Below are 55,292 nucleotides of genomic sequence, written 5' to 3' on the forward strand. Positions count from 1 at the left end.
CCATGCGGTTCAAGGAACTATCCGGTATTAGCTCCGGTTTCCCGGAGTTATCCCAGTCTTACAGGCAGGTTACCCACGTGTTACTCACCCGTCCGCCGCTAACATCCGGGAGCAAGCTCCCTTCTGTCCGCTCGACTTGCATGTATTAGGCACGCCGCCAGCGTTCGTCCTGAGCCAGGATCAAACTCTCCGAAAAAGTACAAAACCGAAGTTTTGCTTTTCGCCAGTTTGACTGACTACCTATGAAGTATCATAGGATTTTTTATAAAAACTCGAATTAACAGGTACGTTTTGTCTTGTTTAGTTTTCAAAGATCATCTCCGCCGTTCTTAGCGGCTTTAATAATATAACATTTCGCTTCATCTTATGTCAACAACTTTTTTCAAGTTTATTTCCCGAAGCGTTTTGTGTTTGTCACTGTGTGTCAGCGACGATTAATAATATATCACGAAAACTTTCTTTCGGTCAACGCCTTTTCAAAACTTTTTTTGAAATAGTTTTATTAAGCATCTTAAACCCTTGCCCTGCATACAATCAAGTAACAATCTTGGACAAGGCAGGAGTGTTTGAATTGAGTCGATTATATGTGTTGCCTATTAAACGGCTGAAGCAAGTTGTCATTATTCTTGTAGCAGCCCTTGCAGCTGCAACCTTTTTTTATGTACAAAAGGCACCGCCGCTGTCGGTATTTAAAACTGAACATGGACCCCGAGCCATTTATAAAGGCGAGACTTCATCAAAACATGTCTCTCTCACTTTTAATATTGGCTGGGGGGATGAGAAGGCTGTTCCTATTTTAAATGTCCTTCGAGAGTACGGTATAAAGAACGCCACCTTCTTTCTGTCTGCTTCTTGGGCTGAGCGTCATCCTGATATCGTGAAACAAATTAGGGAGGACGGCCACCAGATCGGAAGCCTCGGCTATGCTTATAAAAATTATAGCCAGCTTGAAGATAGTGAAATCAAGCAAGATCTTGTCCGTGCACAAAATACATTTCAAAAGCTTGGACTAGATGACATTCAACTATTAAGACCGCCAACTGGACAGTTTAACGAAACAGCACTAAAAATTGCCACACAGTACGGTTATACCGTTGTTCATTACAGTATCAATTCACAGGATTGGCTGAATCCGGGTGTCGACCAGATTGTTCAGAATGTAAATGATCGAATGAAAAGCGGGGACATTGTTCTCCTTCACGCCTCAGATTCAGCAACCCAAACCGCTCAAGCCTTACCCGCTATTTTGAAACAAATAAAAGAAAAACATTTAAAAAATGTGACGGTTGGCGAACTGATCTCCAATACGAAAACAAAGTCATCAGAAGTTAAGTAGCTTTCGCTTTTGAAAACCGCGGCATCGCTAACAGCTGAAACGCATTACAGCCTAATAGCGGGAACAGCATTAAATACAGCCAGTCCTCTTCATTGACTCTGAGCGCCGGGAACCATTCTAACGATGTGATGACGACCATGAGAAACATTGCGGAAATAAATGTTTTCTTAGAGGACTGCTGCTGTTTAAAGTAAGCCACGATCAATGCAAACACACCAATAAATATAGGCAGCCACAAGTATGGAAGAAATGATTCATTTTCTCCGAAAAACAAAAATCGCAAGTAAGCTAAATCAAACAGCACAAAAATCACAAGAAACAGCTGAATGGTATTCCACAAAGAATGTGACCGGAAAATCTCTAACGCAAACCGGTGCACCGTCAAGAAGACAACAAACCCCATCTGACTAATGACACTAAAAATCATTCCTACACCAATGAACCAAAACAACACAGATGCGATCTCTAGAATTTCAAACGATATAAAAAGCTTCTGATATTTCCCCCACTCCAGCGCAAAGCCTACCACGCTTGTAATGACCGCTCCAACAGCTAGCACAGAGAAGAAAAAACGAACTAAATCCCGACTTTTCATTGAATTGATCCAACCCCTATTTTTGTTATGTATAAATTTACGTGAAACATTCATATTAAAAGTAAGACATGTAACGAAAGGAGCCACAGTATGTCAAAAGGCATCTTGCGTATAATGAGCTGTTTTCTTCTTTTATCTCTAACAGCTTGTGCTCCCAAAACCCAATCCTCATCTAATATGGACTATGACGAAACAAAAAAAATGGTCGTCGATATATTAAAGACAGATGACGGTAAAAAGGCCATTCAACAGTTATTAAATGACGAGGCAATGAATGAAGCTTTGGTAATGGATGAACAAACTGTGAAAAAAACGATAGAGAAAACACTGACTTCTGATAAAGGCAAAGAGTTCTGGAAGAAGGTCTTTGAGGATTCTAAATTTGCCGAGACTTTCGCAAAATCCATGCAGCAACAGCATGAAAGAATGTTAAAACAGTTAATGAAGGATCCTGACTATCAACAGCTGATGATGGATATTCTCAAGGATCCTGAGATGGAAAAAAAATACGGTGAACTTGTAAAAAGCAAAGAGTTTAGAAAGCACTTAGAAAAAGTCATTACGGAAACATTAAGCAGCCCTCTTTATAAGAAGAAATTCGAAGATGAGCTCAAAAAGGCAGCATCTGAGAGCGGCAGTGATTCCGGCTCGCAAGGAAGCGACAGTTAAACATCACCCGAGTGGCGTTCATCCACTCGGGCTTTCATTATGCTTTCACTGCTAATTGTTCAATGACTTTATTCGCAATGTGTTGATACACTTCTCCTGTCGGATGACTTGCATCATAGACAGAAGGCGCGAAATCATCCTCATTCCAATCAGGCTGTCTTAAAGGAATTTGGCCAAGGACTGATACACGCAGCTCTTCAGCCAGCTTTTCCCCGCCGCCTTTTCCAAAAACGTATTCCTTTTCACCTGTTTTTTTGCTTTCATAATAGCTCATATTCTCAACGACCCCGAGCACTTCATGATCTGTTTGCAGTGCCATTGCGCCTGCTCTTGCTGCAACGAAGGCAGCCGTTGGATGCGGTGTAGTGACAATGATTTCTTTACAGCTAGGCAGCATTGTATGAATATCAAGCGCTACATCTCCCGTTCCAGGCGGAAGGTCTAATAGTAAGTAATCTAATTCTCCCCACTCAACTTCGTGGAAGAAGTTATTTAACATTTTTCCAAGCATCGGTCCTCTCCAAATAACCGGTGCATTTTCTTCAACAAAAAAGCCCATTGAAATCACTTTGACACCAAAGCGCTCCACAGGAATAATTTTTTCCCCTTTAACTGTTGGTCTGACAGTGATTCCCATCATATCCGGTACACTAAAGCCATAAATATCAGCATCAATCAGCCCGACTTTTTTCCCTAGACGAGCGAGCGCTACAGCAAGGTTAACAGAAACCGTCGATTTACCAACGCCGCCCTTTCCACTCGCAATCGCTAAGAACTCAGGCGGATTTTTAGAGTTAAGCAGGGTTTCTTCCTCATCTTGTGATGGCATAAACTTTTCAAGTGTTTCCTGAGGCAGTTCCTCAAAACGAAGTCCTACTGTGTTAGCGCCTGCTGCTTTCAAGGCTTGTACGATGTCTTGCTGCAGCTTCATCTGCTCAGCAGTGCCTGTTTTGGCAATAGCCACCTTCAGGCTCACATGCTCTTTCTCAGGCTTTAGGCTGATTTCCTTGATGGCATCCAGCTCACCAAGCGGTATATGAAGGAAAGGTTCGTCCATCTTCCCAACTAGTTTTCTCACATCATCTTGTCCGATCATAGCAGAACCTCACCCTTTATTGAATTCGTTTACAATCCAAGTATATCATACATATCCTTACAATGTCTGTCCTGTTTGCCTGCGATCAAAAGGAAAAAGCCCCTTATTCAGGCGGCTCTTTTTGCTCTGTTAAATATCTTAAAATCCCTTTATAAATAGAGGCAGCAATTTGATCCTGATATTTAGGTGTTGCCAGCTGTCCAGCCTCTTTCGGGTTGGAGAGAAATCCAATTTCCACAAGAGCTCCTGGCTTTGTGACATTTTGCATTAAATAAATGCCATTAATCCGCTTCGCCTTTCGATCTGTGTTTTCAAGATTCCTGCGCAATTCATCTTGAATGAACTTGGCTGCCTTTTCATTTTCTTCATACTTTCCGTAAAAAAACGTCTGAGCCCCGCTCCATTTGTTTGATGGTATCGCATTTAAATGAATGCTTAAATAGAGATCCGCTTCAGATTCATTGATGACTTTGACGCGGTTCCTTAAATCCTCCGCTTTCTTCCGGGCATAACCCTTTGTATTCTTTGATGATAAATCAGAATCATCCTCTCGGGTCATGAGAACAAGTGCTCCCTGCTCCTGCAAATAGTCACGTATCTTCATGGATACATCCAGTGCAATCTCTTTCTCAAGCAGCTCTCCTCCTACAGCCCCGCCATCTGGACCGCCGTGACCCGGATCTAAATAGATGATCTTCCCGCTTAGAGGCAAATTCCACGATTTCCATGAATCATCATTTAGAAATTGAAACCTGAATAAGAATAAGAGGACAATAAACCCAATTAAAAACCCTGTCCACTTCAGCTTTCTTTTCATCCCTGTCCCTCCCATACACCATTATTTTATAGATATGGGACAAGGGCTGGAAATATGCTTAGTGCAGCCGAAGCTTGTGTCTTTTTTCTGATTCACGAAAGCCTTCCTGCCACCACATGCTTAAAAAATCCTTCGCAAATGGATATAAACATGACATCTTCCGCTCCATACGGAACATATTCCCCCATGATTGCAAGCATCCTGCCAGCTCTTCAATCAGCTCAGCTTCCTCCTGGAAGGACCGCTTTTTGATATCGTCGAATGATTCGCCGTATTTACTCGACTCACCGTATCTCCCGCCAGCTAAGAAAGCTTCAATGGCGAAATCGATGCAGCCATCACTCATAATACCCGCTGGATCATCTGCAAATGGAAACAGCTTCTTTGTGAATTTCTCGGAAGCAGCCGTTACTTGTTGAAGAGACAATGTACGCAAAAGCTTCTTTTCAAGCGTGACATCTCGTTTTGTTTTCAGTTGATAAAATGAAAGCACTTCTGCCATGGACTGAACTCCTTTTTTCTTTGTATTGTTCGTTGGTTTGAACAAAACATGCAGTTCAGTAAATGGAAATGACGGCCTGTGAACGATCGGAATGGAAAATTGTGATAAAATAAACATTTACATATAGAAAGAACAATAAAGGGGCAAAATCAATGAAGAAATGGATGTATATTCTGCTGCTATTAACAGTCGTCTTATCTGCATGCAGCAGTCAAGCCACAGAGAAAAAGAGCGATATAAAAGGAATAGAAGACATATCCTTAAAACAACTTTCAACACACAAAAATACGTATCTCGGTGACAATTCAGCCATTCGTGAAATCTTATCAGATCTTCCTGGAGGCGTCATTCGTGAATTTGAAATCATCGATGGGAAAGCATTAGACGTCACGTATGGGATAAAAGAAAATGCCGGCTATACAGAAGAACAGTTTGACGCCTTCTGGTTTGATCAAAAGGATACGATCGAAAAAACGTATTTATACAACGCCATCGCACTTTTTATTCTGGTCGATAACGTAGAGCAAGTGACACTTAACATGAGCTCTAAAGACGAGCCGTCCGTCACGTTTAAAAGAAAACAGCTAGAAAAAGAGCTCCCTCACCCTTTTAAAAAGTACAAAGACGATACAGCGCTTTGGCAAAAGGAACTGGTGGATGGAGTTGTGAAGTCAAAAAAGAAACGCCAAGATGTATACAAAACGTATCCAATGCAGAAATAATAAAACAGAGGGATGTTTCCCTCTGTTTTTTGGTGTTTATGTAGTAAAAGCCTGAATCAATCGTTGGCGAAAGTTTTGATCCACTGCTGAAGTAAGCATAAATTCGTTGAATACTCCCTCAATCCAGTGAGAATTGTTCGCTTTAGGATCATTGATAAAAAGTGAAATGGATATAGAAGAGATATCCGTTTTTCGATATAAAGCAGCTGTGAAAACAAACAACGTCGCTCCGCCTTTATACCAAATATATTGATCTTTTTCCGTCTTGAATGTTTCTCCCAGCACAATTTGGCTAAAAAGACTCTTTTCTTCTGTTATTAACAGCTCATCCTGGAGACGTTTCATAAAATGTGCATATTGATTGGTTGTAGACTTTGTCAACTTTTGCGTCAGTAATGATTGTATACGCCAGCCTAATAAGTTCTTTTTTTTCATTTTTTCTTCTAACGCCTTTTTATGCTCTGGGTCATTTTTCATGATATTAAAAATCTCATTCATTAGAGATTTGTATTGTTCTTCGGATACACCGCTCATTTTCTTGAATGCATCCCGCCGACGATCAGATACATAAGCGGACCACAAAATCACTGGCGTCAGTGCCATGAGTTCATCATGTTCTGTAAGACCTGCTTGTTTCATCTGGTCATTGATCTTTTCTAAGCCCAGTCGGTCAATCAAATAATCCGTACAAGCATTCGAACTGAATTGCATCATCCCTTTGGCAACATCTAATAAAGACGCATGCTCAGAAAAATCATTGACCTCCAGCCAGTACGCGTGCGCACCACCGTCTGTTCTATCAATATAAAACCGCTCTATATCAGACAATGCCACTTTTTCCTCTAGCTTGATGCCGCCGCTCGATACAGCTTTAACAAAATGAAATAAAACCACTAATTTCACCGTACTTGCAAGTGGCGTTTTTTGATCAGCATTCCACTCTAACACCACATCATCATTTTCAATGATTGTCACTGATACGTCCTTTTTGTTTTTTGCGACAAATGTCAAAAGATCTTCCTTCGTTTTTTTCATATCTCTTTTATACAACAAGACTTGAACCCCCACGTAAAGTACGACCACACCTATAACAACTAGACCGATTTTGAGTAACATGTTTCTCCTTTCCAAATAACAGAGGTTTTACATGTTTAATATAACAAATATTTCAAATAAAGGCATAAAAAAGGCAGAGGTTCGTGAATCCTCCGCTTCTTGATGTCCTTATTCATGGGGCAAATGCAGCTTCATTCCTTCATGAGTGGCTTCAAACCCTAATTTCTCATAAAAATGGCGTGCTTCTGGCCTCTGTTTGTCTGTTGTCAGCTGGACCATATGACATCCGCGGTCGCTGGCGCGTTGAATGGCCCACTTTATAAGCAGCGAACCGACTCCTTTTCCTCTATGAGTCGAAGCCGTACGAACTCCTTCGATGGATGCTCTCCATCCTCCTTGATGTGTAAGAAATGGCGTCATGGTTAACTGAAGAACACCAACTGCTTCTTCCTGGTCACACGCAACAATGAGTTCAATATTTGGATCAGCATCGATTGAATGAAAGGCTTTAATATAGCTTTCTAATAACGGGCGAGTGTAACGCTCTCTCTTTTGACCTAACTTATCATCTGAAAGCATGAAAATGATTTTGTCGAGGTCTTCTTGCCCAGCTTCTCTACATGTCAATTGATTTAAATTCAATGAAAGCACCTCCTAGGATGGACGAAAACTATCTTCACTTACCAAAATACCAATTGAGACTGTTCTTCTATAAGATTTGATCAGCTGCTTTTTTTAACCACATAACTAGCCGGCAGTGTGTATCCTTGGAAAATCAATGATAAGAAAATGTGCATCAAAGATCCTCCCTCTTCTGCTTATTTGACCTGATTATATCAACATCGAAAGCGGAGTGATATTTGAAATGGCGAATTACTTCATATCATGAAAACTGATCAAGCCCTCTTCACGAACCATTCCTCTTGTAAGATGGCATAGTAAAACTCATCCCACCACTCATTTCCTTGTGGTATACATTTTTTAAAATATCCCTCTCTCCTCATCCCCATTTTCTCCATTACTCTCCACGAGGGCACATTTTCAGGCTGACAAGTCGCAATGATTCGATGTAAGTTCAGAGTGTGAAAACCATGATGTAAGACAGCATACGCCGCTTCTGATGCATAGTCCTTGTTTTGATAGGCAGGATTGAAAACCCAGCCAATCTCATATGTGTGCTCACCAAAGTAAGAATGAAACACAATATGCCCGATGCAAATCTGATCTTCTTTTAATAGAACAGCAAAATTCTTGGCTGTTTTAAGACTATTATTTTTGACAAAATCCTTCGCATCTTCTTTAGAAAAAACACCTTCCGGAATATACTTCATCACTGCCGGATCAGATGTATATGCATAGACATCCCGCCAATCACCCTCAGCAAATGATCGAACGATACACCTTTCTGTTGTTAGATTCATATGACACCCCCATAGACTTTTTTTAAAAACAGAAACCTTGCTATGATCCTATTTTATATGTTTCCATACAGAAAAAAACACAAATAAAAAAGCACCAGCAGGATGCTGATGCTTTTCTTATATGGTTTGTCTGTAACAAACCTTTGTAAAACGTCCATACAATATAAAATTGATTAACGTTTTGAGAACTGAGGAGCTCTACGTGCGCCTTTAAGACCGTATTTCTTACGCTCTTTCATACGAGGGTCACGAGTAAGAAGTCCAGCACGTTTAAGTGATGTACGGTACTCAGGATCTACTTCTAGAAGAGCACGAGAGATACCGTGACGAATTGCTCCAGCTTGACCAGAGAATCCACCACCGTGAACATTTACAAGAACATCGTAGCTGTTAGCTGTTTCTGTGATGTTCAAAGGCTGTTTCACGTCTTCGATTAAAGCAGCGAATGGAATGTATTCAGTAATTTCACGATTATTAACGACGATACGGCCTTCACCTGGAACTAAGCGAACGCGCGCTACAGAACTTTTACGACGACCTGTACCGTAATATTGAACCTGTGCCAAATTGTTAACCTCCCTTATAATTAACCGCGAAGTTCGTAAACTTCAGGTTGTTGTGCTTGATGTGGATGCTCAGAACCACGGTACACATTTAATTTTTTGAACATTTGACGACCTAGTGGACCCTTTGGAAGCATACCTTTGATAGCAAGCTCCAACATTTTTTCAGGGTAGTTTGTACGCATCTCAAGAGCAGTTCTTTGTTTCAAACCACCTGGGTGCATCGTGTGACGGTAGTAAATTTTGTCCGTCAATTTCTTACCAGTTAATTCGATTTTCTCAGCATTGATGATGATCACATGATCACCTGTATCAACGTGTGGTGTATAAGTTGGTTTGTGCTTACCGCGCAAAAGTGATGCTACTTCAGTAGAAAGACGACCTAGAGTCTTGCCTGCCGCATCAACAACTAGCCATTTGCGCTCAATTGTGCTTGCGTTCGCCATTGGTGTTGTACGCATGAGTTTCCCTCCTAAATAAATCAATGAATTTTCCTTGAATCAAATGCTACGTTCTATTTCAAAACACAGATAAGTCTTCCGGGGCTTATTTGTGGGGTTGAAATACATACCATATGATATCTTATAACTTTCTGCTTCCTGTGTCAAGAACATGTTACACCTGGTTTAGTTGTCATAGAAAACTTCCCATAAATACAGTCCGTGACTAGGCGCAGTCTTGCCTGCCGCTTCGCGATTTCGGGCGGCAAGCATGGCTTTTATCTCCTCAGGGTGAAATTTACCAGAACCGATTTCAAGCAATGTTCCAGCGATAATCCGCACCATGTTGTATAAAAAACCATTCCCTCTCACACGCATTTCAAGCCCGTCTGAGACGTTTTTCCACTCGAGGGCATAAATAACCCTCACCTTGTCCTGAACCTCTGTATTGGCCGCACAAAAGCTTGTAAAGTCATGTGTCCCAACCAGGTGCTCAGCGGCTTCTCTCATTTTATCGATATCCAGCCGGTAAGGATAGTGGCAGGCATACTGTCTCGTGAATACATTTTGGTGTGTTTCCGTTGAGACCTTATAACGGTACTCCTTCGAAACAACACCAAATCTGGCATGAAACGAATCATCGACCTCCTCAGCCTTTAGAACACGGATATCATCCGGCAGCATGCTGTTGAGGGCAAAAGGCCATCTCTCCATCGGGATCGAAAGCGGGGTCTCAAAATGGATGACCTGTCCCTTTGCATGGACACCACTGTCCGTCCGGCCGGAAGCCACAATCGGAATCAGTTCATCCTGTTTATGCATTCTTGCAAGGGCAGACTCTATCTCCGTCTGAACGGTTCGCTGCCCTGGCTGCACCTGATAGCCTTTAAAATGTGTCCCATCGTAGGATACGGTACATTTGACCTTCATCTAGGAATCACCTAATTTCTAAGCAGCACAAGGAGTGCTGTTAACAGGATGAATAGAAGCAGCGTGAACGTGTCCTTCATGCCCCAGACAAGCTGACGATATTTCGTCCGTCCTTCTCCCCCGCGGTAGCCTCTCGCTTCCATCGCGGTCGCCAGTTCCTCTGCACGCTTAAACGCACTGACGAAAAGCGGAACAAGCAAAGGAACGATAGCTTTCAGGCGATCCTTTAAAGGTCCGCTTGTAAAATCAACGCCTCGTGCCATTTGTGCCTTCATGATTTTGTCTGTCTCTTCTAATAACGTCGGAATAAACCGAAGAGAGATGGACATCATGAGAGCAAGTTCATGAACAGGCAGTTTGATTTTACGGAACGGGTGCAGCAGCTTCTCCATCCCGTCTGTCACTTCTATAGGCGTTGTGGTTAACGTAAGAAGTGTCGTCATCATAATGAGATAGACAAAACGGAGTGAAATGAAGATTCCCTGCTTTAGACCTTCTTCATAAATATTCAGAAAACCCAAGTGGAATAGCAAGGAGCCATCCTTTGTCATGAAAATATGCAGAATAAAGGTAAACAGGACAATCCATAGGATCGGCTTCATTCCCTTGAGAATAAAGTATAGCGGCACCTGAGAAACCATCACCACAAGGATGGTAAAGACACCTAAAAGCCCGTAAGTGATGTAATTATTAGCAAAAAAGACGATAAAGACGAAAAAGAAAATTGATAACAGCTTTGTCCTTGGATCAAGACGATGGACAAAGGATGAGCCTGGCACATATTTGCCGATAATCATACTATCCATCATGATGTCGTGTCCTCCTGATAAAGAGCTGTTAAGGCTTCTGCCATTTCATCCATGGTCAGAAGCGGCCTTGGAAACGTAATACCAAGCTTTTCTTCTACAGTCTGCTGGAATTTAATCGTTTCCGGGAGGTCGAGACCAAACGAAGACATGTCTGTACGATTGGCAAACAACTCTCTCGGCGTGCCTGTCGCCTTCACTGTTCCTTTATGCATCACAATCATTTGATCCGCATAATGAGCGGCATCCTCCATACTGTGTGTGACCAGGATCGTGGTGAGGTTTGCCTTTTGATGAAGGTCATAGAACATGTCCATAATTTCCTTCCGCCCGCGTGGATCCAGCCCAGCAGTCGGCTCATCAAGCACAAGCACTTCTGGCTCCATCGCTAAAACGCCTGCAATCGCCACACGTCTCATTTGACCGCCGCTTAGTTCAAAGGGAGATCGAGATAATAGAGATTCAGGAAGACCAACCAGTTTCAGCATCTCCTTCGCCTTCGCTTCTGCCTTCTCTTGAGGAACACCGAAGTTCATTGGACCAAAGCAGATATCCTTGAGGATGGTTTCCTCAAAGAGCTGATGCTCAGGAAACTGAAACACGATGCCTACCTTTTTCCGGAGGGGTTTCATATCCTTCTGCTTTTTATTGGCTTGTAAAATTGTCTCCCCAAGCGCAATGCTCCCCTTCGTTGGTTTGAGCAATCCATTTAAATGCTGCAGCAATGTAGACTTACCAGAGCCCGTATGACCAATGACAGCGACATAGCTGCCCTCTTTGATGGAAGCATTGACATCATACAAAGCGAGACGCTCAAACGGCGTTTTCATTTGATAACGATGCTCTAATTCTTTGATCGTAATGTCCATAGCTCTTTCACCAATCCTTCTTGTGTCAAATGGGCATTTGCAAGCGGCACACCTTGCTGCTTCAATTGCTTGCTCAATCGATAGGAGAATGGCAGATCAAGTCCAATCTGAACCAGCTGTTCATCTAGTTCAAATACTTCCTCTGGCGTTCCCTCGGCAAATTTCTTCCCGCCATTCATCACAATGACGCGGTCTGCCTTGGCAGCCTCGTCTAAATCATGTGTGATGGAAATGACTGTGACCGTTCCTTGTTCCTTCAATAGTCTAACAGTCTCTAACACTTCTTCACGGCCAATCGGATCAAGCATTGATGTTGCTTCATCCAAGATCATGATGTCAGGGCTTGCGGCAAGCACACCTGCAATGGCGACTCTCTGCTTCTGCCCGCCTGATAGATGGTGCGGCTCTTGATCAAGAAACTCCTGCATATTGACCTGTTTGACAGCCCAATCTACACGTTCTATCATCAATTCCCGCTCAACCCCGTTATTTTCTAAACCAAAAGCCACATCATCACGAACCGTTGAGCCCACAAATTGGTTATCTGGGTTTTGAAAGACCATTCCTACCTTTTTGCGAATATCCCAAACACTTTCTTCTTTGAGCTCAATCTCTCCAACCTTGACCGTACCAGCATCCGGTAAAATGAGCCCATTCAGCACACGGGCAAGTGTGGATTTACCTGAACCGTTATGACCAACAATGGCGAGCCATTCATTTTGATTCACATGCAGTGACACTTGATCTAAAGCGGGCTTGTCCGCATCCTTGTGATAACGAAATACAATGTCTTTTACGTCAATTAATGTCTTCCCCATCTCTACCGGACCTCCTCTCAGCTCAACCTCTTCTTTGCTTATTCCTAAAAAAGCCGTAGTACCTAAAAAAGGGCATAGATCCAGTTATGAACTGTCCCGCCCTTTCTTAGATACACGATATGTGATTAAACTAATTCAATGACAGCCATTGGTGCGCCATCGCCGCGACGAGGTCCAAGCTTCATGATACGAGTGTATCCACCTTGGCGATCTTCGTAGCGAGTTGCAACGTCAGCGAATAATTTTTGAAGTGCATCTTGGTTTGTTTCAGCGTTAGCTACTTCATTACGAATGTAAGCTGCAGCTTGACGGCGAGCATGAAGATCTCCGCGTTTGCCAAGAGTGATCATTTTTTCAACTACAGAGCGAAGTTCTTTCGCACGTGTTTCAGTTGTTTCGATGCGTTCGTTGATGATCAAATCAGTCGTTAGGTCACGAAGCATTGCTTTACGTTGTGCACTAGTGCGTCCTAGCTTTCTGTATGCCATGTGATGTCCCCTCCTTAATTAGAGATGCTGTATGAATAAAAAACACACGAAAATCCTAGTTCACAATGAAACTAGTCAATCGTCTTTACGAAGACCCAGTCCAAGTTCTTCTAGTTTCGCTTTCACTTCTTCAAGAGATTTACGTCCAAGGTTACGAACTTTCATCATATCCTCTTCTGTCTTGTTAGCAAGCTCTTGAACAGTGTTAATACCCGCACGCTTCAAACAGTTGTAAGAACGAACAGAAAGATCAAGCTCTTCAATTGTCATTTCAAGCACTTTTTCTTTTTGGTCTTCTTCTTTCTCAACCATGATTTCAGCATGCTGAGCTTCGTCAGTTAACCCAACGAAAATATTCAGGTGTTCAGTTAAAATCTTAGAACCTAGAGCGATCGCTTCTTTCGGTCCTGTGCTTCCATCAGTCCATACATCTAGTGTTAATTTATCATAGTTTGTGATTTGCCCAACACGGGTGTTCTCCACTTGATAAGTCACACGAGATACAGGTGTATAGATTGAGTCGATCGGAATCACACCGATTGGCTGATCGTCTCTTTTGTTTGCATCAGCAGGATTATACCCGCGACCTCTTTGTGCAGTTAAGCGAACACGGAAGCTCGCATTCTTGCCAAGAGTTGCGATGTGAAGATCTGGATTTAAGATTTCAATATCGCTGTCGTGTGTAATATCAGCAGCTGTTACAGTACCTTCATCTTGTACATCAATTTCAAGCGTCTTCTCTTCTTCAGAGTAGATTTTGAGTGCAAGCTTTTTAATGTTTAAGATAATCGTTGTAACATCTTCAACCACGCCTTCGATCGTTGAGAATTCGTGTAAGACACCATCTATCTGGATCGATGTTACAGCTGCACCAGGAAGTGAGGATAAAAGGATACGACGAAGGGAGTTCCCTAAAGTGGTACCATATCCACGCTCAAGTGGCTCTACGACAAACTTGCCATACTTGGCATCGTCGCTGATTTCAACCGTTTCGATTTTTGGTTTTTCAATTTCGATCATCTAATAAAACCCTCCTTCAAAACGTCGAAACCTCGAATAGAATCATATGAGATTCCATCCGAAATTCCTCATTGTTTAGTCCCGTATGTGCTCAGGCAACGAGTCGTGTATTCGTCTCATAAATAACTGTATCATAACCCATTATTGACAGGGACACAAAATCTATACAAACAAATTACACGCGGCGACGTTTTGGTGGACGGCATCCGTTATGAGGAACTGGAGTTACGTCTCTAATTGCAGTAACTTCAAGACCTGCAGCTTGAAGCGCACGAATTGCAGCTTCACGACCAGAACCAGGACCTTTAACAGTTACTTCAAGTGTTTTAAGACCGTGTTCGATAGAACCTTTAGCAGCAGTTTCAGCAGCCATTTGTGCAGCGAAAGGAGTAGATTTACGAGAACCTCTGAATCCTAATGCACCAGCACTTGACCAAGAAATTGCGTTTCCATGAACATCAGTAATCGTTACAATCGTGTTGTTGAAAGTGGAACGGATATGAGCGATTCCAGCTTCAATATTCTTTTTCACGCGACGTTTACGCGTATTTTGTTTACGAGCAGCAGCCATTCTTTAACTACCTCCTTTACTTATTTTTTCTTGTTAGCTACAGTACGACGCGGACCTTTACGAGTACGCGCGTTGTTTTTTGTGTTTTGTCCACGAACAGGAAGTCCTCTACGATGACGGATTCCGCGGTAGCTTCCGATTTCAATTAGACGCTTAATGTTAAGTGAAACTTCACGACGAAGGTCACCTTCTACTTTAAGTTTGTCAATGATATCACGGATTTTACCAAGTTCGTCTTCAGTTAGATCGCGAACGCGAGTGTCTTCAGAAACACCTGCTTCTTTAAGGACTTGTTGCGCAGTCGTACGACCAATTCCAAAAACATATGTTAAAGAAATGACAACACGCTTATCACGTGGAATATCTACACCAGCAATACGAGCCATGATTTGGGCACCTCCTTGTTATTAGCCTTGTTTTTGTTTATGTTTTGGGTTTTCACAGATCACCATTACTTTTCCTTTTCTGCGAATCACTTTACATTTTTCACAGATAGGTTTAACAGATGGTCTCACTTTCATGTGTTTCCAACCTCCTTCTTCCGGAGTTGCTTTATTTGTAACGGTACGTAATTCTACCACGAGTTAAGTCATATGGAGATAATTCTACCGTAACTTTGTCTCCAGGTAAAATGCGAATGAAGTGCATACGGATTTTTCCTGATACATGAGCCAAAACTGTATGGCCATTCTCTAGTTCAACTTTGAACATTGCGTTTGGCAAAGTTTCTGCTACAGTACCTTCCACTTCAATTACATCGTCTTTCGCCATTCAAGTGTTCTCCCTTCTTCAAATCAGTAACTTGCTCTCTGACAAATGTCCAAATGAGAATCTCTCAATTGTTCATCTATCACCCGACCTGTTTTGAATATACTGTTCTGAACTTCCGGAGATACGCAATCATAAAAGGTTATATGATTGATATTTTTTCTTAGGAGAATGAAATTTACGCTTTTCTCCGTCTGCGATTAGTACATGGCAGCCAACGAACATGCCGATGACACCTGTATACTGATCTTGTTCTTTCTTTGGACTATACAGACAACCTGCCCGATTTGGGCCTGAAAGGCTTCAGTGAAGACCTAAATCTTAGTCAGTATATCAAAACCTGTATCTGTAATCGCAATCGTATGCTCAAAATGAGCACACTTTTTCCCATCAACCGTTACAACCGTCCAGTTATCAGCCAATGTTTTCACATATCGGCTGCCTGCGTTCACCATCGGTTCGATGGCCAACACCATTCCAGGTTTTAGCCGCGGGCCTTTGTTGGGCGGACCATAATGAGGAATTTGAGGGTCCTCATGAAGATCCTGTCCGACCCCATGTCCAACATATTCTCTAACAACTGAAAAATTTTCATTTTCAACATACGTTTGTATGGCATGGGAAATGTTCGACAGACGTTCGCCTGGCTTTGCTTCCTGTAAGCCTTTATATAGAGATTCCTCTGTGACTTCCAGTAGTTTGCGGTCTTCATCACTGATTACCCCAACTGGATAAGTCCAAGCAGAGTCACCATGATAGCCATTTAACTTTGCGCCAATATCGATACTAATGATGTCACCATCACGTAAAACCCGTTTACCAGGAATACCGTGAACGAGTTCTTCATTCACCGAAACGCAAATGCTCCCGCGAAAACCATTATACCCTTTAAAAGATGGGATTGCACCCTGCTTTGTAATAAAACGTTCGGCAATTTGATCCAATTCTTTTGTCGAAATACCTGGTTTTATGTGTTTCTTCAGCTCTTCATGAGTCAGTGCGACAATACGTCCAGCTTCTCTCATAATCTCAAGCTCGCGAGGAGTTTTACAGATAATCATTTATTTAATCCTCCAAGCAGGTCCTTGATATCTGCATATACATCGTTAATGTGCTTCGCACCATCAATGTTTGCAAGATATCCTTTTTCTGAATAGAAGTTCAGTAAAGGCTCAGTCTGCTTTAAGTTTACTTCAAGTCTAGTCGAAACGGTTTCTGCATTATCATCTGCACGTTGATAAAGCTCGCCTCCACACTTGTCGCAAACATTTTCTTTCGCAGGTGGATTGAATACTAAATGATATGTTGCTCCGCAATTTTTGCAAATTCTTCGGCCAGTCAGACGCTCCATCAAAGCATCTTTATCGACTTTAATATTAATGACATAATCAATCGTTCTGCCAAGGTCCTTTAGAATTCCTTCTAAAGCTTCAGCCTGAGCGACTGTTCGCGGAAATCCGTCCAGAAGAAAACCTTGTTCACAATCATTTTTGCCAAGTCTTTCTCTAACAATACCGATTGTGACCTCATCAGGAACAAGCTCTCCTTTATCGATAAAGGATTTTGCTTCGAGCCCAAGTTGTGTCTCCTCTTTCATAGCAGCGCGGAACATATCTCCTGTTGAGATATGAGGGATCCCATAATCATCAACAATTCGTTCTGCCTGAGTGCCTTTACCAGCACCCGGAAGCCCCATTAAGACTAAGTTCATTTCGGATTTCCCCTTCCTTACTTAGAGAGGTTGGGCAGCTGCCCAGCCCTCTGTTTTATTTCATAAATCCACGGTAATTTCGTTTCACTAATTGGCTTTCAAGCTGTTTCATTGTTTCAAGTGCAACACCTACAACAATGAGAAGACTTGTGCCGCCAATTTGTGCAGCGGAAGGTAATCCAGCGAATTGAATGAAAAAGATAGGAAGTATTGAAATCACGGCTAAGAAAATGGCGCCCACAAACGTGAGTCGGTACAAAATGCTCGTAATTCTATCTTGAGTCATTTTCCCTGGACGAACTCCCGGGATATAGCCACCCTGCTTTTGCAGATTTTCAGCCATTTGTTCAGGATTGACTTGGACAAAGGCATAAAAATATGTGAAAGCAACAATCAGTGCTACATAAATCGTCATACCGATTGGCTTAGTATAGTCAAAGTTGTTGGTTATCCAAGTTGTCACATTATTGGTTCCGAAGAACGATGCGATCGTCTGCGGAGTAATAATGAAAGAAACGGCAAAGATGACTGGAATCACCCCTGCTGGATTCACTTTCAATGGAAGGTGCGTTGCTTGACTAGCAGACATTTGTGCACGGCCAGTTCCCTTTGAATATTGAATTGCAATCTTTCTCACTGCCATTTGAATGTAAATAACACCGATAACAATGACAAGAATGGCAATGACAATAAGGGCAATTTTAAGGATTTGCATGAACAGCTGTCCATCTCCACCTACAAATTGTTGAGCGTACACTTGTTTTAATGTTTGAGGGATACCAGCGATGATACCGGCAAAGATAATAATCGAAATACCATTACCAACACCGTGAGCAGTAATCTGCTCACCCAGCCACATTAAAAATGCTGTTCCCGCAGTGAGTACGACCGCAATTAAGAGATACGTTGAAACACCAGGGTTTTCAATCAGCATGCCTCCTGCCATATTATTGAATCCATATGACATTCCTAGCGCCTGGATAAATCCTAGAACAATTGTAAAATACCTTGTGAATTGTGCTAATTTTCGGCGGCCAACCTCTCCTTGCTTTGACCACTCAGTAAACTTCGGAACAACATCCATCTGCAAGAGCTGAATGATGATCGAAGCAGTGATATACGGCATAATCCCCATTGCAAGAATGGAGAATTGGAAAAGTGCCCCGCCCCCAAACGTGTTGAGGATTCCGAAAACACTCATTTGATCCTGTGCCTGGAGAACATCGGCGTTCACATTAGGCACAGGGATGAAAGCACCTATACGAAAGACGACTAACATTAAAAGTGTGAATATAATCTTATTCCGTATATCTTTCACGCGCATAAAATTGGAGATTGTCTTAAACAAGTTAGATCACCTCGGCTGTACCGCCAGCAGCTTCAATCGCTTCTTTCGCAGAAGCAGAGAATTTATTGGCTTTTACAGTTAATTTTTTTTCTAATTTACCGTTGCCAAGAATTTTTACTCCTGCTTTTAACTTGCTTATTGCACCAGTCTCTAGAAGAAGTTCAGGAGTTACTTCCGTTCCTTCGTCAAAACTGTTTAATCTGTCTAAGTTGATTACCGCGTAATCTTTACGGTTGATGTTTGTAAAACCACGTTTTGGAAGGCGTTGGAATAAAGGCATCTGACCACCTTCGAAACCAGGGCGTACACCGCCGCCAGAACGAGCGTTTTGACCTTTATGACCTTTACCAGAAGTTTTACCGTTACCTGATCCAATACCACGACCAACACGGTTGCGTACTTTACGTGAACCTTCTGAAGGCTTCAATTCATGAAGTTTCATTTGGGCACCTCCTTATCGATTAAAAATGTTTTATTGTTCTTTAACAGAAACTAAATGAGACACCTTGTTAATCATGCCGCGGATCGCTGCATTGTCTTCATGTACGACTGTTTGGTTTGTTTTCTTAAGACCAAGAGTACGAACAGTGACACGCTGATCTTCAGGGCGACCGATTACACTGCGTTTGAGGGTAATTTCTAATTTATTTGCCATTATTGTTCCCTCCTTATCCTAACAGGTCTTCTACAGATTTTCCACGAAGCTTCGCTACATCTTCAGCACGTTTAAGCTCACTTAAACCTTGAAGTGTTGCGCGGATCATGTTGATCGGTGTATTAGAACCTAGAGATTTAGAAAGGATATCAGCTAGACCAGCAAGCTCAAGTACCGCACGCACTGGGCCTCCAGCGATAACTCCTGTACCTTCTGAAGCAGGCTTCAATAGAACGTTTCCTGCACCGAATCGACCGATGATTTCATGTGGAATTGTAGTTCCAACCATTGGTACTTCAATTAAATTCTTTTTCGCATCTTCAACAGCTTTGCGGATCGCTTCTGGTACTTCTTGTGCTTTACCAGTACCGAAACCTACATGACCGTTTTTGTCACCGACAACAACTAAAGCTGCAAAACGGAAACGACGTCCACCTTTAACAACTTTCGCTACGCGGTTAACCGTAACTAAGCGTTCTTCTAACTCTAATTTGCTTGGGTCAATACGACTCATTCGGATGTGTCCCTCCTTCTTTTATTAAAATTTAAGTCCAGCCTCACGAGCAGCTTCAGCTAGAGCTTTTACACGTCCATGATATAGGTATCCTCCGCGGTCAAATACCACGTTAGAGATTCCTTTTTCAACAGCACGTTTTGCAACAAGTTCGCCAACTTTCGTAGCAGCTGCAGTGTCAGAACTATTCTCGATCTTTAACTCTTTATCAAGAGTAGAAGCACTTACAAGTGTTACACCGTTAACATCATCAATTACTTGAGCGTAGATATTCTTGTTAGAACGGAAAACGTTAAGGCGAGGTCTTTCAGCAGTACCTGAAAGTTTCGCACGAACACGAGCATGTCTTTTAAGACGAGTAGCGTTTTTGCTAGTTTTCGTAATCATCCGAGTCACTCCTTTCTTCACATTAAGCGATCTTACTTACCAGTTTTTCCTTCTTTACGGCGAACGAATTCACCTTCGTAACGAATTCCTTTACCTTTGTAAGGCTCTGGAGCACGGACAGCGCGGATGTTAGAAGCTAGAGCTCCTACACGCTCTTTATCGATACCTTTAATGATTACTTTCGTTTGAGATGGAACTTCGATTTCAACTCCAGCCTCAGGAACGATTTCAACTGGATGAGAGTATCCAACGTTAAGAACAAGTTTGTTTCCAGATTTAGCTGCACGGTAACCGACACCGATAAGTTCTAAACCTCTTTCGAAACCTTTAGATACACCTTCAACCATGTTTGCAATCAAGCTACGTGTTGTACCATGTAATGCACGGTGTTCTTTATTTTCAGACGGACGGCTTACAGTTAAGACGTTGTCCTCAATTTTAATTTCCATATCAGGGTGAAATGCACGAGTTAGTTCACCTTTTGGTCCCTTTACTGTCACTGTGTTATCGTTGTTTGTCACAGTTACTCCTGAAGGGATCTCGATTAGTTTTTTACCTATACGAGACATACCAAGCACCTCCATTCATCTTAAACTTTTTTTACCATACGTAAGCAAGTACTTCTCCACCAGCTTGTTTAGCACGGGCTTCTTTGTCCGATAAAACACCTTGTGATGTAGAAATAATTGCGATTCCAAGTCCGTTAAGTACACGTGGTACTTCATTTGATTTCGCATATACGCGTAAACCAGGTTTACTGATTCTTTTAAGACCAGTGATAACACGTTCGTTGTTTTGACCGTATTTAAGGAACAAACGGATAATTCCTTGTTTGCTGTCTTCGACGTACTCAACGTCACGGATAAAACCTTCACGCTTTAAGATTTCAGCAATTTCTCTTTTGATTTTTGAAGCCGGTACTTCTAGCTTCTCATGACGTACCATGTTCGCATTGCGAATACGAGTCAGCAAATCTGCAATCGGATCTGTCATAACCATTATTTAATAACCTCCTTCCCATTTATGGGGATTACCAGCTGGCTTTTTTAACGCCAGGAATTTGTCCTTTATATGCAAGTTCGCGGAAACAAATACGGCAAAGTTTAAACTTACGAATAACTGAATGTGGACGTCCACAACGTTCGCAGCGCGTATACTCTTGAACTTTAAACTTTTGTTTGCGTTGTTGTTTCGCAATCATAGACTTTTTAGCCACGATTTCGCCTCCCTTTCATTGATTATTTCTGGAACGGCATACCTACTTGAGTTAATAACTCACGTGCTTCTTCGTCCGTATTGGCAGTAGTAACGATAACGATATCCATACCGCGGACCTTTGTTACTTTATCGTAATCAATTTCTGGGAAGATTAACTGTTCTTTAATACCAAGCGTGTAGTTTCCACGACCGTCGAAAGATTTCTTAGAAATCCCGCGGAAGTCACGTACACGTGGTAAAGACACAGAAATAAGTTTATCAAGGAAATCATACATGCGCTCTCCGCGAAGTGTTACTTTCGCACCGATTGGCATTCCTTCACGTAGACGGAATCCAGCAATAGACTTCTTCGCACGAGTAACGACAGGTTTTTGACCAGCGATAAACGTTAATTCTTCAACAGCAGTATCGATTGCTTTAGCGTTTTGAACGGCGTCACCAACACCCATGTTGATCACGATTTTTTCGATTTTTGGCACTTGCATTACTGATTTGTATTCAAACTTAGAAACTAATGCAGGTGTAATTTCTTTTACATACTTTTCTTTAAGGCGGTTCATGAGAAAGACCTCCCTTCCTTATTTACTATTTATCTAGAACTTGCCCAGATTTTTTCGCTACACGGACTTTCTTTCCGTCCTCAACTTTATATCCAACACGTGTCACTTCACCCGTTTTAGGATCAAGCGGCATTACGTTTGATACGTGAATCGGCGCTTCTTGTTCAGAAATTCCGCCTTGAGGGTTAGCTTGGGTTGGTTTAGAGTGTTTTTTCACAAGGTTAATACCTTCTACTAAAACACGTTCCTTTTTAGGGAAAGCAGCAAGGATGACACCTTGTTTACCTTTATCTTTACCAGAGATAACCACTACTTTATCGCCCTTTTTAACATGCATTTAATCGCACCTCCTTGAGTCGCGGATTGTATTCATTAAAGTACTTCTGGTGCTAGAGAAACAATTTTCATATAGTTGTTTTCACGAAGTTCACGTGCTACTGGTCCGAAGATACGAGTTCCACGTGGGCTCTTGTCGTCACGGATGATGACACATGCATTTTCGTCAAAACTGATGTAAGATCCATCGTTTCTGCGAGCTCCGCTCTTAGTACGAACGATAACTGCTTTCACAACTTCACCTTTTTTGACAACGCCTCCAGGTGTTGCTTGTTTAACCGTACAAACAATGACATCACCGATGTTAGCCGTTTTACGTCCAGAGCCACCAAGAACTTTAATCGTTAGTACTTCGCGTGCGCCAGAGTTGTCAGCTACTTTTAAACGAGTCTCCTGTTGAATCATTAATGTTACCTCCTTTCGGAAAAAGAAATCCGAACTTTATTAGATAATAACGGCTTCTTCGACAACTTCAACTAGACGAAAGCGTTTAGTCGCAGATAAAGGACGAGTTTCCATGACCTTTACGATGTCTCCGATTTTTGCTTGGTTGTTTTCATCATGTGCTTTTAACTTTTTAGAGTATCTTACACGTTTTCCATAAAGTGAATGCTTTTTGTATGTTTCAACTACAACAGTGATGGTTTTATCCATTTTGTCAGAAACAACACGACCTTGATACACTTTACGTTGGTTACGTTCGCTCATGTTTGCGGGGCCTCCCCTCTAATTATTATTTATTAGCAGCGATTTCTCTTTGACGAATCACAGTTTTCATGCGTGCGATTGATTTACGCACTTCACGAATGCGAGCAGTATTTTCAAGCTGCCCAGTCGCTAATTGGAAACGAAGATTGAAAAGTTCTTCTTTAAGAGACTTTACTTTTTGTTCAATTTCAGCAGTGGTAAGGTCACGAATTTCATTAGCTTTCATTTGATTCACCACCAATTTCTTCACGTTTTACGAACTTCGTTTTAATTGGCAATTTGTGAGATGCAAGACGAAGAGCTTCACGAGCAACTTCTTCAGACACACCAGAAATTTCAAATAAAACTTTGCCCGGTTTTACTACAGCTACCCATCCTTCTGGAGCACCTTTACCGGAACCCATGCGGACCTCTAGAGGTTTAGCTGTGTATGGCTTAGAAGGGAAAATTTTAATCCAAACTTTACCGCCACGTTTCATGTAACGAGTCATAGCAATACGAGCAGCTTCGATTTGACGGTTTGTGATCCAAGAAGCTTCAAGAGCTTGGATACCGTACTCACCGAAATGTACTTCAGTACCGCCTTTTGCACGACCACGCATTTTTCCACGATGTTCTCTGCGATACTTCACGCGTTTTGGCAATAACATATTATTTTCCTCCTTCCGCAGTATTCTTCTTAGTTGGAAGGACTTCTCCACGATAGATCCATACTTTTACGCCAAGCTTACCATAAGTAGTGTCAGCTTCAGCAGTAGCATAGTCGATGTCAGCACGAAGTGTGTGCAATGGAACAGTACCTTCACTGTAATATTCAGAACGAGCAATATCTGCACCGCCAAGACGACCAGAAACCATTGTTTTGATTCCTTGTGCTCCAGCACGCATTGTGCGTTGGATTGTTTGTTTTTGTGCACGACGGAATGAAATACGGTTTTCAAGTTGACGAGCGATGTTTTCAGCAACTAGCTGAGCATCAAGATCTGCTCTCTTGATTTCAAGAATGTTGATGTGTACACGTTTGCCAGTTAGGCTGTTAAGAGCTTTACGAAGTGCTTCAACTTCAGATCCGCCTTTACCAATTACCATACCTGGTTTAGCCGTGTGGATTGTGATATTTACGCGGTTTGCAGCACGTTCGATTTCTACTTTAGAAACAGACGCGTCAGACAAACGCTTGCTGATGAATTCACGGATTTTCAAGTCTTCATGTAAGAAGTCAGCGTAATCTTTTCCTGCGAACCATTTAGATTCCCAATCACGAATGACGCCAATACGAAGACCTACTGGATTTACCTTTTGACCCACGGATTATCCCTCCTTCTTTTCTGATACAACGATTGTAATGTGGCTAGTACGTTTGTTAATTGCGCTCGCACGACCCATAGCACGTGGACGGAATCTCTTAAGTGTTGGACCTTCGTCAACGAATGCTTGAGTAATCACTAGGCTGTTAGCGTCCAACTCGTAGTTGTGCTCAGCGTTTGCGATAGCAGATTTTAATACTTTTTCAATAATTGGTGAAGCAGCCTTAGGTGTAAGGTTTAAGATAGAAACTGCTTCTCCTACTTGCTTACCTCGGATCAGGTCCATTACTAGACGTGCTTTACGAGGAGCAATACGGACTGTTCTTGCGACAGCTTTAGCTTGCATTTAAAAGCCTCCTCTCATTAGCGTCTTGTTTTTTTATCGTCACTAGCATGACCTTTGTAAGTACGGCTTGGTGCGAATTCGCCCAATTTGTGACCTACCATATCTTCAGAAATGAAAACAGGTACATGTTTGCGTCCGTCATAGACAGCGATTGTGTGACCGATGAATTGTGGGAAAATTGTAGAACGACGAGACCAAGTTTTTACGACTTGCTTTTTGTCAGTTTCATTCAATTTCTCGACTTTAGCCATCAAATGATCATCAACAAATGGTCCTTTTTTTAAGCTGCGAGCCATTGTGGAACCTCCCTTCGTGATTGAACTACGGTCCTAAATGAACCGTAGACAACCCCGTTACTTGTTTTTACGACGACGTACAATGAATTTATCAGACTTGTTGGTTTTCTTACGAGTCTTGAATCCAAGAGTCGGTTTACCCCATGGAGACATTGGTGATTTACGTCCGATTGGAGCGCGTCCTTCACCACCACCGTGTGGGTGATCGTTAGGGTTCATTACAGAACCACGAACTGTTGGGCGTACGCCTTTCCAGCGAGAACGTCCAGCTTTACCGATGTTGATTAATTCGTGTTGCTCGTTTCCAACTTGACCGATAGTCGCACGGCAAGCAGAAAGAATCATGCGAACTTCTCCTGAGTTCAAACGTACAAGAACGTATTTACCTTCTTTACCAAGAACTTGAGCAGAAGTACCAGCAGAACGAACTAATTGTCCACCTTTACCTGGTTTTAATTCAATGTTATGCACAACTGTACCAACTGGGATGTTGATAAGTGGAAGAGCATTACCTGGTTTGATGTCAGCTTCTGGTCCAGAAGTAACTTCAGTACCAACTTGGATTCCTTTCGGAGCAAGAATGTAACGTTTCTCACCATCTGCATAGTTTACAAGAGCGATGTTCGCTGAACGGTTTGGATCATACTCGATTGTAGCAACGCGTCCAGGTATACCGTCTTTATCACGCTTAAAGTCGATGATACGGTATTGACGTTTGTGACCGCCACCTTGATGACGAACAGTCAATCTACCTTGGTTGTTACGTCCGCCTTTTTTGTGTAGCGGTGCAAGCAACGATTTTTCTGGTTTGTCAGTCGTGATTTCAGCAAAATCTGAAGTAGTCATGCCACGACGACCATTACTGGTTGGTTTATACTTTTTAATCGCCATTTTGAATTTCCCTCCTTCTTTTTAAGATTTACGCTTCAAAAATTTCGATTTCTTTGCTGTCAGCAGTTAATTTCACGATCGCTTTTCTGCGACGGCTAGTCATACCAGTGTAGCGTCCAACGCGTTTTGATTTTCCTTTGTAGTTTTGAACGTTGACTTTCTCAACTTTCACTCCAAAGATTTCTTCAACAGCGTCTTTCACTTCTGTTTTGTTAGCTCTGACATCAACTTCGAACGTGTACTTCTTCTCTGTCATTAGATCAGCAGAACGTTCAGTAATGATAGGGCGCTTTAGAACATCACGAGGATCTTTCATTATGCAAGTCCCTCCTCTACTTTTTCAACCGCTGCTTTAGTGATCAGAAGTTTGTCGTGGTTGACAACGTCAAGAACGTTGATACCGTTAGCTTCAACAACTGTTACTCCAGGGATGTTACGAGCAGATAAAGCAACTGTTTCGTTTGCATCCGCAGTGACGATCAACGCTTTCTTCTCAACAGATAATCCTTTAAGGATGCCTGCGAATTCTTTCGTTTTCACTGCATCAAGAGTCAGATCTTCAAGAACGATGATGTTGTTGTCGATTACTTTAGAAGACAATACTGACTTGATAGCCAAGCGGCGAACTTTTTTAGGTAATTTATAAGAATAACTGCGTGGTGTTGGACCGAATACGATACCGCCTCCGCGCCATTGTGGTGAACGGATAGAACCTTGACGAGCACGACCTGTACCCTTCTGTCTCCAAGGCTTACGACCTCCGCCACGTACTTCAGAACGAGTTTTTACTTTGTGAGTTCCTTGACGTAAGGAAGCTCTTTGCATAAGAATAGCATCGAATACTACGCTTTCGTTTGGCTCGATTCCAAACACAGAAGCGTTTAATTCGATTTCACCGTTAGTAGAACCGTTTTGGTTATATAATGCTACTTTTGGCATGACTTGTTTCCTCCTTTCCTAAGAGAGTTATTTAGATTTAACTGCACTCTTTACAGTTACTAGAGATTTTTTAGCTCCTGGTACGTTTCCTTTGATCAATAGAAGATTGCGTTCTGCATCAACTTTAACGATCTCAAGGTTTTGGACAGTGATTTGCTCTCCGCCCATACGACCTGGAAGAAGTTTACCTTTGAATACACGGTTTGGATCAACAGGTCCCATTGAACCAGGACGACGGTGGTAACGTGAACCGTGAGTCATTGGTCCGCGTGATTGTCCGTGGCGTTTGATAGCCCCTTGGAATCCTTTACCTTTTGATGTTCCTGTTACATCTACGATATCTCCATTTGCGAAAATATCAACTTTGACTTCCTGACCAACTTCATACGCATCTAACTCCGCACCGCGTAATTCTTTTACGAAGCGCTTAGGAGCAGTTTCCGCTTTAGCAACGTGGCCTTTCTCTGGCTTGTTAGAAAGCTTTTCACGTTTGTCATCAAAACCGATTTGGATTGCTTCATAGCCATCCGTGTCAACAGTCTTCTTTTGAAGAACAACGTTAGCAGCAGCCTCAACAACAGTTACAGGGATAAGATCACCGTTTTCTGCGAATACTTGCGTCATACCAATTTTTCTACCTAAGATTCCTTTGGTCATTAGTCACACCTCCTATAATATGTGTTTTCTATTTGAATTAAAGTTTGATTTCGATATCTACACCAGATGGTAAATCTAAACGCATAAGTGCATCAACTGTTTGCGGAGTTGGATTCACGATGTCGATTAGACGTTTGTGAGTACGCATCTCAAATTGCTCACGAGAATCTTTGTACTTATGCACCGCACGAAGGATTGTGTAAACTGATTTTTCAGTTGGAAGCGGGATTGGACCAGATACACTAGCACCAGAACGCTTAGCCGTTTCAACAATCTTCTCAGCAGATTGATCAAGAATTCTATGATCATATGCTTTTAAACGAATACGAATTTTTTGTTTTGCCATTATTTTCCCTCCTTTTCGCCTACTTACGTTAGACAGTTCTCCGTGAGAAAAACCTGATCACCTCGCCATGGCAAAGCGGCCGGGTGTGTCAGCAACCTCTCACTTCATCGCAGTCAAAGACCAACATGCACTATTGTACCAAATTGGCCTGCGTGTTGCAATAATAAATCGGATAAATTTATGATTTGCACACTTTTCATATTATACAGGGATTCAGCCTATAAATCAAGCTTTCCCTGAAGATGATGTATAGCAGTCTTTCTTATGATACGTATAAATTCATCTGGCTCTTCGATATGCGGAGAATGTGCAGAGTCTTTAAAGACAAACCATTCTTTGATTGGTGCTTTTAATTGCTCAACATATGGTTTTGATACAGCAGCTGGTGTTATCATGTCGTGATCGCCAATGAGAAAGTAGCACGGTATTAATATAGTAGAAACTCGGTATTGAATACTCTCATTCATTAGCTGATCCCATAACTTGTCTTGACTAAACTTCTGCCCTTTTATGAACTTCCATTTATCTTTCAGCTGATATTGCTTACTAAAAAGAAACCCTTTTAGTATTTGAAAAACCGGCTTCCATCTATGTGTGAGACCTACGCTCGCAAACTCTTTATATAGAGAAAACAAGGCATGAGCTGATGTCCGTTTCCATGGAGGAGGCGTCAGTAATCGCAGACACCCAGTAAACAGCCGATTGCGACGGTATTTCTTCAAAAGGAGCTCGTACGATACGATATCTTCCTTTAACACATCTACTACCTGACTAATCCCATAATAAGCATGATAAAGATCCGGACGCTTATGTACTGCTTGTATGGCAATTAATGATCCCCACGAGTATCCTGCAATATACAATTTTGAATGACCTAGATAAGATAGAAGCTTCTCTGTCAGTTCAATCGTGTCTTCAATAAATTGCTGAATGGTCATCGATGCATCAGGAAGATTCTCTTGATAGGAAAGTCCTGCGCCACGCTGATCCCAATGGACAACTGTAAAGTCCTGATCAAGTTCCTCGAGAAAGGAATCAATATAACTGATTTGAGCCGAGCCGGGCCCTCCGTGTAAAAATAAAAGTACAGGCTTCGTTTCACTCGTCTGGTCTTCTTTCATCATAATCCATTGGTCAATCCCGCCGATCGACCATTTTTTCAAATATGTCTTTGCCATTCCAGCGATCCTCTCGGTTCCATTTAGATTCTATAGCTTATAGTAGCCGTTCTGATCTGGAAAAGCAAAAAAAGAGACCCTTTTGCAAGGAGTCTCTTTTGTATGTTTATTACTTAATGATAGTTGAAACGACACCAGAACCTACAGTACGTCCACCCTCACGGATAGAGAAACGAGTTCCTTCTTCGATAGCGATAGTAGAGATAAGTTCAACTTCCATCTCAGTGTTATCACCAGGCATTACCATTTCAGTACCTTCTGGAAGATGTACGATACCAGTTACGTCAGTTGTACGGAAGTAGAACTGCGGACGGTAGTTAGCGAAGAATGGAGTATGACGTCCACCCTCTTCTTTAGAAAGTACATAAACTTCAGCTTTGAAACGGCTGTGTGGAGTGATTGTACCTGGTTTAGCAAGTACTTGACCACGTTGGATATCTTCACGAGATACACCACGAAGTAGTGCACCGATGTTGTCACCAGCTTCAGCATAGTCAAGAAGTTTACGGAACATTTCAACACCAGTAACAGTTGTTTTACCGTTTTCTTCTTGAAGACCGATGATTTCAACTTCGTCACCGACTTTAACTTGTCCACGCTCAACACGACCAGTAGCAACTGTTCCACGACCAGTGATTGAGAATACGTCCTCAACTGGCATCATGAATGGCTTCTCAGTGTCACGCTCTGGAGTTGGGATGTACTCATCAACCGCATCCATAAGTTCAAAGATTTTTGCTTCGTAATCAGCATCTCCTTCAAGAGCTTTAAGAGCAGAACCTTTGATAACTGGTACATCGTCACCAGGGAAGTCATAGTCAGAAAGAAGGTCACGAACTTCCATTTCAACAAGTTCAAGTAACTCTTCATCGTCAACCATGTCACATTTGTTAAGGAATACTACGATGTATGGTACACCTACGTTACGAGAAAGTAGGATGTGCTCACGTGTTTGTGGCATTGGACCATCAGCAGCAGATACTACTAAGATCGCGCCGTCCATTTGAGCAGCACCAGTGATCATGTTTTTAACATAGTCAGCGTGTCCTGGGCAGTCTACGTGTGCATAGTGACGAGTTTCAGTTTCATACTCAACGTGTGCAGTTGAGATTGTGATTCCACGCTCACGCTCTTCTGGAGCACCATCGATTTGGTCATAAGCCATAGCTGTACCTTTACCAGATTTCTTATGAAGAACTGTTGAGATAGCAGCAGTTAGAGTTGTTTTACCATGGTCAACGTGTCCAATTGTACCAATGTTAGCATGCGATTTGGAACGGTCGAATTTTTCTTTAGCCATTCTAAAAATCCTCCTTAAAGGTTCATTGTATTTGGTATAGAGTGATAGAAAGTGAAGAGTTACCTCTCACTTTCTGATCTTCAATAGTAGTTATACTTTAGTTTAAAGGCAAAATCAATTATTCACCTTTATTTTTTTTGATGATTTCTTCACTGATGCTCTTAGGCACTTCTTCGTAGTGATCCATGTGCATAGTGAAAGTACCGCGTCCTTGTGTGTTAGAACGGAGTGCAGTAGCATATCCGAACATTTCAGAAAGTGGAACCATAGCGCGAACAACTTGAGCGTTACCGCGAGCTTCCATACCTTCTACACGTCCACGACGAGATGTGATATCACCCATGATGTCTCCCATGTATTCTTCAGGGATAACAACTTCCACTTTCATCATTGGCTCAAGTAGAACTGGGTTACATTTGCTGACAGCATTTTTCAATGCCATAGATGCAGCAATTTTGAACGCCATTTCGTTAGAGTCAACATCGTGGTAAGATCCATCAAATAATTTTGCTTTGATGTCGATTAATGGGAATCCAGCTAATACACCATTTTCAAGTGAATCTTCAAGACCTGCTTGAATTGCTGGGATGTATTCACGTGGAACAACCCCACCGACGATTGCATTTTCAAATTCGAATCCTGCGCCTTCTTCGTTTGGTTCGAATTCGATCCAAACGTGTCCGAACTGACCGCGTCCACCAGACTGACGTACGAATTTACCTTCAACTTTTGCACCAGAACGGAATGTTTCACGGTACGCAACTTGAGGAGCACCTACGTTAGCTTCAACCTTGAACTCACGCTTCATACGGTCAACAATGATATCAAGGTGAAGCTCACCCATACCAGAGATGATCGTTTGACCAGTTTCAGGGTTTGTTTGTGTACGGAATGTTGGATCCTCTTCAGCTAGTTTAGCTAAAGCGATACTCATTTTATCTTGGTCAGCCTTAGATTTAGGCTCGATAGCTACATCGATAACTGGCTCTGGGAATTCCATAGACTCAAGGATAACAAGATTTTTCTCGTCACAAAGAGTGTCACCAGTAGATGTATCTTTAAGACCTACAGCTGCTGCGATATCCCCTGCATATACAGTAGAGATTTCTTCACGGCTGTTTGCGTGCATTTGAAGGATACGTCCAACACGTTCACGCTTGTTCTTAGAAGAGTTCTTCACGTATGAACCAGAATCAAGTGTTCCAGAGTACACGCGGAAGAAAGTTAGTTTCCCAACATAAGGGTCAGTCATAACTTTAAATGCAAGAGCTGCGAATGGTGCGTCATCAGTAGACTCACGAACAACCTCTTCATTTGAATCTGGCAGGATACCTTTGATTGCAGCAACATCAGTTGGTGCAGGAAGGTAGTCAAGCACAGCGTCAAGTACAAGCTGAACACCTTTGTTTTTGAAAGCAGATCCAACAAGAACTGGGTAGAATTCAACATTCAATGTTCCTTTACGGATTGCAGCTTTCAATTCAGGAATTGTGATTTCTTCACCCTCAAGGTATTTTTCCATAAGCTCTTCATCAAGCTCAGCGACAGCTTCAATTAGGCTGCTGCGAAGCTCTTCAGCTTTGTCTTTATACTCAGCAGGGATTTCTTTAGCATCAGAGCGAGTTCCAAGGTCATCTTCGTAGAAGTATGCTACGTTTTCTACAAGGTCGATGATTCCTTCGAATTGATCTTCAGCGCCGATCGGCAATTGAATTGCATGAGCGTTCGCTTGAAGACGATCTCTTAATGTGCTTACAGAGTAAAGGAAGTCCGCACCGGTTTTATCCATTTTGTTAACGAATACGATACGAGGTACTCCGTAAGTTGTTGCTTGGCGCCAAACTGTTTCAGTTTGTGGCTCTACACCTGATTGTGCATCAAGAACAGCAACCGCACCATCAAGTACACGTAAAGAACGTTCAACTTCAACAGTGAAGTCTACGTGTCCTGGTGTATCGATGATGTTTACACGGTAACCTTTCCATTGTGCTGTAGTAGCAGCAGAAGTGATTGTAATACCACGTTCTTGCTCCTGCTCCATCCAGTCCATTTGTGAAGCTCCTTCGTGAGTTTCACCAATTTTATGGATACGACCAGTGTAGTATAAGATACGCTCAGTCGTTGTCGTTTTACCGGCATCGATGTGAGCCATGATACCAATATTACGAGTTTTGTCTAAGGAGAACTCTCTTGCCATTGGGTAATTTCTCCTTCCTCATTAGGGAATAGTTTTTTTAGTTTGGTATAAATCCTACCAGCGGTAGTGAGCGAATGCTTTGTTCGCTTCTGCCATTTTGTGTGTATCTTCACGTTTCTTAACAGCAGCACCAGTGTTGTTAGCTGCGTCAAGGATTTCGTTAGCAAGACGCTCTTCCATCGTTTTTTCTCCACGAAGACGAGCGTAGTTTACTAACCAGCGAAGACCTAAAGTAGTACGACGGTCTGGGCGAACTTCTACAGGAACTTGGTAGTTAGCTCCACCTACACGACGTGCTTTAACTTCAAGAACTGGCATGATGTTTTTCAAGGCTTGTTCGAAAACCTCCATCGCTTCATTACCAGTACGTTCTTTGATGATATCAAATGACTTGTAGAGAATTGTTTGTGCTTTTCCTCTTTTACCGTCGATCATCATTTTGTTGATCAAACGAGATACAAGTTTAGAATTGTAAATTGGATCTGGCAATACGTCTCTTTTTGCTACAGGACCTTTACGTGGCATCTGAATAGCCTCCCTTCTCTTTTAAAAGGATTTCTATCTGTCTCTCATCTCAATATCATTGTCAGCTTCCTGACTCCACTGATCTGATATCAACTTCTAAAAACCCTTATGTTTGTTTGTATTATTTGCTTTGTTTAGGGCGTTTTGTTCCGTATTTAGAACGTCCTTGCATACGACCGTCAACTCCGGCAGTATCAAGCGCACCACGAACGATGTGGTAACGTACACCCGGTAAGTCTTTTACACGTCCGCCACGGATAAGTACTACACTGTGCTCTTGTAGGTTATGTCCGATACCAGGAATGTAAGCTGTTACTTCAATCAGGTTAGACAAACGTACACGAGCATATTTACGTAGTGCTGAGTTTGGTTTTTTCGGTGTCATTGTACCGACACGAGTACAAACCCCGCGCTTCTGTGGAGATGTTACGTTAGTGTGCTCTTTTTTGAAACTGTTGTATCCTTTGTTAAGTGCAGGAGACTTTGAGTTTTCAACTTTACTCACGCGTCCTTTGCGTACTAGCTGATTAATTGTAGGCATGTTGTTATTCCTCCCTTCATTACTTTTTTTATAACCCACATACCCAGGTGGTTCATCAAAAGGCAAAAAACAATGCTTTTGCATTTTAAGCATGCAAAAACAAAACAAGTACGTTATAACATAATGGCAACAGCTGCTGCCCCAACTTCAATTCCGCAGGCCTTGCCGAGCTTTTTCATGGAATCTACCACTAAAATGTCTACACCCTTCTCTTGCGCTAGTTTCAATACACTAGCAGTTAAAGCAGGATCAGCATCTTTCGCTACGACGACTTCCTTTACTGAATCTCGTTTTAGAGCTTTTACTGTTTGCTTCGTACCAATAATAATGGATTGAGCCTGTGATACTTTATCATAAGACATCGAATATCCTCCAAAGTAACAGGTTTTATTTTGAGCACCTTGGTTATATTATCATCATGGCAGAAGGATGTCAATATCGTATGACAGATTATCTTGACATCCTTCACCATTTTTGATGATTTTATAGGAATCTCACGAGAAAGATTACTCTACAGGAACCATATCGTCAGACGGCTGCACTTGCGATACCGGCTTAACTTTACGGTAGTTTGGCATTCCCGTTCCAGCAGGAACAAGTTTACCAATGATCACATTCTCTTTCAAGCCAAGCAGTTCATCACGTTTTCCTTTGATCGCCGCATCTGTAAGGACACGAGTCGTTTCTTGGAAGGATGCTGCAGACAAGAATGAGTCTGTTTCAAGCGAAGCTTTTGTAATACCAAGAAGAACTGGACGGCCTGTTGCAGGACGTTTGCCTTCGAATAGTACTTTTTTGTTCGCTTCAGTGAATTGATGTACATCAAGAAGTGTGCCTGGTAATACGTCTGTATCCCCTGCATCAGCGACACGCACTTTACGAAGCATTTGGCGAACCATTACCTCTACGTGCTTATCTCCGATTTCTACCCCTTGCATACGGTATACTTTTTGTACTTCATGAAGCAGATATTCTTGAACAGCTGTCATGTCAGTCACTTTAAGAAGTTCTTTCGGATCGATCGAACCTTCTGTAAGTACTTGACCACGAGTAACTGTGTCACCTTCAACAACTTTCAGACGTGCATTGTAAGGAGCTGTGTATGAGCGAGTTTCAACTTCGCCTTGAACCACAATTTCCTGCTGCTTGTCACGAACATCGTTAATTTCAGCAACGACACCATCAATTTCAGAAATTGTCGCTTGCCCTTTCGGATTACGCGCTTCAAATAGCTCTTGGATACGAGGTAGACCTTGAGTGATATCGTCTCCTGCTACCCCACCGGTGTGGAACGTACGCATTGTAAGCTGTGTTCCTGGCTCACCGATTGATTGTGCAGCGATGATTCCAACTGCTTCACCGACTTCAACGTCAGTACCAGTTGCAAGGTTACGGCCGTAGCATCGTTTACATACACCATGAGGCGTGTTACATGTAAATGCAGAACGGATCCATACTTCCTCAATTCCTGCTTCAACTACTTCAAGTGCTTTATCTTCATCAATTAGTTCGTTTTCGGCTACAATGACTTCGCCTGTTTCAGGATGAACAATTGGTTTTCTTGCAAAACGTCCAATCAGACGTTCTTCAAGTTTCTCAATAATTTCATTTCCTTCTTTAATAGACTTCGCCAAGATTCCACGGTCTGTACCGCAATCTGTTTCACGGATAATGACATCCTGTGCAACGTCAACGAGACGACGCGTGAGGTAACCTGAGTCAGCTGTTTTAAGGGCTGTATCGGCAAGACCTTTACGCGCACCGTGAGTGGAAATAAAGTATTCCAATACGGTTAAACCTTCACGGAAACTAGATTTAATCGGAAGTTCAATGATACGTCCAGCCGGGTTGGCCATCAGACCACGCATACCAGCCAGCTGAGTGAAGTTAGATGCGTTACCACGCGCTCCAGAGTCACTCATCATGTAGATTGGGTTGACTTCATCAAGGGACTTCATCAGTTTACCTTGGATCACATCTTTAGAAGAACTCCAGATTGAAATAACTCTCTCATAACGCTCTTCTTCAGTAATCAAACCACGTCTGAATTGCTTCATGACGTTATCTACTTTTGCTTGTGCTTCTTCAAGAATTTGCTGCTTATCATCTAATACGACGATATCAGACACACCAACCGTAATACCGGCTTTAGTAGAGTATCTGAAACCAAGATTTTTCATGCGGTCAAGCATTTTAGATGTCTCAGTGATATGGAATCTCTTAAAGATTTCTGCAATGATTTTACCTAAAATACCTTTTTTGAACGGCGCATTGATTTCTTGTTTCTCGATCGCAGCTTTTACATCCTCACCTTTTTCAAGGAAGAAACGATCAGGCGTTTTTTCTTCAATATTGCTCTTTGTCGGCTCATTCATGTATGGGAATGATTCCGGTAAGATTTCGTTAAAGATCAGTTTTCCAACTGTTGTAATCAACAATTTAGAACGCTGTTCATCAGTGAATGTCACATTCTTCAACGAGCTAGCTGCAACAGCTACACGTGTATGAAGATGTACATAACCATTTTGATAAGCTAGAAGGGCTTCGTCAGTATCTTTGAAGACCATACCTTCTCCGATAGCACCTTTGCGCTCAAGTGTAAGGTAGTAGTTACCAAGCACCATATCCTGAGATGGCGTAACAACTGGTTTTCCATCTTTCGGGTTCAAAATGTTTTGAGCAGCAAGCATTAAGATACGAGCTTCAGCTTGAGCTTCAGCAGACAATGGTACGTGAACCGCCATTTGGTCACCGTCAAAGTCAGCGTTGTAGGCTGTACATACAAGTGGATGCAGACGAATTGCGCGTCCTTCCACAAGTGTAGGTTCAAACGCTTGAATACCAAGTCTGTGAAGAGTCGGTGCACGGTTTAGTAAGACTGGATGCTCACGAATAACTGATTCTAAAACATCCCATACTTCCGGCTGCACGCGCTCAATTTTACGCTTCGCACTCTTGATATTGTGAGCTAATCCTTTTTCAACAAGCTCCTTCATCACGAATGGTTTGAATAATTCAAGAGCCATTTCTTTAGGAAGTCCACACTGATACATTTTCAAATGTGGTCCTACGACGATAACGGAACGTCCAGAATAGTCAACACGTTTACCAAGCAAGTTTTGACGGAAACGTCCTTGTTTCCCTTTCAGCATGTGAGAAAGAGATTTCAATGGTCGATTTCCTGGTCCTGTTACTGGTCGGCCTCTACGTCCATTATCAATCAAGGCATCGACAGCTTCTTGAAGCATACGCTTCTCGTTCTGAACGATGATGCTTGGCGCGCCAAGATCTAATAAACGCTTCAGACGATTGTTACGGTTGATGACACGACGATAAAGGTCGTTCAAGTCAGAAGTAGCAAAACGTCCACCATCAAGCTGAACCATTGGACGTAATTCTGGCGGAATAACCGGAAGTACATCAAGAATCATCCAAGATGGTTTGTTTCCTGAGTTACGGAAGGCTTCTAACACTTCAAGACGTTTGATCGCACGTGTACGGCGCTGTCCTTGAGCAGTTTTCAGCTCTTCTTTCAGTGTATCCACTTCTTTTACAAGATCGATATCTTGAAGAAGTTTGTTGATTGCTTCTGCACCCATAGCCGCTTGGAATGTATTACCGTATTTATCTAAATAAGCACGGAATTCTTTCTCAGAAAGAAGTTGTTTCTTCTCAAGCGGTGTATTGCCCGGATCTGTCACGACGTAAGAAGCGAAGTAAATCACTTCTTCTAACGCACGTGGTGACATATCAAGAACAAGACCCATACGGCTTGGGATACCTTTGAAATACCAAATGTGGGAAACTGGGGCAGCCAGTTCGATATGCCCCATTCTCTCACGACGGACTTTTGCCCGTGTTACTTCTACACCACAACGGTCACATACAACACCCTTATACCGAACGCGTTTATACTTCCCACAATGACATTCCCAGTCTTTTTGCGGTCCGAAGATACGTTCACAAAAGAGACCATCTTTTTCAGGTTTCAGTGTACGATAGTTAATCGTTTCAGGCTTTTTCACTTCACCAAAAGACCAAGAACGGATTTTATCAGGTGATGCGAGACCGATGTTCATATACTCAAAATTGTTCACATCTAGCAAGGGGCCTACCTCCCTTTTAATCTTCGGGTTATACCCTAGTCACTTGCTCTAATCGTTTCTGCTATTCTTTTGTGACTGCGTCACGTTCAAGATCGACAGGTGCGAGGTCTGCAGCTTCTTCGTCATTAGATAACGCTAATCCGTCTGCTTTCTTCGTTTCCTCATCGTCTTCTAAATCTCTCATTTCTATCTCTTCTTCATCGCCAGATAGGATTTTCACATCCATACCTAAACTTTGAAGTTCTTTGATTAACACTTTGAATGATTCAGGGACACCTGGTTCAGGTACGTTATCCCCTTTGACGATGGCTTCGTATGTTTTCACACGCCCCACAACGTCATCCGATTTAACTGTTAAGATCTCTTGAAGTGTATATGCTGCACCGTAAGCTTCAAGTGCCCATACTTCCATCTCTCCGAAACGCTGACCACCAAACTGTGCTTTACCGCCAAGTGGCTGCTGCGTAACAAGTGAGTATGGTCCAGTTGAACGAGCGTGAAGTTTATCGTCAACCATGTGAGCCAGTTTGATCATGTACATGATTCCGACAGATACACGGTTGTCGAATGGTTCACCAGTTCGACCGTCATAAAGGACTGTTTTCGCATCACGGGACATACCTGCTTCTTCAAGCGTTTCCCAAACATCTTCCTCGCGCGCACCATCAAATACTGGTGACGCAATGTGGATGCCGAGGTAACGTGCAGCCATACCCATATGAAGCTCAAGTACCTGACCGATGTTCATACGAGATGGTACCCCTAGAGGGTTCAACATGATATCGATCGGTGTTCCGTCTGGAAGATAAGGCATATCTTCTTCTGGAAGGATTTTAGAGATAACCCCTTTGTTACCATGTCGTCCGGCCATTTTGTCACCTTCAGAAATCTTACGCTTCTGAACGATGTATACGCGGACTAATTGGTTTACACCTGGAGGTAATTCATCTCCATCTTCACGGTTGAAGACTTTTACATCGTGGATAATTCCGCCGCCGCCGTGTGGAACACGTAGTGACGTATCACGAACTTCACGAGCCTTTTCACCGAAGATTGCATGTAATAGACGTTCTTCAGCTGTTAGTTCAGTTACACCTTTAGGCGTTACTTTACCTACAAGAAGGTCTCCGTCTTTTACTTCTGCACCAATACGGATAATTCCGCGCTCGTCAAGGTTGCGTAAAGCATCTTCCCCAACGTTTGGAATATCACGAGTGATTTCTTCAGGTCCAAGCTTTGTATCACGAGCTTCTGATTCATATTCTTCAATATGAATAGACGTGTAGACGTCATCTTTTACAAGGCGCTCACTCATGATGATCGCATCCTCGTAGTTGTAACCGTCCCAAGTCATGAAGCCGACCATGACGTTACGTCCTAGAGCCAATTCACCTTTTTCCATAGAAGGACCGTCTGCAAGGATTTCCCCTTTAACGACTTCATCTCCAACACTTACGATAGGACGCTGGTTGTAGCAAGTCCCTTGGTTAGAGCGGACAAATTTCAGCAGGCTGTATTTGTCAAGGTTTCCTTTGACTTGTTGTCCGTCAACGTCTTCATAACGGCGAACCCAAATATTTTTTGCTTCTACACGTTCTACAACACCTGGGTAGCGGCAGATGACAGCAGCACCAGAGTCTTTACCTGATACGTACTCCATACCTGTACCAACAATCGGTGATTCTGGCTGCATCAAAGGCACAGCCTGACGCTGCATGTTCGCTCCCATTAGAGCACGGTTAGAGTCATCGTTTTCTAAGAATGGGATACATGCTGTCGCTGCAGAAACAACCTGCTTTGGCGAAACGTCCATGTAGTCAACGCGGTTTCGAGGAACAACGGTGTTTTCCCCTCTGAAACGAGCAATGATATTATCATCGATAAACGAACCATCATCAGCTAACTGAGCGTTCGCTTGTGCTACTACGTAGTTATCCTCTTCATCAGCAGTTAAATAATCGATTCTCGGTGTTACTTTACCAGTCTCAGGATCAACCCGGCGGTAAGGTGTTTCGATAAATCCGAAGCGATTCACTTTTGCAAATGAAGATAGAGAGTTGATCAAACCAATGTTTGGACCCTCTGGTGTTTCGATCGGACACATACGTCCATAGTGAGAGTAGTGAACGTCACGAACTTCCATTCCTGCACGCTCACGTGTCAAACCACCCGGTCCAAGCGCTGACAGACGACGTTTGTGCGTCAATTCAGCAAGCGGGTTTGTTTGATCCATGAACTGAGAAAGCTGAGAGCTACCAAAGAACTCTTTGATAGAAGCGATCACAGGACGAATGTTGATCAGCTGTTGAGGTGTGATCGTGTTTGTGTCTTGAATCGACATTCTTTCACGAACAACACGCTCCATTCTGCTTAAACCAATACGGAATTGGTTTTGCAGAAGTTCACCTACAGAACGCAGACGACGGTTACCAAGGTGGTCGATATCATCTGTGTCACCTACACCATGAAGAAGATTGAAGAAGTAACTGATTGATGCAATGATGTCAGAAGGCGTGATGTTTTTCACAGCTTCCTCTACATATGCATTTCCAATCACGTTAATCACTTGCTCGCCTTCTTGATCAGTCGGTGCATAAATCTTAATAGATTGAAGTTCTACTTCATCTTCTACTACGCCACCATTAGGATAAAGCTTTCTAAATCCGATGCCGTTTTCTAAGTATGGAAGAACTTTATCAAGAACTCTTCTGTCTAAAATTTGACCTTTTTCTGCTAGAATTTCACCTGTTTCAGGATCAACTAGCGTTTCAGCCAATTTTTGATTGAACAGTCTATTTTTAATATGAAGCTTCTTATTAATCTTGTAGCGTCCAACATTTGCTAGGTCATATCTCTTCGGATCGAAGAAGCGAGAGTCTAGCAAGCTTTTCGCATTTTCAACAGTTGGCGGCTCTCCAGGACGGAGGCGCTCGTAGATTTCGAGAAGTGCTTTATCGGCATTCTCTGTATTGTCTTTTTCCAGTGTGTTGCGTAAGTATTCATTCTCGCCAATGAGGTCAAGAATCTCTTGATCAGAGCTGAAGCCGAGAGCACGCAAAAGAACCGTAACCGGCAACTTACGTGTGCGATCGATGCGTACATAGACTACATCCTTCGCATCAGTTTCGTATTCTAACCATGCGCCACGGTTTGGAATGACAGTCGCAGTAAAACCTTTTTTACCGTTTTTGTCTACTTTACCACTGAAATATACACTTGGAGAACGCACTAACTGAGAAACGATTACACGTTCCGCACCATTAATGATAAAAGTACCTGTGTCTGTCATGATTGGGAAATCACCCATAAACACATCTTGGTCTTTTACTTCTCCAGTTTCTTTGTTAATTAAACGAACTTTTACTCTTAGTGGAGCAGAGTAAGTTACATCACGTTCTTTTGATTCTGCTACAGGATACTTAGGATCCCCTAGGCTGTAATCAATGAATTCAAGAGAAAGGTTACCAGTAAAATCCTCAATTGGGGATATATCTTGAAACATCTCTCTAAGACCCTCATCAAGAAACCACTGATAAGAAGAGGTTTGAATTTCAATGAGATTTGGTAATTCTAACACTTCGCTTATGCGTGCGTAGCTTCTGCGCTGGCGGTGTCGTCCATACTGAACTAGTTGACCTGTCAACTGATTCACCCCTCAAATCATGCGTATTATATGTGTAAAAAGTATTTCTGTCTTTCAAATGTCAGTAAAGAAATACTTTTTTACAAGACAAAAGAAAAAAGGGTTTCTAAAATAAGAAAACCACATCCAAAAACAAATACCGATTTTATTAGTTTTCCCAAGTATGCATAATTTATACAAAATAGTTGTTTTTTAAGCCTATCAAGCAAAATATACACATTGGCATTTTATAATGTTAACACAGCTAGGAAACTGCGTCAAACTTTTTTAGCTTTGATGATATAGTAGCCCTTTTTTTTCAGCACAACCTCGACTTCTCCAAAGAGCTGCTCTAATTTTTCAATCGCAGATGGTCCACCTTGCTTTTTCTGAATAACCACCCACAACTCACCTTCCGGCAATAAATGATCAGCACTTTTTTCAAAGATCGCATGTACAACTTTCTTCCCTGCCCGTATTGGGGGATTGGTCAGTATAGAGGCAAAAGCAGCTGAGGAATGAACATTCGAGAACAAATCACTTTGATAGATGTGAACATTATCAATGCGATTATGTTTAGCGTTTTCCTTTGAAAGTTCGACTGCTCTTTCGTTCACATCAATCATATGAATGGTACGGCTAGTCAGTTCGTTTGCTAACGATAAGCCAATCGGTCCATAACCGCAACCGACATCTAAGACATCGCCATCCAAATCAGGTTCTTCGAAAGCTTCAATTAAAAGCCTTGAACCAAAGTCGACTTCTTTCTTAGAAAACACTCCACTGTCACTTGTAAAAGTAAAGGTACGGTTTCTCAAGGTGAAGTCCCATGTCTGTTTATTGCTTTTCACTGATGGCTTTTCCGTATAATAGTGGTCACTCATGGTGAATGGACCTCCTCTGGATTCAATCGTTTCAGGAGATTAGAAAAGAAAAAGCCCGCCAGTAAAAGCGAGCTTTCCCAAAAGGATAGGCGAAGATTACTTAACTTCTACAGAAGCGCCAACTTCTTCAAGCTTAGCTTTAAGTTCTTCAGCTTCTTCTTTAGCAATACCTTCTTTAAGTGGTTTTGGAGTGTTGTCAACAAGTTCTTTAGCTTCTTTCAAGCCAAGACCAGTGATTTCACGAACCACTTTGATAACTTTGATTTTTTGGTCTCCAGCACCAGCAAGTACTAGATCAAAATCAGTTTTTTCTTCAGCAGCAGCACCGCCACCAGCAGCTACAGCTACAGGAGCAGCAGCAGTTACGCCAAATTCTTCTTCGATTGCTTTTACTAAGTCGTTTAACTCAAGTACAGTTGCTTCTTTAACTGAAGCAATGATTTCTTCGATATTTAAAGCCATTTGTAATTCCTCCATTTTAAGTTTTTTTACGTAAACGTAAAGTACGCATTAAGCGCCTTGTTCTTCTTTTTGATCTGCAACTGCTTTAGTAGCAAGAGCAAGGTTACGAACTGGAGCTTGAAGAACGCTAAGCAACATAGAAAGTAAGCCTTCGCGAGACGGAAGTTCCGCAAGAGCCTTCACTTCTTCTACAGTCGCTACGTTTCCTTCGATGACACCAGCTTTGATTTCTAAAGCTTCGTGGCTTTTCGCAAATTCGTTGATGATTTTCGCAGGTGCGATAACATCTTCGTTACTGAATGCGATAGCGTTTGGACCTGTTAAGAAATCGTTTAAACCCGTTAGTTCAACTTGTTCAACTGCACGGCGAGTCAAAGTGTTTTTGTAAACTTTGAATTCTACGCCAGCTTCACGAAGCTGTTTACGAAGTTCAGTCACTTCAGAAACTGAAAGACCGCGGTAATCTACAATGACAGTAGACATACTATCTTTAAATTTAGAAGTAATTTCATCAACGACAACTTTTTTAGTATCGATTGCATTGCTCATGGTTACACCTCCTGTACATTCTTTGTGTAACACTTATACCGATCAGGCCATCACGTTCCTAACGAACGGTTCTCCATATAAAAAGCCTCCATTAAGACATGGAGGCTGTATATACAAGCATACGTTAACGTAAGACTGTGACATATACACCTCGGCGGGTTATTTAAGCCATAAGGCCCCTGCTGTCTACGGTATAAATGGACATTATTCTATTTTACAACATTTTGATATTATCAAAATGGTTGTCATAAGTCAAGAATTATTTTGCAGAGAAAGAAGATGGATCCACTTTCACGCCAGGGCCCATAGTAGATGTAACAGAAACGTTTTTCACGTATACACCTTTAGCCGCTGCAGGTTTTGCTTTAAGGATTGTGTCATAGATTGTTGCAAAGTTCTCAACAAGCTTTTCGTCCTCGAAAGAAACCTTTCCGATTGGCGCGTGGATGTTACCAGCTTTATCAACGCGGTATTCTACTTTACCAGCTTTGATTTCATTGATTGCCTTTTCAACTTCGAACGTTACAGTTCCTGTTTTAGGGTTTGGCATAAGACCTTTTGGTCCAAGTACACGACCGATCTTACCAACTTCACCCATCATGTCAGGTGTCGCAACGATTACATCGAATTCGAACCAGCCTTGTTGGATTTTAGTGATGTAATCAGAATCTCCAACGTAGTCTGCTCCAGCAGCTTCTGCTTCTTTTGCTTTTTCGCCTTTAGCGAACACAAGAACGCGTTGAGTTTTACCAGTTCCGTTAGGAAGTACAACTGCACCGCGGATTTGTTGATCGTTTTTACGAGGGTCTACGCCCAAACGAAAAGCAACTTCTACAGTCGCATCAAATTTAGCTGTATTTGCTTTTTTTGTAAGAGAAACAGCTTCAGCTACATCATACGCTTTAGTACGATCGATCAGCTTAGCAGCTTCTACATACTTTTTACCTTTTTTAGCCATTATAAAAATCCTCCTTATGTGGTTTTAGCGGAATAACCTCCCACGAATAAGGGTTGCGAACTTGTCAAAACCAAACTCGCAACCCAACAAGACAAAAAATTAATCTTCGATGACAATACCCATACTGCGTGCAGTACCTTCAACCATGCGCATAGCTGATTCAACGCTAGCAGCGTTTAAGTCAGGCATTTTTGTTTCCGCGATTTCGCGTACTTTATCACGCTTAACAGTTGCCACTTTATTACGGTTAGGTTCACCAGAACCAGACTCAATACCAGCTGCTTTTTTAAGTAAAACTGCAGCAGGTGGAGTTTTAGTAATAAATGTAAATGAACGGTCTTCAAAAACCGAAATTTCAACAGGAATGATAAGACCAGCTTGGTCAGCTGTACGAGCGTTAAACTCCTTACAGAATCCCATGATATTAACACCGGCTTGACCTAGTGCAGGTCCAACTGGTGGAGCTGGGTTAGCTTTTCCAGCAGGAATTTGCAATTTAACAACTTTAACTACTTTTTTAGCCACGAGACACACCTCCTTAAAGTCCGTGATGTGGTAATAGGGGAATCCCCCTCCCACTCAACAACTTCATTCTTTATATGAATGACGAAATAACTAGCTAGCGATCTTGAGTGAACTCAAGACGTACCTTTGCTATATTACCACTTCTATACACTCATTTCAAGCTCTTTTAAATTACAATTTATCGATCTGCGTGAACTCAAGTTCAACAGGTGTTTCTCTACCAAACATATTAACGAATACTTTGACTTTGCTTTTATCGTAGTCAATTTCTTCAATGGAGCCAGTGAAGTTAGCAAATGGTCCATCGATGACCTTAACTGTTTCTTTCAGTTCAAAGTCGATTTCTGTTTTGCGTTCTTCAAGACCCATTCTCTTCAGAATGGTTTCGGCTTCGCCTGGCAGCAGCGCAGTCGGCTTTGATCCTGATCCAGCTGATCCAACGAATCCAGTGACACCCGGTGTATTACGAACGACATACCAAGAGTCGTCAGTCATCACGATTTCCACTAGGACATAGCCAGGGAACACTTTCTTTTTGACGACTTTTTTCTTACCATTTTTAATATCGGTTTCTTCTTCTTCTGGTACGACGACGCGGAAGATTTTATCCTGCATGCCCATTGATTCAACACGCTTTTCCAAGTTCGCTTTTACTTTGTTTTCATAGCCAGAGTACGTATGCACAACATACCAATTCTTTTCCATTTTCGTTCAGGACTATTTAGTCCTTCCCTCCCCACATTTCATAATGTCTATTTGACGAATCTCGAGTACCGGTAAATATTTTCAAGCAATTGAAAAAACCCGTAAAACGGGTTTTTTGGCAAGTCATATTATGATCTATTATAGCACGTTCAGCAGACCATTATTCAAGTATTAATGAATTAATTCGATTAATTGTGAGATTCCTATATCAAGAAAAGAGAAAAAGATGGCAAAGAACACGACTGTTAAAATAACAGTGATTGTGTAGCGGACCATTTCGTTCTTCTTTGGCCAGCTGACCTTTTTCATTTCTTTTCCGACACTTTTTAAGAAACTGATAATACGCATGTAAAAGACCTCCACAGATTAAAGAACGCAAATCTTACTTCGTTTCTAAATGTGTTTTATGTGAATTACAAGTCTTGCAATATTTCTTAACTTCTAATCTTTCAGCTGCTGAAGCAACACTTTTCATTGTCGTATAATTGCGGCTTCCGCAGTCTTTACAGGCTAGAGTAATCTTTTTCCTCATATTTACACCTATTTTCTCGACATCATTTCATTAGTACCTTATCACAGTGTCGAAAAAGCTGTCAATATAGGTTTGATTAGAGACTAATCTCGCGAAGCTCTAAATATTTCTCTAATTTTCTCTTTACTCTTTGGAGTGCGTTATCAATTGATTTCACATGACGATTTAAATCTTCAGAAATCTCTTGATAGGATCTGCCATCAAGATAAAGCACAAGTACCTTTCTTTCCAGCTCGCTTAGCAGTTCACCCATCTTCATTTCGATATCATCAAATTCTTCTTTGCTAATGATTAAGTCTTCTGGGTTAAGCGCTTTAGCGCCGGAAATGACATCCAATAATGTTCTGTCCGATTCTTCATCGTAGATCGGCTTGTCTAATGATACATAGGAATTTAACGGGATATGTTTTTGGCGAGTAGCTGTTTTAATTGCGGTGATAATTTGGCGGGTAATACATAATTCTGCAAAAGCCTTAAATGAAGTAAGCTTGTCCTCTCTGAAATCGCGGATAGACTTATAAAGTCCGATCATTCCCTCTTGGACAATGTCCTCTCGATCCGCTCCTATCAAGAAATAAGATCTTGCTTTCGCACGTACAAAATTGCGGTATTTCGTTATTAAATAATCTAGCGCATCACTATCTCCGACATGAACCCTTTCAATGACTTGTTCATCTTCCAACTGGCAAAATTGCTCTCTGATGGACTTACCCTTGCTGTTGTTTAGATTCACTTCGATCCCCCCGACCGCACCTAGATAGAAATATTATACATTAATGGTTGAAATATCGTCAAGCTATTCCAGATTCCCGCGCCGCCATTTTTCAAACGTTTTCAATACATCTTCTGACAATTCAATCTTAGATGCTGGTTTATCAGAAGTAATCTTTTTGACCCTCGTTTCAATCTTTCGTTCTATCACTTCAATCTCTCTTAAAAGCTCACGAGCCGACTTCCGAAGAGCTCCTTGTCCAAAAATAGCCCATTGTTCCGTAAAATCTGAGGTTGCCACATGAATTTGCGTCCGGATATTATTCAAATCCTGCGCCAGCTTTTCAATCCGCTCATCCGCCGTTTCATTCTCTCTTGTAAAGATGACCTCTACTCGGTGGTTAGTCCGCTTCTTTTCAATTCCTTTGACCATATGGGCATCGAATACGACAATGACTCGATACCCTGTGTATGCTTGATATTCTGCTAAATGTTGAATCAGCACGTCTCTGGCTTCTTCAAAGCTGTTTTCCTTTAAGTGCTGCAGCTGAGGCCATGCACCTATCATGTTGTATCCATCGACTAAGAGGATATCCATCTCTATTCTCCTAACGGATAACGTTTTCGATACACTTCATACATCAATAGACCAGCCGCAACTGATGCGTTTAACGAAGTAACCTTCCCGGCCATAGGCAGTTTAATCAGAAAATCACACTTTTCCTTAATCAATCGGCCAATTCCTTTTCCTTCACTGCCAATCACAAGAGCCAGCGGCATTGTACCATCAAATTGTCTGTAATCCTGTTTAGCAGACGCATCTGTTCCCGCAACCCAGATTCCTCTTTCTTTCATTTCATCAAGGGCTCTTGAAAGATTGGTCACTTTTGCAACAGGAATATGCTCAATTGCTCCAGTGGATGCCTTAGCAACTGTTGTTGTTAGACCGACCGCTCTCCTTTTCGGAATGACAATCCCGTGTGCACCTACAGCATCTGCCGTACGCATAATAGATCCTAAATTATGCGGGTCTTCAATTTCATCTAAAATCAGAAAGAAAGGCTGTTCATTCCGCTTTTCAGCGATTTGATACAGATCATCTAATTCTGCATATTCATATGCTGCTACTTGTGCAACGATTCCCTGGTGCTGACCTGTAACCATTTGATCAAGCTTTTTCCTCGGAACATACTGAATGGTGATATTTTGCTTTTTAGCGAGTTCAATGACCTGCTGGGCTTGTCCTTTTACAGTGTTTTCTGCCATCCAGAGCTTGTATAACTCCCGATCTGACTTCAGTGTCTCAATCACTGCATTTTTCCCAATGACATAATCATGTTGCTGACTCATTTGTCTTCCTCCCTGACGTTCCGATTTCAATCGCCTGACCAATCAGCTCTTCTAAGCGTTCGTCCTGCTTTTCGATAAATAAATAACCCATAAGCGCTTCAAACGCTGTACTATAACGATACGTTTGAACGTCTGTGTTTTTAGGCACTGTGCCTGATTTTGCGTTTCTTCCTCTTTTCAGCACCGCTTCTTCTGCTTCAGTGAAAAAGCCTTGCTGCTGAAGCGTAAATAAAATAGCAGCCTGTGATTTAGCTGAAACAATTTTGCTTGCTCGTTTGTGCAGCTCATTTGGTTTTGTCGCCCCCGTTTGGAGGAGGTGATGCCTCACATATACTTCAAAAATGGCATCACCTATATAAGCCAGCGCAAGTCCGTTCAGCTGTTTACCGTCTTTCAGCTTTTCAAAATTCAACATTGCCTATTCTCCTCTTTTCCAGCGAGTACCTTGAGGAGTGTCCTCCAACACAATATTCATGTTCTTTAATTGATCACGAATTTGATCAGATAGGGCAAAGTCACGATTTCTTCTAGCTTCATTGCGTTTTTCAATTAACGCTTCTACCTCTTCGTCAAGCGTGTGCTTTTCTTCTAATGAGAAGCCGAGAACAGACGTAATTTCTTGGAACAAGCCGATAAATGCCTTGATCACTTCCTCCGAAGTATGATCATTTTCCATATAATAATTCGCCTGTTTCGCTAATTCGAATAAAACAGAGATCGCATTTGCCGTATTGAAGTCATCGTTCATTTCAGAAATAAATGTCGCACGCTGCTCTTCAATTTTTGCCAGCCATTCAGCATTGTCTTCCGTGATATTTGTGCTGCTCTCTAGACGATGATGTAAATTCGCATACGATGTCTTGAGTCGGTTAAACGCACTCTTTGTACTTTCTAATAAATCCATTGAGTAGTTAATTGGGTGACGATAGTGAACCGACAACATAAAGAAGCGGAGCACATCAGGATCTTGTTCTTTCACAATGTCATGCACCAGCACAAAGTTGCCAAGTGATTTTGACATTTTTTCATTATCGATATTAATATACCCGTTATGCATCCAATACTTCGCAAAAGGCTTCCCTGTCAAAGCCTCAGATTGGGCAATTTCATTCTCATGGTGAGGGAATGTTAAATCCTGTCCGCCAGCATGAATGTCGATCGTATCACCTAAATATTTTTTGACCATTGCCGAGCATTCGATGTGCCAGCCTGGGCGTCCTTTGCCCCACGGGCTATCCCAAGAGATTTCCTGATCCTTTGCAGCCTTCCAAAGAGCAAAGTCCAGCGCATCTCGTTTCTTTTCACCTACACGAATACGAGCACCTGTCTTCAGCTCATCAATTGATTGGTGAGAAAGCTTTCCATAACCTTCAAATGAGCGTGTGCTGTAATACACGTCACCATCTGCTTCATAGGCGTAGCCTTTTTCAATCAATGTCGCAATAAACGCAATGATATCATCCATATTTTCCGTCACTCGCGGGTGAAGGTCTGCTTTTTTGCAGCCGAGCGCACTGACGTCTTCGAAGTAGGCTTGGATAAACCGGTCAGCAATTGTCGGCACATCTTCTCCGAGTTCGTTGGCTGCTTTGATGAGTTTATCATCCACATCTGTAAAGTTTGATACAAAGTTCACATCGTAACCGCTGTATTCTAAATACTTACGTACAGTGTCATAAACAATAGCAGGTCTAGCATTCCCGATATGAATGTAGTTATAAACGGTTGGTCCGCACACATACATCTTGACCTTTCCTGGCTCAAGCGGGACAAATTCTTCCTTCTTACGTGTCAATGTATTATAAATATTGATTGTCATGATTGTTCTTCCTTTCTGCTCAATGAAGCCAGCTCACCTTTTAGCTTTTCCATTTCTCGTTCCAATTCTTTGAAACGATCGGAAATTGGATCTGGCAAATCTTGATGATTGAGATCACGATTGATTTTCTTTCCATTTTGAACGACGACTCGCCCAGGTATACCGACAACGGTGGAATGGTCGGGTACGTCCTTTAACACGACCGACCCCGCTCCAATCTTGGCTCCTTTTCCAACTGTAATGGAACCAAGCACCTTGGCACCTGTCGCAATGAGGGCATCGTCTAAAATGGTCGGATGCCGCTTTCCCTTTTCTTTCCCTGTTCCCCCTAATGTCACGCCTTGGAAAACAGTGACGTTGTCTCCAATTTCACATGTTTCCCCGATCACGACGCCCATGCCGTGATCAATGAAGAACCGCCTGCCAATGGTTGCCGCCGGATGAATTTCCACCCCTGTGAAAAAACGGCTGACCTGAGAAATGATCCGCGCAATAAAATACAGCTTCCGCTTATAAAATGCGTGCGCAATACGGTGAGCCCAAATCGCATGAAGCCCTGAATAGGTTAGCACTACTTCAATATAGCTTCTAGCAGCAGGATCTTGATCAAACACAGTATCAATATCTTCTTTCAGCATTTTGAAAAACACATGCTCCCCCCGTTCTTCCCCATGAATCTCTCTTAGGACTTGCTCTCTTTTTTTGGACAAATAAAAAACGCCTCTGCCAAATGACAGAGACGTTTTGAAAACGCGGTTCCACTCTGTTTAGAAAGCTACTTATCTTTCAGCCTTCTCAACTTAATCCCATAACGGAGGGTACCGCCCTTGCATACTAACGTACGTGTTCCTCAAGGGTCTTGAGGGTGCATTTCCAACGTCTGCCCATAAGTCTCTTTCAGCCGGTGGAGACTCTTTCTGTGATGGACGAGTACATTGTACTTCTCCCTCGCAACGATTTCCTTATATTTGTTTAATGCGGTTTAATACCGTTTCTTTACCTAGTAATTCAATACTTTGCGGAAGTTCTGGGCCATGCGTTTGTCCTGTGACAGCCACACGAATCGGCATGAATAGTTTCTTGCCTTTATGCCCTGTTTCTTTTTGTACCGCTTTAATGGCAGCCTTGATTTCATCAGGTGTGAAAGACTCAAGCTGTTCAAGCTGACCTGCAAAAGATGCCATCACTTCTGGTACTTGCTCCTCTGCTAGAACTTCCTTTGCCTCTTGATTATACTCAATTTGCTCCTTAAAGAACAACTCTGTTAACTCAACAATTTCTGCCCCGTAGCTTAATTGTTCGTGATACAGAGAAATAAGTTTGCGTACCCACGTGTTTTCTTCTTCAGTCAGCTGCTCACTTACCTTGCCTGCTTTTTGAAGATGTGGAAGTGTTAGTGCCACAACCTGATCAAGATCAAGTGCTTTCACGTATTGGTTGTTCACCCATTTTAGTTTATGCATATCGAATAGAGCTGGTGACTTAGAAAGTCGGTTTACATCGAAAATGTCGATGAATTGCTCTTTTGTAAACAGTTCTTCTTCGCCTACTGGAGACCATCCAAGTAATGCAATGAAGTTAAACAGGGCTTCAGGTAAATAGCCTAAATTCTTATATTGCTCGATGAATTGAATAATTGATTCATCACGTTTACTTAATTTCTTGCGGTTTTCGTTCACAATCAGCGTCATATGTCCGAATAGCGGAACATCCCAGCCAAATGCATTAAAAATCATGATTTGTTTAGGGGTATTTGAAATATGATCTTCTCCGCGAAGAACGTGAGTCATTTTCATCAAATGATCATCCACTGCTACGGCAAAGTTATAAGTTGGCGTGCCATCTTTCTTCACAATAACAAAGTCACCGATGCCGTCTGTTTCAAATGAAATATCGCCTTTGACCATGTCGTCAAATTTGATGATTTCTCCTTTTGGCACTCGGAAGCGGATACTTGGCTCTCTTCCTTCAGCAATCAGTTTGTCCTCTTCTTCTTTTGATAAATGACTGCATTTACCAGAATATCGAGGCATTTCGCTGCGGGCGATTTGTGCTTCACGCTCTGCCTCTAGCTCTTCAGCCGTACAATAGCACTTATACGCCAAGTCCTTCTCTAACAGTTCGTCATAATATTTCTTGTAAATATCATTACGCTCTGATTGTCTGTAAGGACCGTAACCGCCATCTTTATCAATGCTCTCATCCCAATCAATACCGAGCCATTTCAGGTGGCGAAGCTGGCTTTCCTCCCCGCCTTCTACATTACGCTTTTGGTCCGTATCCTCGATTCGAATAATAAATTTGCCGCCTTGGCTGCGTGCGAACAAATAGTTGAAAAGAGCCGTTCTAGCATTCCCAATATGTAAATGACCAGTTGGACTCGGTGCATAACGAACACGCACTTCATTTCCCATGAGTTTAACTTCCTTTCATCTGCATCATGTTGTCTGACACCAATTTTTTATAAACGTATTTTATCATCAAAACCTATTCTCATCAAAATGGATTTTACTTTTTCTGAAGAAGCACTGTTGCCTGAGAGGCAATTCCTTCTCCTCTTCCTGTAAATCCGAGTTTCTCTGTCGTTGTTGCTTTGACATTCACCTGTGTGACATCTGCCTCAAGCGCTTCTGCAATTTTCTCACACATTGGTTGAATATAAGGTGCCATTTTTGGCTTTTGCGCCATGATTGTGCAGTCAATATTCACAAGTGTGTAGCCCTTTTCTTTCACAAGTGCCCACACATGCTGCAATAATTTAAAAGAATCTGCATCCTTAAACTCAGGATCTGTGTCTGGGAAATGTCTGCCGATATCTCCTTCAGCAATCGCACCCAGGCATGCATCTGCCACTGTGTGAAGCAGTACGTCAGCGTCTGAATGCCCTAGCAGTCCCTTTTCATAAGGAATGGTGACCCCGCCGATAATCAGAGGTCTTCCCTCTGTTAATTGATGTACATCAAAGCCTTGTCCTATTCTCAACATGATCTAGTACCCTCTTTCCGCATCCATAATTGCCTTGGCAACCAATAAATCATCCGGTGTTGTCAGCTTAATATTGGTATAGTCTCCTTGGACAATATACACATTCTCACCTTGTAATTGTTCAACAAGACTGGCGTCGTCTGTTCCAAGGAAGCCTGTCCGCTCCGCATATTCATGCGCCTCTTTTAAAATAGAATGACGAAAAGCTTGTGGGGTCTGGACTGCCCACAAGCTCTGACGTTCAATGGTTTGTTCCACTTTGCCTTCTTGAACGCGTTTGATTGTGTCTTTCACTGGTACCGCTACAACCGCGGAGCCTTTTTCAATCGCTGCTTTAACGAGCAAGTCAATCTGTGTATGCTTAATAAAAGGCCTTGCTCCATCATGAACAAGCACGATGTCCGCATCTTTCACAGCCTTTAATCCTTCGTATACACTTTGCTGACGTTCTTCACCGCCAGTGACAAGTGAAACAGGCGTTTGAAAAGCGTGTACCTTGAGTAGCCTTTCAAAGTCTTGACGCTCCTCTTCATTGATCGCTAGGATCATGCGTTTGCATTGCGCATGAGCGTCAAACACCTTTAGTGTATGAATGATGACCGGCATTCTTTTCAGCTCAATAAAAAGCTTATTACGGCCGGCCTTCATTCGTTTCCCCTGCCCCGCAGCCGGAATAACTACTTCATAATACATGTTCGTTCTCCCTTTAGAGCGCCTTCTCCAGAAGTTTTGGCTTCGCAAAAATCATTCTTCCAGCAGCAGTCTGCAGCACACTTGTGACGAGCACGTCAATGTCTTTTCCAATGTAATTGCGTCCTTCTTCGACCACAATCATCGTACCGTCATCTAAGTAAGCAACACCTTGGTTATGCTCTTTTCCATCTTTGATGACCTGTACCTTCATTTCTTCCCCAGGCAGTACAACCGGTTTAACGGCATTGGCTAGATCATTGATGTTTAACACTGCTACTTTTTGAAGTTCGCATACTTTATTTAAATTAAAATCATTGGTCACAACAACACCTGAAGTTAATTTCGCCAGCTTCACAAGCTTGCTATCAACCTCTTGAATGTCTTCGAAGTCACCTTCGTAAATTTCAACTTTGATATCCAATTCTTTTTGAATACGATTTAAAATATCTAGACCTCTTCGGCCTCTATTTCTCTTTAATACATCTGAAGAGTCTGCAATATGCTGTAATTCCTCGAGTACAAATTGAGGAATGACCATGACACCTTCTAAAAATCCAGTTTGGCAAATATCTGCGATTCTTCCATCAATGATAACACTTGTGTCTAAAATTTTCAGCTTTTTATCTTCTATTTCAGGTTCATCATCAGCTGCTCCCTTTTTCTTTGTGACCTTTGCAGATCGGGAGAACAGCCCTATCATTTCATCCTTCTTCTTAAAGCCTACCTGAAATCCAAGGTATCCTAAAAAGAAAGCCAGGAAAATCGGAATAATGGTACCAAAAATATGATATGGGATATTGTTTAGCGGGATCACGTTTACAATAAGATATGCTAGAATAAGTCCAAATACTAATCCGAAACTTCCAGATATAAGATCAGGAAGAGGCGCCTTCAATAGAGAATCCTCGATCCATTTCACCCAATTTACCACATAACCTGTGCACCATTTACCAATGATGAAGAACACAACGGCTCCTATTAGTGCTGAAGAGTAAGCATTTGTTATGAAAGGTATGTCCTTTACATTTAAAAGCAGAAATAACTCTGGAATGATAAAAATCCCCACAACTGCACCCAAAATGATAAAAAACGCCTGAACGATTCTTTTTAACATACCTTCACCTCCTTTATTTTTCATCTGTCAATCCACCTTCATCTGACATTAATATATGTTTAAGTTTCCTATCATGAGCAACAGAAAACAAAACCATCATTAATATACCCATATTCATCCATTTTTAACCGTAATAGAGAAAAATTTCTCTTCTTAAAGCTGACGGTCAATGTAATGTTTTTCTTGTAACCTTTTTAATCCTTTTTTTATCTTTTTCGCTCTTACTTCTCCAATTCCTTCTACTTCATCCAATTCTTGTACATCTGCTTCCATAATTCGATCTAGCACACCGAATGCTTCAACCACATTTTCGACGATTGGCATTGGCAGTCTAGGGATTTTATGGAGCAATCTGTATCCTCTTGTGTACACATATTCGTCAATATTTGTAGAAGCTGGATATCCAAGTAACTTGTACAGAATGGAATCATCTAAAAGCTCAAAGCTCGACATATCTTGAAGTTGTTTAAGCAGCACATACGGATCTTTAATCTTTTCTTTCACGTAATCTTTAATAAATAAAGCTGCTTCCTGCTCCATATCTGTAATCAATTCATTGACTTGCAGACGGATCAAGTGTCCCTCTGTTCCGAGCTCTTTGATATACATATTGATTTCATTTTTGATTCTGAGTACCATTTCGTAGCGGTGCAGCACGGATAATACATCACCAAAGGTCACAAGCTCTTCAAATTCTAGAGCACTTAACGCAGAAATGGCGTGATCTAAAATCGTTTTATATTTCTCAAGTGTTTGAATGGCTTGATTGGCCTTTGTTAAAATAAAGCCAATATCTTTCAGCGTATAACGACGATTCCCTTGGTATAAGG

The 55,292-nt window shown here is 42.0% G+C and carries 73 protein-coding genes, 1 rRNA gene, 1 pseudogene and 2 other annotated features (1 of these 77 running past the window's edge); of the genes and pseudogenes, 3 read left to right on the forward strand and 72 right to left on the reverse strand.

Annotation, left to right across the window (positions count from 1 at the left end; translation table 11 throughout):
* Positions 1-196 (reverse strand): 16S ribosomal RNA (locus BAE31_RS02060); the annotation flags it as partial.
* A gap of 375 nt (positions 197-571) precedes the next feature.
* Here BAE31_RS02060 and pdaB point away from each other — a divergent pair.
* Positions 572-1,336, forward strand: coding sequence for a polysaccharide deacetylase family sporulation protein PdaB (gene pdaB / locus BAE31_RS02065; RefSeq protein ID WP_024425619.1), 765 nt, complete (start codon positions 572-574; stop codon positions 1,334-1,336).
* On the opposite strand, the gene BAE31_RS02070 is transcribed toward pdaB, so the two are convergent.
* Entirely contained in the window at positions 1,329-1,931 is a 603-nt protein-coding gene (locus tag BAE31_RS02070; protein WP_041105692.1) for a KinB-signaling pathway activation protein, read from the reverse strand. The genes pdaB and BAE31_RS02070 overlap by 8 nt on opposite strands.
* Before the next feature lie 90 nt (positions 1,932-2,021).
* Between BAE31_RS02070 and gerD the strand changes: the two genes are divergently transcribed.
* Complete coding sequence (gene gerD, locus BAE31_RS02075; protein ID WP_041105690.1) at positions 2,022-2,600, forward strand: spore germination lipoprotein GerD; 579 nt, start codon at positions 2,022-2,024, stop codon at positions 2,598-2,600.
* A gap of 37 nt (positions 2,601-2,637) precedes the next feature.
* On the opposite strand, the gene BAE31_RS02080 is transcribed toward gerD, so the two are convergent.
* The 3 genes from BAE31_RS02080 to BAE31_RS02090 all read right to left on the reverse strand — a co-directional run bounded on the left by BAE31_RS02080 (position 2,638) and on the right by BAE31_RS02090 (position 5,015).
* Positions 2,638-3,696 carry an Mrp/NBP35 family ATP-binding protein gene (locus BAE31_RS02080; protein WP_041105688.1) on the reverse strand — a complete coding sequence of 353 codons (1,059 nt, stop codon included), beginning with the start codon at positions 3,694-3,696 and terminating at the stop codon, positions 2,638-2,640.
* A gap of 103 nt (positions 3,697-3,799) precedes the next feature.
* Entirely contained in the window at positions 3,800-4,513 is a 714-nt protein-coding gene (gene cwlD, locus BAE31_RS02085; protein WP_024425615.1) for an N-acetylmuramoyl-L-alanine amidase CwlD, read from the reverse strand.
* A gap of 58 nt (positions 4,514-4,571) precedes the next feature.
* Positions 4,572-5,015: a DUF2521 family protein gene (locus BAE31_RS02090; RefSeq protein ID WP_034283869.1), complete on the reverse strand. Its 444-nt coding sequence runs from the start codon at positions 5,013-5,015 to the stop codon at positions 4,572-4,574.
* A gap of 152 nt (positions 5,016-5,167) precedes the next feature.
* Here BAE31_RS02090 and BAE31_RS02095 point away from each other — a divergent pair, with 152 nt between their 5' ends.
* The gene (locus BAE31_RS02095) at positions 5,168-5,737 is read left to right on the forward strand and encodes a DUF4825 domain-containing protein (RefSeq protein ID WP_041105682.1); all 570 of its coding nucleotides are present in this window, start codon (positions 5,168-5,170) and stop codon (positions 5,735-5,737) included.
* Between the two features lie 36 nt (positions 5,738-5,773).
* Here BAE31_RS02095 and BAE31_RS02100 read toward each other — a convergent pair whose 3' ends face one another.
* From BAE31_RS02100 to disA, 67 genes and pseudogenes are all read right to left on the reverse strand, one after another.
* Positions 5,774-6,853: a serine hydrolase gene (locus tag BAE31_RS02100; protein ID WP_241770444.1), complete on the reverse strand. Its 1,080-nt coding sequence runs from the start codon at positions 6,851-6,853 to the stop codon at positions 5,774-5,776.
* Positions 6,854-6,961: 108 nt separating this feature from the next.
* Entirely contained in the window at positions 6,962-7,435 is a 474-nt protein-coding gene (locus BAE31_RS02105) for a GNAT family N-acetyltransferase (RefSeq protein ID WP_326350074.1), read from the reverse strand.
* Between the two features lie 254 nt (positions 7,436-7,689).
* Complete coding sequence (locus BAE31_RS02110) at positions 7,690-8,214, reverse strand: GNAT family N-acetyltransferase (protein ID WP_076839356.1); 525 nt, start codon at positions 8,212-8,214, stop codon at positions 7,690-7,692.
* Positions 8,215-8,387: 173 nt separating this feature from the next.
* A complete protein-coding gene (rpsI, locus tag BAE31_RS02115; RefSeq protein ID WP_039175996.1) occupies positions 8,388-8,780 on the reverse strand; it encodes a 30S ribosomal protein S9 in 393 nt (130 codons plus the stop codon).
* Positions 8,781-8,800: 20 nt separating this feature from the next.
* Positions 8,801-9,238, reverse strand: a complete 438-nt coding sequence (gene rplM / locus BAE31_RS02120) for a 50S ribosomal protein L13 (protein ID WP_003217042.1) — start codon at positions 9,236-9,238, stop codon at positions 8,801-8,803.
* Positions 9,239-9,403: 165 nt separating this feature from the next.
* A complete protein-coding gene (gene truA, locus BAE31_RS02125) occupies positions 9,404-10,147 on the reverse strand; it encodes a tRNA pseudouridine(38-40) synthase TruA (RefSeq protein ID WP_041105676.1) in 744 nt (247 codons plus the stop codon).
* Between the two features lie 11 nt (positions 10,148-10,158).
* Complete coding sequence (locus tag BAE31_RS02130) at positions 10,159-10,956, reverse strand: energy-coupling factor transporter transmembrane component T family protein (RefSeq protein WP_041105669.1); 798 nt, start codon at positions 10,954-10,956, stop codon at positions 10,159-10,161.
* Positions 10,953-11,822, reverse strand: a complete 870-nt coding sequence (locus tag BAE31_RS02135) for an energy-coupling factor ABC transporter ATP-binding protein (protein WP_024425606.1) — start codon at positions 11,820-11,822, stop codon at positions 10,953-10,955. The genes BAE31_RS02130 and BAE31_RS02135 overlap by 4 nt, the downstream gene beginning before the upstream one ends.
* Positions 11,798-12,640: an energy-coupling factor ABC transporter ATP-binding protein gene (locus BAE31_RS02140; protein ID WP_008356549.1), complete on the reverse strand. Its 843-nt coding sequence runs from the start codon at positions 12,638-12,640 to the stop codon at positions 11,798-11,800. The genes BAE31_RS02135 and BAE31_RS02140 overlap by 25 nt, the downstream gene beginning before the upstream one ends.
* A 125-nt stretch (positions 12,641-12,765) precedes the next feature.
* On the reverse strand, positions 12,766-13,128 hold the full coding sequence (gene rplQ, locus BAE31_RS02145) for a 50S ribosomal protein L17 (protein WP_003216944.1): 363 nt from the start codon (positions 13,126-13,128) through the stop codon (positions 12,766-12,768).
* A gap of 75 nt (positions 13,129-13,203) precedes the next feature.
* Entirely contained in the window at positions 13,204-14,148 is a 945-nt protein-coding gene (locus BAE31_RS02150) for a DNA-directed RNA polymerase subunit alpha (RefSeq protein ID WP_003217009.1), read from the reverse strand.
* A 175-nt stretch (positions 14,149-14,323) separates the two neighbouring features.
* On the reverse strand, positions 14,324-14,719 hold the full coding sequence (gene rpsK, locus BAE31_RS02155) for a 30S ribosomal protein S11 (RefSeq protein ID WP_003217231.1): 396 nt from the start codon (positions 14,717-14,719) through the stop codon (positions 14,324-14,326).
* A 20-nt stretch (positions 14,720-14,739) separates the two neighbouring features.
* Complete coding sequence (rpsM, locus tag BAE31_RS02160) at positions 14,740-15,105, reverse strand: 30S ribosomal protein S13 (RefSeq protein ID WP_003217023.1); 366 nt, start codon at positions 15,103-15,105, stop codon at positions 14,740-14,742.
* A gap of 21 nt (positions 15,106-15,126) precedes the next feature.
* Positions 15,127-15,240 (reverse strand): 50S ribosomal protein L36, encoded by a 114-nt coding sequence (gene rpmJ / locus BAE31_RS02165; protein WP_003156543.1) that lies wholly within the window; start codon positions 15,238-15,240, stop codon positions 15,127-15,129.
* A 31-nt stretch (positions 15,241-15,271) separates the two neighbouring features.
* Positions 15,272-15,490 carry a translation initiation factor IF-1 gene (gene infA / locus BAE31_RS02170; RefSeq protein ID WP_003217190.1) on the reverse strand — a complete coding sequence of 73 codons (219 nt, stop codon included), beginning with the start codon at positions 15,488-15,490 and terminating at the stop codon, positions 15,272-15,274.
* Positions 15,468-15,774: pseudogene (locus BAE31_RS19870) on the reverse strand (KOW domain-containing RNA-binding protein). Before BAE31_RS19870 ends, infA begins: the two are co-directional and overlap by 23 nt.
* Before the next feature lie 27 nt (positions 15,775-15,801).
* The gene (gene map / locus BAE31_RS02180) at positions 15,802-16,548 is read right to left on the reverse strand and encodes a type I methionyl aminopeptidase (RefSeq protein WP_003217210.1); all 747 of its coding nucleotides are present in this window, start codon (positions 16,546-16,548) and stop codon (positions 15,802-15,804) included.
* Entirely contained in the window at positions 16,545-17,198 is a 654-nt protein-coding gene (locus BAE31_RS02185; protein WP_076839358.1) for an adenylate kinase, read from the reverse strand. Before BAE31_RS02185 ends, map begins: the two co-directional genes overlap by 4 nt.
* A gap of 55 nt (positions 17,199-17,253) precedes the next feature.
* Positions 17,254-18,546: a preprotein translocase subunit SecY gene (gene secY, locus BAE31_RS02190; RefSeq protein WP_024425603.1), complete on the reverse strand. Its 1,293-nt coding sequence runs from the start codon at positions 18,544-18,546 to the stop codon at positions 17,254-17,256.
* Position 18,547: 1 nt separating this feature from the next.
* Positions 18,548-18,988 carry a 50S ribosomal protein L15 gene (rplO, locus tag BAE31_RS02195; RefSeq protein ID WP_003216888.1) on the reverse strand — a complete coding sequence of 147 codons (441 nt, stop codon included), beginning with the start codon at positions 18,986-18,988 and terminating at the stop codon, positions 18,548-18,550.
* Between the two features lie 30 nt (positions 18,989-19,018).
* The gene (rpmD, locus tag BAE31_RS02200) at positions 19,019-19,201 is read right to left on the reverse strand and encodes a 50S ribosomal protein L30 (RefSeq protein ID WP_003217067.1); all 183 of its coding nucleotides are present in this window, start codon (positions 19,199-19,201) and stop codon (positions 19,019-19,021) included.
* Positions 19,202-19,214: 13 nt separating this feature from the next.
* Entirely contained in the window at positions 19,215-19,715 is a 501-nt protein-coding gene (gene rpsE, locus BAE31_RS02205; RefSeq protein WP_007496332.1) for a 30S ribosomal protein S5, read from the reverse strand.
* Between the two features lie 24 nt (positions 19,716-19,739).
* On the reverse strand, positions 19,740-20,102 hold the full coding sequence (gene rplR / locus BAE31_RS02210) for a 50S ribosomal protein L18 (protein ID WP_008356544.1): 363 nt from the start codon (positions 20,100-20,102) through the stop codon (positions 19,740-19,742).
* A 32-nt stretch (positions 20,103-20,134) separates the two neighbouring features.
* On the reverse strand, positions 20,135-20,671 hold the full coding sequence (gene rplF, locus BAE31_RS02215; RefSeq protein WP_024425602.1) for a 50S ribosomal protein L6: 537 nt from the start codon (positions 20,669-20,671) through the stop codon (positions 20,135-20,137).
* A 31-nt stretch (positions 20,672-20,702) separates the two neighbouring features.
* Positions 20,703-21,101: a 30S ribosomal protein S8 gene (gene rpsH / locus BAE31_RS02220; RefSeq protein WP_007496327.1), complete on the reverse strand. Its 399-nt coding sequence runs from the start codon at positions 21,099-21,101 to the stop codon at positions 20,703-20,705.
* Between the two features lie 31 nt (positions 21,102-21,132).
* Entirely contained in the window at positions 21,133-21,318 is a 186-nt protein-coding gene (gene rpsN, locus BAE31_RS02225; RefSeq protein WP_008356542.1) for a 30S ribosomal protein S14, read from the reverse strand.
* A 22-nt stretch (positions 21,319-21,340) separates the two neighbouring features.
* The gene (rplE, locus tag BAE31_RS02230; RefSeq protein WP_003217159.1) at positions 21,341-21,880 is read right to left on the reverse strand and encodes a 50S ribosomal protein L5; all 540 of its coding nucleotides are present in this window, start codon (positions 21,878-21,880) and stop codon (positions 21,341-21,343) included.
* Between the two features lie 25 nt (positions 21,881-21,905).
* Positions 21,906-22,217 carry a 50S ribosomal protein L24 gene (gene rplX, locus BAE31_RS02235; RefSeq protein ID WP_008356538.1) on the reverse strand — a complete coding sequence of 104 codons (312 nt, stop codon included), beginning with the start codon at positions 22,215-22,217 and terminating at the stop codon, positions 21,906-21,908.
* A gap of 35 nt (positions 22,218-22,252) precedes the next feature.
* Entirely contained in the window at positions 22,253-22,621 is a 369-nt protein-coding gene (rplN, locus tag BAE31_RS02240) for a 50S ribosomal protein L14 (protein WP_003216882.1), read from the reverse strand.
* 39 nt (positions 22,622-22,660) lie between these two features.
* On the reverse strand, positions 22,661-22,924 hold the full coding sequence (gene rpsQ, locus BAE31_RS02245; protein WP_012008705.1) for a 30S ribosomal protein S17: 264 nt from the start codon (positions 22,922-22,924) through the stop codon (positions 22,661-22,663).
* Between the two features lie 25 nt (positions 22,925-22,949).
* On the reverse strand, positions 22,950-23,150 hold the full coding sequence (gene rpmC / locus BAE31_RS02250; RefSeq protein WP_003217155.1) for a 50S ribosomal protein L29: 201 nt from the start codon (positions 23,148-23,150) through the stop codon (positions 22,950-22,952).
* On the reverse strand, positions 23,140-23,574 hold the full coding sequence (rplP, locus tag BAE31_RS02255; RefSeq protein WP_003156478.1) for a 50S ribosomal protein L16: 435 nt from the start codon (positions 23,572-23,574) through the stop codon (positions 23,140-23,142). The genes rpmC and rplP overlap by 11 nt, the downstream gene beginning before the upstream one ends.
* A 1-nt stretch (position 23,575) precedes the next feature.
* On the reverse strand, positions 23,576-24,232 hold the full coding sequence (rpsC, locus tag BAE31_RS02260; protein WP_003217241.1) for a 30S ribosomal protein S3: 657 nt from the start codon (positions 24,230-24,232) through the stop codon (positions 23,576-23,578).
* A gap of 3 nt (positions 24,233-24,235) precedes the next feature.
* Positions 24,236-24,577: a 50S ribosomal protein L22 gene (rplV, locus tag BAE31_RS02265; protein ID WP_007496316.1), complete on the reverse strand. Its 342-nt coding sequence runs from the start codon at positions 24,575-24,577 to the stop codon at positions 24,236-24,238.
* A gap of 17 nt (positions 24,578-24,594) precedes the next feature.
* Entirely contained in the window at positions 24,595-24,873 is a 279-nt protein-coding gene (gene rpsS / locus BAE31_RS02270) for a 30S ribosomal protein S19 (protein WP_003216920.1), read from the reverse strand.
* Between the two features lie 57 nt (positions 24,874-24,930).
* The gene (gene rplB / locus BAE31_RS02275; protein WP_024425599.1) at positions 24,931-25,764 is read right to left on the reverse strand and encodes a 50S ribosomal protein L2; all 834 of its coding nucleotides are present in this window, start codon (positions 25,762-25,764) and stop codon (positions 24,931-24,933) included.
* A 28-nt stretch (positions 25,765-25,792) separates the two neighbouring features.
* Positions 25,793-26,080, reverse strand: coding sequence for a 50S ribosomal protein L23 (gene rplW, locus BAE31_RS02280; protein ID WP_003217016.1), 288 nt, complete (start codon positions 26,078-26,080; stop codon positions 25,793-25,795).
* Complete coding sequence (gene rplD / locus BAE31_RS02285; protein ID WP_024425598.1) at positions 26,080-26,703, reverse strand: 50S ribosomal protein L4; 624 nt, start codon at positions 26,701-26,703, stop codon at positions 26,080-26,082. Before rplD ends, rplW begins: the two co-directional genes overlap by 1 nt.
* A 27-nt stretch (positions 26,704-26,730) precedes the next feature.
* The gene (rplC, locus tag BAE31_RS02290; protein WP_024425597.1) at positions 26,731-27,360 is read right to left on the reverse strand and encodes a 50S ribosomal protein L3; all 630 of its coding nucleotides are present in this window, start codon (positions 27,358-27,360) and stop codon (positions 26,731-26,733) included.
* A 37-nt stretch (positions 27,361-27,397) separates the two neighbouring features.
* Positions 27,398-27,706, reverse strand: coding sequence for a 30S ribosomal protein S10 (gene rpsJ, locus BAE31_RS02295; RefSeq protein ID WP_003156464.1), 309 nt, complete (start codon positions 27,704-27,706; stop codon positions 27,398-27,400).
* A 218-nt stretch (positions 27,707-27,924) separates the two neighbouring features.
* The gene (locus BAE31_RS02300; protein WP_076839360.1) at positions 27,925-28,884 is read right to left on the reverse strand and encodes an alpha/beta fold hydrolase; all 960 of its coding nucleotides are present in this window, start codon (positions 28,882-28,884) and stop codon (positions 27,925-27,927) included.
* Between the two features lie 109 nt (positions 28,885-28,993).
* Positions 28,994-30,184, reverse strand: coding sequence for an elongation factor Tu (tuf, locus tag BAE31_RS02305; protein ID WP_034283892.1), 1,191 nt, complete (start codon positions 30,182-30,184; stop codon positions 28,994-28,996).
* Between the two features lie 118 nt (positions 30,185-30,302).
* A complete protein-coding gene (gene fusA, locus BAE31_RS02310) occupies positions 30,303-32,381 on the reverse strand; it encodes an elongation factor G (protein WP_024425594.1) in 2,079 nt (692 codons plus the stop codon).
* 54 nt (positions 32,382-32,435) lie between these two features.
* Positions 32,436-32,906: a 30S ribosomal protein S7 gene (gene rpsG, locus BAE31_RS02315; RefSeq protein ID WP_008356520.1), complete on the reverse strand. Its 471-nt coding sequence runs from the start codon at positions 32,904-32,906 to the stop codon at positions 32,436-32,438.
* A gap of 121 nt (positions 32,907-33,027) precedes the next feature.
* Entirely contained in the window at positions 33,028-33,447 is a 420-nt protein-coding gene (gene rpsL / locus BAE31_RS02320) for a 30S ribosomal protein S12 (protein WP_008356518.1), read from the reverse strand.
* A gap of 113 nt (positions 33,448-33,560) precedes the next feature.
* The gene (locus BAE31_RS02325) at positions 33,561-33,809 is read right to left on the reverse strand and encodes a 50S ribosomal protein L7ae-like protein (RefSeq protein WP_024425593.1); all 249 of its coding nucleotides are present in this window, start codon (positions 33,807-33,809) and stop codon (positions 33,561-33,563) included.
* A gap of 144 nt (positions 33,810-33,953) precedes the next feature.
* On the reverse strand, positions 33,954-37,553 hold the full coding sequence (gene rpoC, locus BAE31_RS02330) for a DNA-directed RNA polymerase subunit beta' (RefSeq protein WP_024425592.1): 3,600 nt from the start codon (positions 37,551-37,553) through the stop codon (positions 33,954-33,956).
* Between the two features lie 61 nt (positions 37,554-37,614).
* Positions 37,615-41,196 (reverse strand): DNA-directed RNA polymerase subunit beta, encoded by a 3,582-nt coding sequence (gene rpoB / locus BAE31_RS02335; protein WP_076839362.1) that lies wholly within the window; start codon positions 41,194-41,196, stop codon positions 37,615-37,617.
* 257 nt (positions 41,197-41,453) lie between these two features.
* Entirely contained in the window at positions 41,454-42,059 is a 606-nt protein-coding gene (locus BAE31_RS02340) for a class I SAM-dependent methyltransferase (protein ID WP_076839363.1), read from the reverse strand.
* A 96-nt stretch (positions 42,060-42,155) separates the two neighbouring features.
* Entirely contained in the window at positions 42,156-42,521 is a 366-nt protein-coding gene (gene rplL, locus BAE31_RS02345; RefSeq protein ID WP_008345418.1) for a 50S ribosomal protein L7/L12, read from the reverse strand.
* A gap of 48 nt (positions 42,522-42,569) precedes the next feature.
* Positions 42,570-43,070 (reverse strand): 50S ribosomal protein L10, encoded by a 501-nt coding sequence (gene rplJ / locus BAE31_RS02350; protein WP_024425590.1) that lies wholly within the window; start codon positions 43,068-43,070, stop codon positions 42,570-42,572.
* Between the two features lie 69 nt (positions 43,071-43,139).
* Positions 43,140-43,280, reverse strand: a sequence feature (ribosomal protein L10 leader region).
* A gap of 49 nt (positions 43,281-43,329) precedes the next feature.
* A complete protein-coding gene (rplA, locus tag BAE31_RS02355) occupies positions 43,330-44,028 on the reverse strand; it encodes a 50S ribosomal protein L1 (protein ID WP_017359164.1) in 699 nt (232 codons plus the stop codon).
* A gap of 99 nt (positions 44,029-44,127) precedes the next feature.
* Entirely contained in the window at positions 44,128-44,553 is a 426-nt protein-coding gene (rplK, locus tag BAE31_RS02360; RefSeq protein WP_003216956.1) for a 50S ribosomal protein L11, read from the reverse strand.
* 171 nt (positions 44,554-44,724) lie between these two features.
* Positions 44,725-45,258, reverse strand: a complete 534-nt coding sequence (gene nusG / locus BAE31_RS02365; protein WP_003217197.1) for a transcription termination/antitermination protein NusG — start codon at positions 45,256-45,258, stop codon at positions 44,725-44,727.
* A 171-nt stretch (positions 45,259-45,429) separates the two neighbouring features.
* Positions 45,430-45,606 carry a preprotein translocase subunit SecE gene (gene secE, locus BAE31_RS02370; RefSeq protein WP_008345422.1) on the reverse strand — a complete coding sequence of 59 codons (177 nt, stop codon included), beginning with the start codon at positions 45,604-45,606 and terminating at the stop codon, positions 45,430-45,432.
* 34 nt (positions 45,607-45,640) lie between these two features.
* Positions 45,641-45,790, reverse strand: coding sequence for a 50S ribosomal protein L33 (gene rpmG / locus BAE31_RS02375; RefSeq protein ID WP_008356502.1), 150 nt, complete (start codon positions 45,788-45,790; stop codon positions 45,641-45,643).
* Positions 45,791-45,866: 76 nt separating this feature from the next.
* Positions 45,867-46,523 (reverse strand): RNA polymerase sporulation sigma factor SigH, encoded by a 657-nt coding sequence (sigH, locus tag BAE31_RS02380; protein WP_008345424.1) that lies wholly within the window; start codon positions 46,521-46,523, stop codon positions 45,867-45,869.
* A 63-nt stretch (positions 46,524-46,586) separates the two neighbouring features.
* Positions 46,587-47,099: a ribosome-dependent mRNA decay endonuclease Rae1/YacP gene (gene rae1 / locus BAE31_RS02385; RefSeq protein WP_024425589.1), complete on the reverse strand. Its 513-nt coding sequence runs from the start codon at positions 47,097-47,099 to the stop codon at positions 46,587-46,589.
* A gap of 2 nt (positions 47,100-47,101) precedes the next feature.
* Positions 47,102-47,851, reverse strand: coding sequence for a 23S rRNA (guanosine(2251)-2'-O)-methyltransferase RlmB (gene rlmB, locus BAE31_RS02390; RefSeq protein ID WP_024425588.1), 750 nt, complete (start codon positions 47,849-47,851; stop codon positions 47,102-47,104).
* The gene (locus tag BAE31_RS02395) at positions 47,835-48,266 is read right to left on the reverse strand and encodes a Mini-ribonuclease 3 (RefSeq protein ID WP_076839365.1); all 432 of its coding nucleotides are present in this window, start codon (positions 48,264-48,266) and stop codon (positions 47,835-47,837) included. Before BAE31_RS02395 ends, rlmB begins: the two co-directional genes overlap by 17 nt.
* Positions 48,267-48,269: 3 nt before the next feature.
* Positions 48,270-49,670 (reverse strand): cysteine--tRNA ligase, encoded by a 1,401-nt coding sequence (gene cysS / locus BAE31_RS02400; RefSeq protein ID WP_041105656.1) that lies wholly within the window; start codon positions 49,668-49,670, stop codon positions 48,270-48,272.
* Positions 49,667-50,320 carry a serine O-acetyltransferase gene (cysE, locus tag BAE31_RS02405; protein ID WP_034283914.1) on the reverse strand — a complete coding sequence of 218 codons (654 nt, stop codon included), beginning with the start codon at positions 50,318-50,320 and terminating at the stop codon, positions 49,667-49,669. Before cysE ends, cysS begins: the two co-directional genes overlap by 4 nt.
* Positions 50,321-50,402: 82 nt before the next feature.
* Positions 50,403-50,633 (reverse strand) — a binding site (T-box leader).
* Positions 50,633-52,084 carry a glutamate--tRNA ligase gene (gene gltX / locus BAE31_RS02410; protein ID WP_041105654.1) on the reverse strand — a complete coding sequence of 484 codons (1,452 nt, stop codon included), beginning with the start codon at positions 52,082-52,084 and terminating at the stop codon, positions 50,633-50,635. Its footprint overlaps the feature before it by 1 nt.
* 94 nt (positions 52,085-52,178) lie before the next feature.
* Entirely contained in the window at positions 52,179-52,655 is a 477-nt protein-coding gene (gene ispF, locus BAE31_RS02415) for a 2-C-methyl-D-erythritol 2,4-cyclodiphosphate synthase (RefSeq protein ID WP_003216928.1), read from the reverse strand.
* 3 nt (positions 52,656-52,658) lie between these two features.
* On the reverse strand, positions 52,659-53,348 hold the full coding sequence (gene ispD, locus BAE31_RS02420; RefSeq protein WP_024425583.1) for a 2-C-methyl-D-erythritol 4-phosphate cytidylyltransferase: 690 nt from the start codon (positions 53,346-53,348) through the stop codon (positions 52,659-52,661).
* Between the two features lie 13 nt (positions 53,349-53,361).
* Positions 53,362-54,462 (reverse strand): PIN/TRAM domain-containing protein, encoded by a 1,101-nt coding sequence (locus BAE31_RS02425; RefSeq protein WP_024425582.1) that lies wholly within the window; start codon positions 54,460-54,462, stop codon positions 53,362-53,364.
* A 153-nt stretch (positions 54,463-54,615) separates the two neighbouring features.
* Positions 54,616-55,292, reverse strand: partial view of a DNA integrity scanning diadenylate cyclase DisA gene (gene disA, locus BAE31_RS02430; RefSeq protein ID WP_024425581.1) — the 3' portion only. 403 nt of this gene lie beyond the right edge of the window; only the last 677 of its 1,080 coding nucleotides appear in the window; the start codon falls outside the window, past its right edge; the stop codon is at positions 54,616-54,618.

Origin of the sequence: Bacillus sp. I-2 (assembly GCF_001974945.1) — a bacterium.
GTDB classification, from domain to species: Bacteria; Bacillota; Bacilli; order Bacillales; family Bacillaceae; genus Bacillus; species Bacillus safensis.

Excerpts from the sequence above, each read along its gene's own strand:
- BAE31_RS02070 (WP_041105692.1), bottom strand. The coding sequence starts at position 1,931 with ATGAAAAGTCGGGATTTAGTTCGTTTTTTCTTCTCTGTGCTAGCTGTT.
- gerD (WP_041105690.1), top strand. The coding sequence starts at position 2,022 with ATGTCAAAAGGCATCTTGCGTATAATGAGCTGTTTTCTTCTTTTATCT.
- BAE31_RS02080 (WP_041105688.1), bottom strand. The coding sequence starts at position 3,696 with ATGATCGGACAAGATGATGTGAGAAAACTAGTTGGGAAGATGGACGAA.
- cwlD (WP_024425615.1), bottom strand. The coding sequence starts at position 4,513 with ATGAAAAGAAAGCTGAAGTGGACAGGGTTTTTAATTGGGTTTATTGTC.
- BAE31_RS02090 (WP_034283869.1), bottom strand. The coding sequence starts at position 5,015 with ATGGCAGAAGTGCTTTCATTTTATCAACTGAAAACAAAACGAGATGTC.
- BAE31_RS02095 (WP_041105682.1), top strand. The coding sequence starts at position 5,168 with ATGAAGAAATGGATGTATATTCTGCTGCTATTAACAGTCGTCTTATCT.
- BAE31_RS02100 (WP_241770444.1), bottom strand. The coding sequence starts at position 6,853 with ATGTTACTCAAAATCGGTCTAGTTGTTATAGGTGTGGTCGTACTTTAC.
- BAE31_RS02110 (WP_076839356.1), bottom strand. The coding sequence starts at position 8,214 with ATGAATCTAACAACAGAAAGGTGTATCGTTCGATCATTTGCTGAGGGT.
- rplM (WP_003217042.1), bottom strand. The coding sequence starts at position 9,238 with ATGCGTACAACACCAATGGCGAACGCAAGCACAATTGAGCGCAAATGG.
- truA (WP_041105676.1), bottom strand. The coding sequence starts at position 10,147 with ATGAAGGTCAAATGTACCGTATCCTACGATGGGACACATTTTAAAGGC.
- BAE31_RS02130 (WP_041105669.1), bottom strand. The coding sequence starts at position 10,956 with ATGATGGATAGTATGATTATCGGCAAATATGTGCCAGGCTCATCCTTT.
- BAE31_RS02135 (WP_024425606.1), bottom strand. The coding sequence starts at position 11,822 with ATGGACATTACGATCAAAGAATTAGAGCATCGTTATCAAATGAAAACG.
- BAE31_RS02140 (WP_008356549.1), bottom strand. The coding sequence starts at position 12,640 with ATGGGGAAGACATTAATTGACGTAAAAGACATTGTATTTCGTTATCAC.
- rplQ (WP_003216944.1), bottom strand. The coding sequence starts at position 13,128 with ATGGCATACAGAAAGCTAGGACGCACTAGTGCACAACGTAAAGCAATG.
- BAE31_RS02150 (WP_003217009.1), bottom strand. The coding sequence starts at position 14,148 with ATGATCGAAATTGAAAAACCAAAAATCGAAACGGTTGAAATCAGCGAC.
- rpsK (WP_003217231.1), bottom strand. The coding sequence starts at position 14,719 with ATGGCTGCTGCTCGTAAACAAAATACGCGTAAACGTCGCGTGAAAAAG.
- rpsM (WP_003217023.1), bottom strand. The coding sequence starts at position 15,105 with ATGGCTCGTATTGCTGGTGTAGATATTCCACGTGATAAGCGTGTTGTC.
- rpmJ (WP_003156543.1), bottom strand. The coding sequence starts at position 15,240 with ATGAAAGTGAGACCATCTGTTAAACCTATCTGTGAAAAATGTAAAGTG.
- infA (WP_003217190.1), bottom strand. The coding sequence starts at position 15,490 with ATGGCGAAAGACGATGTAATTGAAGTGGAAGGTACTGTAGCAGAAACT.
- map (WP_003217210.1), bottom strand. The coding sequence starts at position 16,548 with ATGATTATCTGTAAAACTCCTCGCGAGCTTGAGATTATGAGAGAAGCT.
- BAE31_RS02185 (WP_076839358.1), bottom strand. The coding sequence starts at position 17,198 with ATGAACTTAGTCTTAATGGGGCTTCCGGGTGCTGGTAAAGGCACTCAG.
- rplO (WP_003216888.1), bottom strand. The coding sequence starts at position 18,988 with ATGAAACTTCATGAATTGAAGCCTTCAGAAGGTTCACGTAAAGTACGC.
- rpmD (WP_003217067.1), bottom strand. The coding sequence starts at position 19,201 with ATGGCAAATAAATTAGAAATTACCCTCAAACGCAGTGTAATCGGTCGC.
- rpsE (WP_007496332.1), bottom strand. The coding sequence starts at position 19,715 with ATGAGTCGTATTGACCCAAGCAAATTAGAGTTAGAAGAACGCTTAGTT.
- rplR (WP_008356544.1), bottom strand. The coding sequence starts at position 20,102 with ATGATTACGAAAACTAGCAAAAACGCTACTCGTCTTAAAAGACATGCT.
- rplF (WP_024425602.1), bottom strand. The coding sequence starts at position 20,671 with ATGTCTCGTATAGGTAAAAAACTAATCGAGATCCCTTCAGGAGTAACT.
- rpsH (WP_007496327.1), bottom strand. The coding sequence starts at position 21,101 with ATGGTTATGACAGATCCGATTGCAGATTTGCTGACTCGTATTCGCAAT.
- rplE (WP_003217159.1), bottom strand. The coding sequence starts at position 21,880 with ATGAACCGCCTTAAAGAAAAGTATGTAAAAGAAATTACACCTGCATTA.
- rplX (WP_008356538.1), bottom strand. The coding sequence starts at position 22,217 with ATGCATGTTAAAAAGGGCGATAAAGTAGTGGTTATCTCTGGTAAAGAT.
- rplN (WP_003216882.1), bottom strand. The coding sequence starts at position 22,621 with ATGATTCAACAGGAGACTCGTTTAAAAGTAGCTGACAACTCTGGCGCA.
- rpsQ (WP_012008705.1), bottom strand. The coding sequence starts at position 22,924 with ATGAGCGAACGTAACCAACGTAAAGTGTATCAAGGTCGTGTTGTTTCT.
- rpmC (WP_003217155.1), bottom strand. The coding sequence starts at position 23,150 with ATGAAAGCTAATGAAATTCGTGACCTTACCACTGCTGAAATTGAACAA.
- rplP (WP_003156478.1), bottom strand. The coding sequence starts at position 23,574 with ATGTTATTGCCAAAACGCGTGAAGTATCGCAGAGAACATCGTGGAAAA.
- rplV (WP_007496316.1), bottom strand. The coding sequence starts at position 24,577 with ATGCAAGCTAAAGCTGTCGCAAGAACAGTCCGTATTGCTCCTCGTAAA.
- rpsS (WP_003216920.1), bottom strand. The coding sequence starts at position 24,873 with ATGGCTCGCAGCTTAAAAAAAGGACCATTTGTTGATGATCATTTGATG.
- rplB (WP_024425599.1), bottom strand. The coding sequence starts at position 25,764 with ATGGCGATTAAAAAGTATAAACCAACCAGTAATGGTCGTCGTGGCATG.
- rplW (WP_003217016.1), bottom strand. The coding sequence starts at position 26,080 with ATGAAAGATCCTCGTGATGTTCTAAAGCGCCCTATCATTACTGAACGT.
- rplD (WP_024425598.1), bottom strand. The coding sequence starts at position 26,703 with ATGCCAAAAGTAGCATTATATAACCAAAACGGTTCTACTAACGGTGAA.
- rplC (WP_024425597.1), bottom strand. The coding sequence starts at position 27,360 with ATGACCAAAGGAATCTTAGGTAGAAAAATTGGTATGACGCAAGTATTC.
- rpsJ (WP_003156464.1), bottom strand. The coding sequence starts at position 27,706 with ATGGCAAAACAAAAAATTCGTATTCGTTTAAAAGCATATGATCATAGA.
- BAE31_RS02300 (WP_076839360.1), bottom strand. The coding sequence starts at position 28,884 with ATGGCAAAGACATATTTGAAAAAATGGTCGATCGGCGGGATTGACCAA.
- tuf (WP_034283892.1), bottom strand. The coding sequence starts at position 30,184 with ATGGCTAAAGAAAAATTCGACCGTTCCAAATCGCATGCTAACATTGGT.
- fusA (WP_024425594.1), bottom strand. The coding sequence starts at position 32,381 with ATGGCAAGAGAGTTCTCCTTAGACAAAACTCGTAATATTGGTATCATG.
- rpsG (WP_008356520.1), bottom strand. The coding sequence starts at position 32,906 with ATGCCACGTAAAGGTCCTGTAGCAAAAAGAGACGTATTGCCAGATCCA.
- rpsL (WP_008356518.1), bottom strand. The coding sequence starts at position 33,447 with ATGCCTACAATTAATCAGCTAGTACGCAAAGGACGCGTGAGTAAAGTT.
- BAE31_RS02325 (WP_024425593.1), bottom strand. The coding sequence starts at position 33,809 with ATGTCTTATGATAAAGTATCACAGGCTCAATCCATTATTATTGGTACG.
- BAE31_RS02340 (WP_076839363.1), bottom strand. The coding sequence starts at position 42,059 with ATGAGTGACCACTATTATACGGAAAAGCCATCAGTGAAAAGCAATAAA.
- rplL (WP_008345418.1), bottom strand. The coding sequence starts at position 42,521 with ATGGCTTTAAATATCGAAGAAATCATTGCTTCAGTTAAAGAAGCAACT.
- rplJ (WP_024425590.1), bottom strand. The coding sequence starts at position 43,070 with ATGAGCAATGCAATCGATACTAAAAAAGTTGTCGTTGATGAAATTACT.
- rplA (WP_017359164.1), bottom strand. The coding sequence starts at position 44,028 with ATGGCTAAAAAAGGTAAAAAGTATGTAGAAGCTGCTAAGCTGATCGAT.
- nusG (WP_003217197.1), bottom strand. The coding sequence starts at position 45,258 with ATGGAAAAGAATTGGTATGTTGTGCATACGTACTCTGGCTATGAAAAC.
- secE (WP_008345422.1), bottom strand. The coding sequence starts at position 45,606 with ATGCGTATTATCAGTTTCTTAAAAAGTGTCGGAAAAGAAATGAAAAAG.
- rpmG (WP_008356502.1), bottom strand. The coding sequence starts at position 45,790 with ATGAGGAAAAAGATTACTCTAGCCTGTAAAGACTGCGGAAGCCGCAAT.
- rae1 (WP_024425589.1), bottom strand. The coding sequence starts at position 47,099 with ATGGATATCCTCTTAGTCGATGGATACAACATGATAGGTGCATGGCCT.
- rlmB (WP_024425588.1), bottom strand. The coding sequence starts at position 47,851 with ATGAGTCAGCAACATGATTATGTCATTGGGAAAAATGCAGTGATTGAG.
- BAE31_RS02395 (WP_076839365.1), bottom strand. The coding sequence starts at position 48,266 with ATGTTGAATTTTGAAAAGCTGAAAGACGGTAAACAGCTGAACGGACTT.
- cysS (WP_041105656.1), bottom strand. The coding sequence starts at position 49,670 with ATGACAATCAATATTTATAATACATTGACACGTAAGAAGGAAGAATTT.
- gltX (WP_041105654.1), bottom strand. The coding sequence starts at position 52,084 with ATGGGAAATGAAGTGCGTGTTCGTTATGCACCGAGTCCAACTGGTCAT.
- ispF (WP_003216928.1), bottom strand. The coding sequence starts at position 52,655 with ATGTTGAGAATAGGACAAGGCTTTGATGTACATCAATTAACAGAGGGA.
- ispD (WP_024425583.1), bottom strand. The coding sequence starts at position 53,348 with ATGTATTATGAAGTAGTTATTCCGGCTGCGGGGCAGGGGAAACGAATG.
- BAE31_RS02425 (WP_024425582.1), bottom strand. The coding sequence starts at position 54,462 with ATGTTAAAAAGAATCGTTCAGGCGTTTTTTATCATTTTGGGTGCAGTT.